Annotated in this window: 66 protein-coding genes and 4 tRNA genes (2 of these 70 running past the window's edge); 8 read left to right on the forward strand and 62 right to left on the reverse strand. The window is 63.1% G+C overall.

What is annotated here, in order from left to right:
• From truA to rplC, 30 genes are all read right to left on the reverse strand, one after another.
• A protein-coding gene (truA, locus tag ACOGXC_RS13320) for a tRNA pseudouridine(38-40) synthase TruA (RefSeq protein ID WP_419918652.1) crosses the window boundary here: on the reverse strand, window positions 1–181 show its 5' portion. 569 nt of this gene lie to the left of the window's left edge; 181 of the gene's 750 nt are visible here — the first part of the coding sequence; the start codon lies at window positions 179–181; its stop codon lies beyond the left edge, outside the window.
• Between the two features lie 31 nt (window positions 182–212).
• Complete coding sequence (gene rplQ / locus ACOGXC_RS13325) at window positions 213–566, reverse strand: 50S ribosomal protein L17 (protein ID WP_419918653.1); 354 nt, start codon at window positions 564–566, stop codon at window positions 213–215.
• A gap of 13 nt (window positions 567–579) precedes the next feature.
• Window positions 580–1,521, reverse strand: coding sequence for a DNA-directed RNA polymerase subunit alpha (locus ACOGXC_RS13330; protein ID WP_419918654.1), 942 nt, complete (start codon window positions 1,519–1,521; stop codon window positions 580–582).
• A gap of 127 nt (window positions 1,522–1,648) precedes the next feature.
• Entirely contained in the window at window positions 1,649–2,266 is a 618-nt protein-coding gene (gene rpsD / locus ACOGXC_RS13335; RefSeq protein ID WP_419918655.1) for a 30S ribosomal protein S4, read from the reverse strand.
• Window position 2,267: 1 nt separating this feature from the next.
• The gene (gene rpsK, locus ACOGXC_RS13340; protein ID WP_419918656.1) at window positions 2,268–2,666 is read right to left on the reverse strand and encodes a 30S ribosomal protein S11; all 399 of its coding nucleotides are present in this window, start codon (window positions 2,664–2,666) and stop codon (window positions 2,268–2,270) included.
• 55 nt (window positions 2,667–2,721) lie between these two features.
• The gene (gene rpsM / locus ACOGXC_RS13345) at window positions 2,722–3,102 is read right to left on the reverse strand and encodes a 30S ribosomal protein S13 (protein WP_419918657.1); all 381 of its coding nucleotides are present in this window, start codon (window positions 3,100–3,102) and stop codon (window positions 2,722–2,724) included.
• Window positions 3,103–3,105: 3 nt separating this feature from the next.
• Window positions 3,106–3,219 carry a 50S ribosomal protein L36 gene (gene rpmJ / locus ACOGXC_RS13350; RefSeq protein ID WP_419918658.1) on the reverse strand — a complete coding sequence of 38 codons (114 nt, stop codon included), beginning with the start codon at window positions 3,217–3,219 and terminating at the stop codon, window positions 3,106–3,108.
• Window positions 3,220–3,253: 34 nt separating this feature from the next.
• Window positions 3,254–3,478, reverse strand: coding sequence for a translation initiation factor IF-1 (gene infA / locus ACOGXC_RS13355; protein WP_419918659.1), 225 nt, complete (start codon window positions 3,476–3,478; stop codon window positions 3,254–3,256).
• 195 nt (window positions 3,479–3,673) lie between these two features.
• The gene (locus ACOGXC_RS13360; RefSeq protein ID WP_419918660.1) at window positions 3,674–4,252 is read right to left on the reverse strand and encodes an adenylate kinase; all 579 of its coding nucleotides are present in this window, start codon (window positions 4,250–4,252) and stop codon (window positions 3,674–3,676) included.
• 45 nt (window positions 4,253–4,297) lie between these two features.
• The gene (gene secY / locus ACOGXC_RS13365) at window positions 4,298–5,647 is read right to left on the reverse strand and encodes a preprotein translocase subunit SecY (RefSeq protein ID WP_419918661.1); all 1,350 of its coding nucleotides are present in this window, start codon (window positions 5,645–5,647) and stop codon (window positions 4,298–4,300) included.
• Between the two features lie 40 nt (window positions 5,648–5,687).
• Complete coding sequence (gene rplO / locus ACOGXC_RS13370; protein WP_419918662.1) at window positions 5,688–6,173, reverse strand: 50S ribosomal protein L15; 486 nt, start codon at window positions 6,171–6,173, stop codon at window positions 5,688–5,690.
• A 49-nt stretch (window positions 6,174–6,222) separates the two neighbouring features.
• Window positions 6,223–6,402 (reverse strand): 50S ribosomal protein L30, encoded by a 180-nt coding sequence (rpmD, locus tag ACOGXC_RS13375; protein ID WP_419918663.1) that lies wholly within the window; start codon window positions 6,400–6,402, stop codon window positions 6,223–6,225.
• A gap of 5 nt (window positions 6,403–6,407) precedes the next feature.
• Window positions 6,408–6,983: a 30S ribosomal protein S5 gene (gene rpsE / locus ACOGXC_RS13380; RefSeq protein ID WP_419918664.1), complete on the reverse strand. Its 576-nt coding sequence runs from the start codon at window positions 6,981–6,983 to the stop codon at window positions 6,408–6,410.
• A gap of 70 nt (window positions 6,984–7,053) precedes the next feature.
• Entirely contained in the window at window positions 7,054–7,416 is a 363-nt protein-coding gene (gene rplR / locus ACOGXC_RS13385) for a 50S ribosomal protein L18 (RefSeq protein ID WP_419918665.1), read from the reverse strand.
• A 17-nt stretch (window positions 7,417–7,433) separates the two neighbouring features.
• On the reverse strand, window positions 7,434–7,973 hold the full coding sequence (rplF, locus tag ACOGXC_RS13390) for a 50S ribosomal protein L6 (protein WP_419918666.1): 540 nt from the start codon (window positions 7,971–7,973) through the stop codon (window positions 7,434–7,436).
• A gap of 10 nt (window positions 7,974–7,983) precedes the next feature.
• Window positions 7,984–8,388: a 30S ribosomal protein S8 gene (gene rpsH, locus ACOGXC_RS13395; RefSeq protein WP_419918667.1), complete on the reverse strand. Its 405-nt coding sequence runs from the start codon at window positions 8,386–8,388 to the stop codon at window positions 7,984–7,986.
• Between the two features lie 12 nt (window positions 8,389–8,400).
• Window positions 8,401–8,586: a type Z 30S ribosomal protein S14 gene (locus ACOGXC_RS13400; RefSeq protein ID WP_419918668.1), complete on the reverse strand. Its 186-nt coding sequence runs from the start codon at window positions 8,584–8,586 to the stop codon at window positions 8,401–8,403.
• A gap of 4 nt (window positions 8,587–8,590) precedes the next feature.
• Window positions 8,591–9,157, reverse strand: a complete 567-nt coding sequence (gene rplE / locus ACOGXC_RS13405) for a 50S ribosomal protein L5 (protein ID WP_419918669.1) — start codon at window positions 9,155–9,157, stop codon at window positions 8,591–8,593.
• Window positions 9,157–9,465, reverse strand: coding sequence for a 50S ribosomal protein L24 (gene rplX / locus ACOGXC_RS13410; RefSeq protein ID WP_419918670.1), 309 nt, complete (start codon window positions 9,463–9,465; stop codon window positions 9,157–9,159). Before rplX ends, rplE begins: the two co-directional genes overlap by 1 nt.
• Before the next feature lie 5 nt (window positions 9,466–9,470).
• Window positions 9,471–9,839, reverse strand: a complete 369-nt coding sequence (gene rplN, locus ACOGXC_RS13415; protein WP_419918671.1) for a 50S ribosomal protein L14 — start codon at window positions 9,837–9,839, stop codon at window positions 9,471–9,473.
• Complete coding sequence (gene rpsQ, locus ACOGXC_RS13420; RefSeq protein WP_419918672.1) at window positions 9,836–10,123, reverse strand: 30S ribosomal protein S17; 288 nt, start codon at window positions 10,121–10,123, stop codon at window positions 9,836–9,838. The genes rplN and rpsQ overlap by 4 nt, the downstream gene beginning before the upstream one ends.
• Window positions 10,116–10,355 carry a 50S ribosomal protein L29 gene (rpmC, locus tag ACOGXC_RS13425; protein ID WP_419918673.1) on the reverse strand — a complete coding sequence of 80 codons (240 nt, stop codon included), beginning with the start codon at window positions 10,353–10,355 and terminating at the stop codon, window positions 10,116–10,118. Before rpmC ends, rpsQ begins: the two co-directional genes overlap by 8 nt.
• Window positions 10,356–10,357: 2 nt before the next feature.
• On the reverse strand, window positions 10,358–10,774 hold the full coding sequence (rplP, locus tag ACOGXC_RS13430) for a 50S ribosomal protein L16 (protein WP_419918674.1): 417 nt from the start codon (window positions 10,772–10,774) through the stop codon (window positions 10,358–10,360).
• 52 nt (window positions 10,775–10,826) lie between these two features.
• Window positions 10,827–11,729, reverse strand: a complete 903-nt coding sequence (gene rpsC / locus ACOGXC_RS13435) for a 30S ribosomal protein S3 (RefSeq protein ID WP_419918675.1) — start codon at window positions 11,727–11,729, stop codon at window positions 10,827–10,829.
• Window positions 11,729–12,460 (reverse strand): 50S ribosomal protein L22, encoded by a 732-nt coding sequence (rplV, locus tag ACOGXC_RS13440; RefSeq protein ID WP_419918676.1) that lies wholly within the window; start codon window positions 12,458–12,460, stop codon window positions 11,729–11,731. Before rplV ends, rpsC begins: the two co-directional genes overlap by 1 nt.
• The gene (gene rpsS, locus ACOGXC_RS13445) at window positions 12,460–12,738 is read right to left on the reverse strand and encodes a 30S ribosomal protein S19 (protein WP_419918677.1); all 279 of its coding nucleotides are present in this window, start codon (window positions 12,736–12,738) and stop codon (window positions 12,460–12,462) included. The genes rplV and rpsS overlap by 1 nt, the downstream gene beginning before the upstream one ends.
• 28 nt (window positions 12,739–12,766) lie before the next feature.
• Window positions 12,767–13,603 carry a 50S ribosomal protein L2 gene (gene rplB / locus ACOGXC_RS13450; RefSeq protein WP_419918678.1) on the reverse strand — a complete coding sequence of 279 codons (837 nt, stop codon included), beginning with the start codon at window positions 13,601–13,603 and terminating at the stop codon, window positions 12,767–12,769.
• 123 nt (window positions 13,604–13,726) lie between these two features.
• A complete protein-coding gene (gene rplW, locus ACOGXC_RS13455) occupies window positions 13,727–14,017 on the reverse strand; it encodes a 50S ribosomal protein L23 (RefSeq protein ID WP_419918679.1) in 291 nt (96 codons plus the stop codon).
• Complete coding sequence (gene rplD, locus ACOGXC_RS13460) at window positions 14,014–14,724, reverse strand: 50S ribosomal protein L4 (protein ID WP_419918680.1); 711 nt, start codon at window positions 14,722–14,724, stop codon at window positions 14,014–14,016. The genes rplW and rplD overlap by 4 nt, the downstream gene beginning before the upstream one ends.
• Window positions 14,725–14,791: 67 nt before the next feature.
• Window positions 14,792–15,436: a 50S ribosomal protein L3 gene (rplC, locus tag ACOGXC_RS13465; protein ID WP_419918681.1), complete on the reverse strand. Its 645-nt coding sequence runs from the start codon at window positions 15,434–15,436 to the stop codon at window positions 14,792–14,794.
• Between the two features lie 280 nt (window positions 15,437–15,716).
• Between rplC and ACOGXC_RS13470 the strand changes: the two genes are divergently transcribed.
• Window positions 15,717–16,862 (forward strand): AI-2E family transporter, encoded by a 1,146-nt coding sequence (locus ACOGXC_RS13470; protein WP_419918682.1) that lies wholly within the window; start codon window positions 15,717–15,719, stop codon window positions 16,860–16,862.
• A 158-nt stretch (window positions 16,863–17,020) separates the two neighbouring features.
• Here the strand turns inward: ACOGXC_RS13470 and tpx are convergent, their stop codons facing one another.
• The 18 genes from tpx to ACOGXC_RS13560 form a co-directional block, all read right to left on the reverse strand.
• Complete coding sequence (gene tpx / locus ACOGXC_RS13475; protein ID WP_419918683.1) at window positions 17,021–17,521, reverse strand: thiol peroxidase; 501 nt, start codon at window positions 17,519–17,521, stop codon at window positions 17,021–17,023.
• A 94-nt stretch (window positions 17,522–17,615) separates the two neighbouring features.
• Complete coding sequence (serB, locus tag ACOGXC_RS13480) at window positions 17,616–18,788, reverse strand: phosphoserine phosphatase SerB (protein ID WP_419918684.1); 1,173 nt, start codon at window positions 18,786–18,788, stop codon at window positions 17,616–17,618.
• Window positions 18,789–18,817: 29 nt separating this feature from the next.
• Window positions 18,818–19,138 (reverse strand): 30S ribosomal protein S10, encoded by a 321-nt coding sequence (rpsJ, locus tag ACOGXC_RS13485; protein WP_419918685.1) that lies wholly within the window; start codon window positions 19,136–19,138, stop codon window positions 18,818–18,820.
• A gap of 5 nt (window positions 19,139–19,143) precedes the next feature.
• A complete protein-coding gene (gene tuf, locus ACOGXC_RS13490; protein WP_419918686.1) occupies window positions 19,144–20,334 on the reverse strand; it encodes an elongation factor Tu in 1,191 nt (396 codons plus the stop codon).
• 38 nt (window positions 20,335–20,372) lie between these two features.
• Window positions 20,373–22,451, reverse strand: a complete 2,079-nt coding sequence (gene fusA, locus ACOGXC_RS13495; RefSeq protein WP_419918687.1) for an elongation factor G — start codon at window positions 22,449–22,451, stop codon at window positions 20,373–20,375.
• Window positions 22,452–22,473: 22 nt separating this feature from the next.
• The gene (gene rpsG / locus ACOGXC_RS13500; protein WP_419918688.1) at window positions 22,474–22,944 is read right to left on the reverse strand and encodes a 30S ribosomal protein S7; all 471 of its coding nucleotides are present in this window, start codon (window positions 22,942–22,944) and stop codon (window positions 22,474–22,476) included.
• A gap of 2 nt (window positions 22,945–22,946) precedes the next feature.
• Entirely contained in the window at window positions 22,947–23,318 is a 372-nt protein-coding gene (gene rpsL, locus ACOGXC_RS13505; RefSeq protein ID WP_419918689.1) for a 30S ribosomal protein S12, read from the reverse strand.
• A 64-nt stretch (window positions 23,319–23,382) separates the two neighbouring features.
• A complete protein-coding gene (locus ACOGXC_RS13510) occupies window positions 23,383–27,315 on the reverse strand; it encodes a DNA-directed RNA polymerase subunit beta' (protein ID WP_419918690.1) in 3,933 nt (1,310 codons plus the stop codon).
• Between the two features lie 138 nt (window positions 27,316–27,453).
• Window positions 27,454–31,098, reverse strand: coding sequence for a DNA-directed RNA polymerase subunit beta (locus ACOGXC_RS13515; RefSeq protein WP_419918691.1), 3,645 nt, complete (start codon window positions 31,096–31,098; stop codon window positions 27,454–27,456).
• A gap of 142 nt (window positions 31,099–31,240) precedes the next feature.
• Window positions 31,241–31,636, reverse strand: coding sequence for a 50S ribosomal protein L7/L12 (gene rplL / locus ACOGXC_RS13520; RefSeq protein WP_419918692.1), 396 nt, complete (start codon window positions 31,634–31,636; stop codon window positions 31,241–31,243).
• A gap of 71 nt (window positions 31,637–31,707) precedes the next feature.
• Window positions 31,708–32,289, reverse strand: a complete 582-nt coding sequence (rplJ, locus tag ACOGXC_RS13525; RefSeq protein ID WP_419918693.1) for a 50S ribosomal protein L10 — start codon at window positions 32,287–32,289, stop codon at window positions 31,708–31,710.
• A 196-nt stretch (window positions 32,290–32,485) separates the two neighbouring features.
• Window positions 32,486–33,187 (reverse strand): 50S ribosomal protein L1, encoded by a 702-nt coding sequence (gene rplA, locus ACOGXC_RS13530; protein ID WP_419918694.1) that lies wholly within the window; start codon window positions 33,185–33,187, stop codon window positions 32,486–32,488.
• A 91-nt stretch (window positions 33,188–33,278) separates the two neighbouring features.
• Window positions 33,279–33,704: a 50S ribosomal protein L11 gene (gene rplK / locus ACOGXC_RS13535; RefSeq protein WP_419918695.1), complete on the reverse strand. Its 426-nt coding sequence runs from the start codon at window positions 33,702–33,704 to the stop codon at window positions 33,279–33,281.
• Window positions 33,705–33,715: 11 nt separating this feature from the next.
• On the reverse strand, window positions 33,716–34,477 hold the full coding sequence (gene nusG / locus ACOGXC_RS13540) for a transcription termination/antitermination protein NusG (protein WP_419918696.1): 762 nt from the start codon (window positions 34,475–34,477) through the stop codon (window positions 33,716–33,718).
• Window positions 34,478–34,500: 23 nt separating this feature from the next.
• Window positions 34,501–34,806, reverse strand: coding sequence for a preprotein translocase subunit SecE (secE, locus tag ACOGXC_RS13545; protein WP_419918697.1), 306 nt, complete (start codon window positions 34,804–34,806; stop codon window positions 34,501–34,503).
• Between the two features lie 47 nt (window positions 34,807–34,853).
• Window positions 34,854–34,926: transfer RNA gene (locus tag ACOGXC_RS13550), tRNA-Trp, on the reverse strand.
• Window positions 34,927–35,057: 131 nt separating this feature from the next.
• A complete protein-coding gene (locus ACOGXC_RS13555) occupies window positions 35,058–35,270 on the reverse strand; it encodes a hypothetical protein (protein WP_419918698.1) in 213 nt (70 codons plus the stop codon).
• Complete coding sequence (locus ACOGXC_RS13560; protein ID WP_419918699.1) at window positions 35,267–35,911, reverse strand: RNA polymerase sigma factor; 645 nt, start codon at window positions 35,909–35,911, stop codon at window positions 35,267–35,269. The genes ACOGXC_RS13555 and ACOGXC_RS13560 overlap by 4 nt, the downstream gene beginning before the upstream one ends.
• 32 nt (window positions 35,912–35,943) lie before the next feature.
• Here ACOGXC_RS13560 and ACOGXC_RS13565 point away from each other — a divergent pair, with 32 nt between their 5' ends.
• Window positions 35,944–36,066, forward strand: a complete 123-nt coding sequence (locus ACOGXC_RS13565; protein ID WP_419918700.1) for a hypothetical protein — start codon at window positions 35,944–35,946, stop codon at window positions 36,064–36,066.
• On the opposite strand, the gene ACOGXC_RS13570 is transcribed toward ACOGXC_RS13565, so the two are convergent.
• Together ACOGXC_RS13570 and ACOGXC_RS13575 are read right to left on the reverse strand one after the other, a co-directional pair.
• Window positions 36,061–36,137, reverse strand: a tRNA-Met gene (locus ACOGXC_RS13570). The genes ACOGXC_RS13565 and ACOGXC_RS13570 overlap by 6 nt on opposite strands.
• Window positions 36,138–36,217: 80 nt before the next feature.
• Window positions 36,218–36,290: transfer RNA gene (locus ACOGXC_RS13575), tRNA-Thr, on the reverse strand.
• 160 nt (window positions 36,291–36,450) lie between these two features.
• Here ACOGXC_RS13575 and ACOGXC_RS13580 point away from each other — a divergent pair.
• A complete protein-coding gene (locus ACOGXC_RS13580; RefSeq protein WP_419918701.1) occupies window positions 36,451–36,972 on the forward strand; it encodes an N-acetyltransferase family protein in 522 nt (173 codons plus the stop codon).
• Here ACOGXC_RS13580 and ACOGXC_RS13585 read toward each other — a convergent pair.
• A tRNA-Tyr gene (locus ACOGXC_RS13585) sits at window positions 36,954–37,035 on the reverse strand. The genes ACOGXC_RS13580 and ACOGXC_RS13585 overlap by 19 nt on opposite strands.
• A gap of 142 nt (window positions 37,036–37,177) precedes the next feature.
• On the opposite strand from ACOGXC_RS13585, the gene ACOGXC_RS13590 reads away from it, so the two are divergent.
• The gene (locus ACOGXC_RS13590) at window positions 37,178–37,666 is read left to right on the forward strand and encodes a YajQ family cyclic di-GMP-binding protein (protein ID WP_419918702.1); all 489 of its coding nucleotides are present in this window, start codon (window positions 37,178–37,180) and stop codon (window positions 37,664–37,666) included.
• A gap of 82 nt (window positions 37,667–37,748) precedes the next feature.
• Here ACOGXC_RS13590 and ACOGXC_RS13595 read toward each other — a convergent pair whose 3' ends face one another.
• The 3 genes from ACOGXC_RS13595 to acs form a co-directional block, all read right to left on the reverse strand.
• Window positions 37,749–38,609 carry a M48 family metalloprotease gene (locus tag ACOGXC_RS13595; protein ID WP_419918703.1) on the reverse strand — a complete coding sequence of 287 codons (861 nt, stop codon included), beginning with the start codon at window positions 38,607–38,609 and terminating at the stop codon, window positions 37,749–37,751.
• A gap of 173 nt (window positions 38,610–38,782) precedes the next feature.
• Entirely contained in the window at window positions 38,783–39,352 is a 570-nt protein-coding gene (locus ACOGXC_RS13600) for a hypothetical protein (RefSeq protein ID WP_419918704.1), read from the reverse strand.
• Window positions 39,349–41,307: an acetate--CoA ligase gene (acs, locus tag ACOGXC_RS13605; protein ID WP_419918705.1), complete on the reverse strand. Its 1,959-nt coding sequence runs from the start codon at window positions 41,305–41,307 to the stop codon at window positions 39,349–39,351. The genes ACOGXC_RS13600 and acs overlap by 4 nt, the downstream gene beginning before the upstream one ends.
• A gap of 151 nt (window positions 41,308–41,458) precedes the next feature.
• Between acs and ACOGXC_RS13610 the strand changes: the two genes are divergently transcribed.
• A complete protein-coding gene (locus ACOGXC_RS13610) occupies window positions 41,459–41,866 on the forward strand; it encodes a DUF6941 family protein (protein ID WP_419918706.1) in 408 nt (135 codons plus the stop codon).
• Between the two features lie 133 nt (window positions 41,867–41,999).
• Here the strand turns inward: ACOGXC_RS13610 and ACOGXC_RS13615 are convergent, their stop codons facing one another.
• Complete coding sequence (locus ACOGXC_RS13615) at window positions 42,000–42,959, reverse strand: SAM-dependent methyltransferase (protein WP_419918707.1); 960 nt, start codon at window positions 42,957–42,959, stop codon at window positions 42,000–42,002.
• Window positions 42,960–43,093: 134 nt separating this feature from the next.
• Here ACOGXC_RS13615 and ACOGXC_RS13620 point away from each other — a divergent pair, with 134 nt between their 5' ends.
• Window positions 43,094–43,858: an acetoacetate decarboxylase family protein gene (locus tag ACOGXC_RS13620; RefSeq protein WP_419918708.1), complete on the forward strand. Its 765-nt coding sequence runs from the start codon at window positions 43,094–43,096 to the stop codon at window positions 43,856–43,858.
• A gap of 71 nt (window positions 43,859–43,929) precedes the next feature.
• On the opposite strand, the gene ACOGXC_RS13625 is transcribed toward ACOGXC_RS13620, so the two are convergent.
• Window positions 43,930–44,874, reverse strand: coding sequence for an SDR family NAD(P)-dependent oxidoreductase (locus tag ACOGXC_RS13625; protein ID WP_419918709.1), 945 nt, complete (start codon window positions 44,872–44,874; stop codon window positions 43,930–43,932).
• A gap of 225 nt (window positions 44,875–45,099) precedes the next feature.
• On the opposite strand from ACOGXC_RS13625, the gene ACOGXC_RS13630 reads away from it, so the two are divergent.
• Both ACOGXC_RS13630 and ACOGXC_RS13635 read left to right on the forward strand, forming a co-directional pair.
• Window positions 45,100–46,206 (forward strand): hypothetical protein, encoded by a 1,107-nt coding sequence (locus tag ACOGXC_RS13630; RefSeq protein WP_419918710.1) that lies wholly within the window; start codon window positions 45,100–45,102, stop codon window positions 46,204–46,206.
• Window positions 46,206–46,790, forward strand: coding sequence for a DNA N-6-adenine-methyltransferase (locus ACOGXC_RS13635; protein WP_419918711.1), 585 nt, complete (start codon window positions 46,206–46,208; stop codon window positions 46,788–46,790). Before ACOGXC_RS13630 ends, ACOGXC_RS13635 begins: the two co-directional genes overlap by 1 nt.
• 53 nt (window positions 46,791–46,843) lie before the next feature.
• On the opposite strand, the gene ACOGXC_RS13640 is transcribed toward ACOGXC_RS13635, so the two are convergent.
• The 6 genes from ACOGXC_RS13640 to ACOGXC_RS13665 form a co-directional block, all read right to left on the reverse strand.
• Window positions 46,844–48,343 carry an NADH-quinone oxidoreductase subunit N gene (locus ACOGXC_RS13640; protein ID WP_419918712.1) on the reverse strand — a complete coding sequence of 500 codons (1,500 nt, stop codon included), beginning with the start codon at window positions 48,341–48,343 and terminating at the stop codon, window positions 46,844–46,846.
• 9 nt (window positions 48,344–48,352) lie between these two features.
• Complete coding sequence (locus ACOGXC_RS13645; protein ID WP_419918713.1) at window positions 48,353–49,924, reverse strand: complex I subunit 4 family protein; 1,572 nt, start codon at window positions 49,922–49,924, stop codon at window positions 48,353–48,355.
• Between the two features lie 15 nt (window positions 49,925–49,939).
• On the reverse strand, window positions 49,940–52,150 hold the full coding sequence (locus ACOGXC_RS13650) for an NADH-quinone oxidoreductase subunit L (RefSeq protein ID WP_419918714.1): 2,211 nt from the start codon (window positions 52,148–52,150) through the stop codon (window positions 49,940–49,942).
• Between the two features lie 59 nt (window positions 52,151–52,209).
• Window positions 52,210–52,509 carry an NADH-quinone oxidoreductase subunit NuoK gene (gene nuoK / locus ACOGXC_RS13655; protein WP_419918715.1) on the reverse strand — a complete coding sequence of 100 codons (300 nt, stop codon included), beginning with the start codon at window positions 52,507–52,509 and terminating at the stop codon, window positions 52,210–52,212.
• 61 nt (window positions 52,510–52,570) lie between these two features.
• Window positions 52,571–53,086 carry an NADH-quinone oxidoreductase subunit J gene (locus ACOGXC_RS13660; protein WP_419918716.1) on the reverse strand — a complete coding sequence of 172 codons (516 nt, stop codon included), beginning with the start codon at window positions 53,084–53,086 and terminating at the stop codon, window positions 52,571–52,573.
• Window positions 53,083–53,238 carry the end of a 4Fe-4S binding protein gene (locus ACOGXC_RS13665; RefSeq protein WP_419918717.1) on the reverse strand. Its footprint extends 378 nt past the window's final position, so 156 of the gene's 534 nt are visible here — the last part of the coding sequence; its start codon lies beyond the right edge, outside the window; its stop codon occupies window positions 53,083–53,085. Before ACOGXC_RS13665 ends, ACOGXC_RS13660 begins: the two co-directional genes overlap by 4 nt.

The following is a 53,238-nucleotide window of genomic DNA, read 5'->3' on the forward strand; positions in this document are numbered from 1 at the left end:
CCACCTGGCCCCAGGCGTGGACCCCGGTGTCGGTGCGGCCGGCACAAGTCAGCGCTACCGGTTGTCGCAGGCACCGGGTGAGGGCCTCGATCAGGTCGCCGCCCACTGTGCGGACCCCCTGGTTGGGAGCGAATCCGTGGAATGTCCCGCCGTGGTAGGCAACTGTCGCCCGAACCCGCACGGTCCGGCTGATCCTGGTGCCCGGCGTAGAGTCAGACCAGCTCGATGCGAGCCATGGGGGCGTTGTCGCCGTAGCGGGGTCCCAGTTTCAGAATGCGGGTGTAACCGCCGGAACGGTTGGCGTAGCGAGGGCCGATATCCACCATGAGCTTGTCGGCTATCTCCGGGTCGGCCAATTGGGCCAGGATCTGACGGTGGTTGTGCTGCCCACCCTTCTTGGCTTTGGTGATGAGCTTCTCAGCCACCGGTCGCATGGCCTTGGCCTTGGCCTCGGTGGTGGTTATGGCCTCAGCCGCGATCAGCGAGGCAACCAGGTTGGCCATCATCAGCTTCTGATGCTGTGAGCTGCCGCCGAATCGGCGTCCCTTGCGTGGTCGTCCGGGCATTTTGCTCCCCGTTCTACGAGCGAGGAGCGGCCAGGGTCAAGCCCCGCTCGTCCAGCTTCTCGTTCACCTCGTCCAGAGATTTCTGACCGAAGTTGGTGATGGTCAGCAGCTCGTCCTCGGAGCGGGCCAGCAGCTCACCAATCATGTTGATCTGGGCCCGCTTGAGGCAGTTGCGGGGTCGTTCGGAGAGTTCCAGATCCTCAATGGGAAGATCCAGGTCGGGAGCTCCGGCCGGGGCGCTGGGTGCCTCCACCATGCTCAGCCCCTTGGGGGCCTCGCTCATCTCCTCCACCAGTTGAACGAGAGTCCGCAGTGTGGCCCCGGCCGAGGCCAGAGCGTCCCTGGGGGTGATGGAGCCGTCGGTCTCGATGTCCAGCACGAGACGGTCGAACTCGGTGGACTGCTCCACCCGGGTGGGTTCGACGGTGTAAGCCACCCGGCGCACGGGGGAGAAGATTGCGTCCATGGGGATGACGCCGATGGTGGTGTCCAACTTGTTGATCTCGGCCGACACATACCCCCGGCCCTGGGCAACGGTGATGTCCATGGCCAGGTGGGCCTTGCTGTTCAGGCGGGCGATGACCAGGTCGGGGTTGAGCACCTCGACATCAGGGTTCACGGCCAGGGTCGCTCCGGTGATCTCGCCGGGATCCCGCTGGTCGATGCGCAGTTCCACCGGATCCTCGGAGTGGCACCTCAGGATGAGATCCTTCAGGTTCAAGATGATGTCGGTCACGTCCTCGGCCACGCCGCTGATCGTGTCGAACTCGTGGAGGGCATCATCGAACCGGACCCGGATCACCGCCGCTCCCGGGATCGAGGACATCAGGGCTCGGCGCAGGGAATTGCCGAGGGTGTGTCCGAATCCGGGCTCCAGAGGGCCTATGGCGAATTTCTGGCGGTTGTTCTCCGGCTCGGTAACGGGTTCCACGGTGGGGCGCTGCATTACCAGCATATTCCGACTCCCTCAGTTCTTGGAATGGTGGTTGTAAACTTGGTTCTACGGCTGTTCCGCCCGATAAGGCGGTTGGGCCACTGCTTTTTGTGCCGCTGCTTGTGTTGAGCCACTGCTTTTTGTGCCACTACTTGCTGTAGAGCTCGACAATGAGCTGTTCCCTCACCGGCACGTCGATCTGCTCGCGCAGTGGGGCATCCCGAACAGTGGCCTCGTAGCCGTCCTCGCTGCGGTTCAGCCACGCCGGCGGGACACGATCCAGTACGTCCAGGTTCCACCCCACCACGATCATCTCCCTGGCCTTGTCCCGCAGCGCCAGCACATCGTCCTTGCGGAGGCGATAGCTGGGGATGTTGACCCGGCGACCGTTCACATTGATGTGACCGTGGGAGACGAACTGGCGGGCCTGGGGGCGGGTGGCGGCCCAACCGAGGCGATACACCACGTTGTCGAGACGCAGCTCCAAAAAGCGCAGCATGTTCTCCCCGGTGACCCCCTTTTGACGGGCTGCCTCCTTGAAGATATTGCGGAACTGGCGCTCGTTGAGACCGTAGGTGTAGCGGGCCTTCTGCTTCTCCTGAAGCTGGAGCAAGTACTCGGACACGTTGCCCCGCCGTCGGGTTCTTCCGTGCTCGCCCGGGGGGTAGGGACGCCGCTCCAAGGCGACGGTCTCTCCCTTGGTGCCCCAGACATTCACACCAAGGCGGCGGGACACCCGGGATCGCGGACCGGTGTAACGAGACATGTCAGACCCTTCGCCGCTTGGCCGGGCGGCAACCATTGTGAGGAATGGGAGTGACATCTTTAATGCCGGTTACCTCTATACCCACTCCCTGGAGCGAGCGGATGGCGGTCTCGCGGCCCGAGCCCGGGCCCCGAACCTGAACATCCACTTTTCGTATGCCGTGCTCCATGGCCTTGCGGCCGGCTTGTTCGGCGGCCATTTGAGCCGCGAACGGGGTGGACTTGCGGGATCCTTTGAAACCGACGTTGCCGGCCGAGGCCCAGGAAATGACATTTCCTTGCTGGTCGGCAATGGTCACGATGGTGTTGTTGAATGAGCTTTTTATGTGAGCCACTCCATAGGAGATGTTCTTGCGCTCCCGGCGGCGGGGCCGGCGCCCTCCGGCTGATGGCTTGGCCATTAGTGGCAGATCCTTTCTCTTCTCACTTCTTCATCACCTTCTTCTTCCCAGCCACTCACTTCTTCATCACCTTCTTCTTCCCAGCCACCGCCTTTTTCGGTCCCTTACGGGTGCGAGCGTTGGTGTGGGTGCGCTGGCCCCGCACGGGGAGCCCCCGGCGGTGGCGCAGACCCTGGTAGCAGCCGATCTCCATCTTGCGCTTGACATCCTGGCTGGTCTCCCGGCGCAGATCCCCCTCCACCCGCAGGTTGCCCTCTATGCAATTGCGCAGCCGGGCCACCTCCTCATCGGTAAGGTCACGCAGCCGGGTGTTCTCGTCAATGTTGGTTTCGGCGCACACCTGTCGGGCCAAAGATGGCCCGATGCCGTATATGTAGGTCAGCGAGATCACAGTGCGCTTCTCACGCGGTACATCAACGCCGGCAATTCGAGCCATGGCTCAGCCCTGCCTCTGCTTGTGTCGGGGATTGGTGCAAATGACCCGCACGCGCCCGCGCCTACGTATGACCCTGCACTTGTCGCAGATTTTTTTCACGCTGGGGCGAACTTTCACGGCACCTTTTTCGTCGGTTGGTTGTACTCGCCGGCTATTTGTACCGGTAGGTGATCCGGCCCCGCTGAAGATCGTAAGGGGTCAATTCCACTTGTACCCGGTCGCCGGGGAGGATTCTGATGTAGTGCATCCGCATCTTTCCGGAGATGTGGGTCAGCACTTTGTGCCCGTTCTCGAGCTCTACCCGGAACATGGCGTTGGGGAGGGATTCGGTGACCGTTCCCTCCATGATGATGGCATCTTGCTTGTTTTTCGCCAAGGGCGACCTCTCCTGACGGCTTGGCAGGCTTAAACGGGCGAACTGCGCGGGACATCGGCTCATTGCATGAACCGGGCAACAAACCTACCCGACCCATTCCGCCAAAGGCAAACCGGTGGGGGATCATTGCCGCGTGTCCACGACTTCGGGTTTGGTGGGGGATCATTGCCGCGTGTCCACGGGTTTGGTGGGGGATCATTGGAGCGCGTCCACGACTTCGGTCAGCCGGGCGAACACATCGTCTTCGGTTCCGAGCCCGTCGACCACGGCCAGGCATCCCCGATCCTCGAACCAGGCCAGCAAGGGGGCGGTTTCGGTCTCGTAGAGATCCAGCCGGCGGGAGATGGTCTCCTCGGTGTCGTCATCTCGACCCCGGGCCAGCATTCGCTTGGTGACCTCAGCAATGGGCACGTCAAGGTTGATGGCCAAATCGGGTGCAATTCCCCCCAGAATCTCGGCCAGGGCATCGGCTTGGGCGGTGGTGCGGGGAAATCCGTCCAGCAGGACACCCCTGGTTCGGATGTCGGCCTCGGCCAGCCGTTCAGCCACGACGCCGATCATGATGTCATCACCAACGAGGTTGCCGGCGTCCATCACTGCTTTGGCTCTCATTCCCAGCTCGGTGCCGCTTGTCACTGCGGCTCTCAGCATGTCTCCGGTGGACACATGGACCACCCCGTAACGCTCGGCCAGAAGAGCGGCCTGGGTCCCCTTGCCGGATCCCTGGCGGCCCAGAATGACCAGGATCAGCGGGCGACCATTTTTTTGGGTCACTTCAGGAAGCCTTGGTGGTTGGGTGCATCGTGAGTTGGCTTTGGGTCACTTCAGGAAGCCCTCGTAGTTGCGCATCATGAGTTGGCTGTCAATCTGCTTCATGGTCTCGAGGGCTACACCCACCGCAATCAGTACGGAGATGCCGCTGAAGCTGTAGGCCGAGGTGCTTTGGGAGGGAATGTACTGGGAGAGGGCGATGGCAGGGATGACGGCCACGGCGGCTATGAACAGTGCCCCGGGCAGGGTGATGCGGGACAGGATGCGACCCAGGTAGCGCTCCGTTTGGCGCCCCGGCCGGATGCCGGGGATGAACCCGCCCTGCTTGCGTATCTGGTCGGCCTGCTTGACCGGATCGAAGGTTATGGCGGTGTAGAAGTAGGCGAACCCCACGATCATCAAAGCAAAGGTGATCAAGTAAACCGTGTCGGCCGGGTCGCCCAGGTGGGTGTTCACCCAGTTTTGGACGCTCTCTCCCCAGGTGTTGTGATCGGGGTTGGAATCGGAGGGTAGAACCGCCGACAGCAGGATGGGCAGGTAGAGAACGGAGCTGGCGAAGATGATGGGGATGACACCGGACTGGTTCACCTTCAAGGGGATGTAGGTGCTCTGGCCGCCGGTCATGCGCCGCCCCACCACTCGCTTGGCGAACTGCACCGGGATTTGCCGCTGACCGTTCTCCACGAACACGATGGCCACCAGCAGGGCCAGGTACATGAGGGCGATCACGAAAACCGCTCCCCATCCCTCGGACGCCTTAACCAGGGAAAACTGGTTGGGGATGGTGGACACCACCGAGGCGAAGATTATCAGCGACATTCCGTTGCCGATTCCCTTCTGGGTGATGAGCTCGCCCATCCACATCAGCAGGGCGGTGCCGGCGGTGAGGGTCAGCACCACGAGGAACACTCGGGGAGCGGTGAAATTGGGCAGAAGGTCGATGCTCTGATTGGCGTTGCCCCCGGTGAGGCTGAGGCCGCCCCCGCCGTTGTGGAACAGGAACGAGAACGACGTGGCCTGAATTATGGCGATGGCGATGGTTAGGTAACGGGTCCACTGGGTGATCTTGCGCTGACCCACTGCGCCCTGGTTCTGCCACTGCTCTATGCGGGGAATGACCACGCCCAGCACCTGCATGATGATGGATGCGGTGATGTAGGGGAAGATGCCCAGCGCGAAGATGGCGAACTGCGAAAGGGCACCGCCGGAAAAGAAGTTCAACAACCCGGTTATGCCGCCGGCATCGGCCTGGTTGCGGAGCTGGTCCACCGCGTCGAGATCCACTCCGGGGGAGGGGATGGCAACGCCCACCCGGAAGAGAACCAGCATGGACAGGGTGAACAGGATCTGGTTGCGTAGATCGGTCACCCGGAACATGTTCAAAACCCTGGTGAGCACGGCTACTCCTACCTACTCCTTGACCCCTGCCGGACTTCGACTAGCGGTTGGTGAGGGCGTTGCCCCGGGCCGGTGGCCGGCCGGTGAAAGGCTTGGGCAACACCTCCACGCTACCGCCGGCGGCGACAATGGCTGCTCTTGCCGACTCGGAAAAACCATGGGCCTTGACGCTGACGGCCCGAGTCAGCTCGCCCCGACTCAGAATCTTGGCCAGGGCACCTTTGTGCAGCAATCCCCGCTCATGCAGGATTTCCGGGGTGATCTCGTCCAGCCCGGTGGCTTCGAGCACATCCAGGTTTATGGCCTGATACTCCACCCGGAACGGGTTCTTGAACCCTCGCAGCTTGGGAATCCGGCGGGCCAGGGGCATCTGACCGCCCTCGAAGCCGGCGGGTATCTTGCTCCGGGCCCGCTGGCCCTTCATGCCCCGGCCCGCGGTCTTGCCGCCCTTGCCGGCGATGCCCCGGGCCTTGCGCTGCGGCCGCTTGCGGGATCCGGGAGCTGGCTTCAGATCGTGAACTTTCATGGCTATTCGGTTTCCTCCCAGGAGAGCTTCAGATCGTGAACTTTCATGGCTATTCGGTTTCCTCCCAGGAGATGAGGTGGGCCACCTTTTTGATCATCCCCCTGATCTCGGGAGCGTCGGGCAGGGTGTTGGTTTGCCCGATGCCACGCAGGCCCAGGGCTCGCAGCGTTCCCCGCTGCTTGGGTCGGGCACCGATATGGGATCGGGTCTGGGTGACTCTGATGACCACTATGGTTACTCCCTTTTGCCCGGTCCGGCGGTGGACAGCCGCTCGGCCTCCCGGTAAGCGTTGAGCAGCCCGGCCGGAACGAACTCGTCGGCGGGGATTCCCCGGTGGCGGGCCACATCGTCGGGCCGCTTGAGGGCCTGGAGTCCGGCTATGGTGGCTCGAGCCACGTTGATGTGGTTGGGCGAGCCCAGGGACTTGCAGAGCACGTCCCCGATCCCGGCCTCCTCCAGGATGGCTCGGGCGGCTCCCCCGGCGATCACCCCGGTACCGGGTGCGGCCGGCTTGAGCAGCACCCGCCCGGCACCCATTTCACCGATGACCGGATGGGTGATCGTGGATGAGGCCAGCGGCACGCGGAACAGGTTGCGCCGGGCCTCTTCGGTGCCCTTCTGGATGGCCAGGGGCACTTCCTTGGCTTTGCCGTAACCCAGCCCGACCCGTCCTGCCCCATCGCCGATTACCACCAACGCGGTGAACGAGAACCGCCGCCCACCCTTGACCACCTTGGCCACCCGGTTGATGTTGATGACCCTGGAGTCGCGTAGCTGGGCATCGCCGGCCGGGGTTGAGATGTCACTCATCAGAACTCCAGTCCTGCTTCTCGGGCAGAGTTGGCTTGGCGATGGCCGCTTCTGGAAGACGATCCACTCATCAGAACTCCAGTCCTGCTTCTCGGGCCGAGTTGGCCAGGGCGGCTACTCGGCCGTGGTATCGGAAGCCGCCCCGGTCGAAAACGACTGCGGTGATGTTCTTTTCCCGGGCTCGTTCGGCGATCAGCTTGCCCACCACGGCAGCTCCGGCGATGTTGCCGGTGGGACCGGACCGCAACCCGGGCTCGATGGTGGAGGCCGATGTCAGGGTATGGCCCGCGGTATCGTCGATGAGCTGGGCGACAATGTGGCGATTCGATCGGTACACGGCCAAGCGGGGGCGCTCGGCCGTGCCTCGGATCTTCTTGCGAACCCGGCGATGACGCCGGACTCGGCTCTGATGCTTGTGCTGGACGCTGCTCATTCCGATTTCCCGTGGTTCTACTTGGCGGTCTTGCCGGCTTTGCGGATGATCCGCTCCCCGGCGTAGCGGATTCCCTTACCCCGGTAGGGTTCGGGCTTGCGGATGGCCCGGATATCAGCGGCCACCTGGCCGACGGCCTGCTTGTCAATGCCCAGCACATGGATGCTCGTCTGATTGGGTACCTCGAAGGTCACCCCGTCGGGAGCTTCAACATGCACCGGGTGGCTGAAACCCAATTGCAATTCGATCTTGCCGGTCCCCTGGGCGATGGCCCGATAGCCCACCCCCACGATCTCGAGTTCCTTGCGGTAGCCCTCGCTGACCCCGGTGACCATGTTGGCCAGAAGCGAGCGACTCAACCCGTGCAGTGCCTTGGTGTCGCGCTGCTCGTCGGCCCGCTCCACGATGACAAAATCGTGCTCGGTCCGGGCCGAGATGGGCTCGGGAAGGTTGTGCTCGAGCGTGCCGCGGCTGCCGGTGACCGTCACCCTGTCACCCTCGATGGTCACTTTCACCCCGGTGGGTACCGGGATCGGGTTCATTCCGACTCGGGACACGGCCGACCTCCTACCAGACCACGCAGACAACCTCGCCGCCTATGCGGCGGCGGCGTGCCTCGCGATCGCTCATCAAACCCTTGCTGGTGGACACTATCGCCACTCCCAACCCGCCCAGGACCCGGGGGATGCTGTTTGATTTCGAGTAGACCCGCAAGCCGGGCTTGGACACCCGGGTGATCCCGGAGATGACTCGCTCCCGCTGGTCGGAGTATTTCATGTCGATGGTCAGGGTCTGACCCGGCCCGCGTTCGTTCTCGGCCACCTCGAAGTTGCTGATGTAGCCCTCGCTCTTGAGGACACCGGCCAGGGCGATCTTCATCTTGGATGACGGCATCCTCACCTCGTCGCGCATGGCGGTGTTGGCGTTGCGGATGCGGGTCAGCATGTCGGCGATGGGGTCGGTCATGGTCACGGCCGTGTCACCTCACCAGCTCGCCTTGGTCAGGCCGGGGATCTCGCCGGCGTGGGCCAGCTCCCTCAGGCACACCCGGCACAGGCCGAATTTGCGGTAAACGGCCCGGGGCCGCCCGCAGCGCCGGCAACGGGTGTAGGCCCGTACCTTGAACTTTGGCGTTTTTTGTTGCTTCTGGATGAGCGCTTTTTTGGCCATAGAGTTACTGTCCCTCGGCTCGGAACGGGAACGAGAAGGCCCCGAGCAGCGCTCGGCCCTCCTCGTCGGTGATTGCGGTGGTGACGATCGTTATATCCATGCCCCTGATGGTGTCGATGGAGTCGTAGTCGATCTCGGGAAAGATGAGCTGCTCGGTGACCCCGAACGAGTAGTTGCCGTTCCCGTCGAAGGAACGGGGGGATAGACCTCGAAAATCCCGGATGCGGGGGATGGCCAGGTTGATGAGCCGGTCCAGGAACTCCCACATTCGGGATCCTCTGAGGGTGACCTTTACCCCGATGGGATTACCTTCGCGAATCTTGAAGTTGGCGATGGACTTCTTGGCCCGGGTGATTACCGGACGCTGGCCGGAGATGATGGTCAGATCGGTCGTCGCACCGTCGAGCAGCTTGGCCTGGGCCACAGCTTCTCCCACGCCCATGTTCAGGACGATCTTCTCGAAACGGGGTACTTGCATGATGTTCCCCAAACCCAACTCCTCCTGGAGCTGGTCACGGATTTCCTCCCTGTACAGGGTTTGCAGCCGGGGGGCGGCAGAAGCGGTGGACATTACAGATCCACCCCGGTGCGCCGGCAGACGCGGAACTTGCGACCATCGGTGTCGAACCGGTACCCCACCCGGGTGGGGCGACCATCTGCTGGGCTGATCACGGCCACGTTGTCGGCCTTGATCGGCATCTCCTTGTCAATGATTCCGGTCTGCATGATCCCCTGGCGGGGGCCCTGGTGCTTGGTGGCGATGTTCACGCCGTCCACGATCACCGTTCCCTCGGCGGGGAAGGCGAACGTAACCTCGCCCACCTTGCCTCGGTCCTTCCCGCTCAGCACTCGAACCCGGTCTCCCTTGCGAATCTTCATGGCCCCTACAACACCTCCGGTGCCAGCGACACGATGCGCATGAATCGTTTGTCCCGCAGCTCCCGCCCCACCGGCCCGAAGATGCGAGTGCCCCGGGGTTGTTGCTGCTCGTTGATGAGCACGGCTGCATTCTCGTCGAAGCGGATGTAGGAACCGTCCTTGCGGCGCTTCTCCTTCTTGGCGCGAACCAGCACGCAGCGCACTACGTCACCCTTGCGGACCGCGGCACCGGGCATGGCATCCTTGACGGTGGCCACGAACACGTCACCGATGGTGGCGTAGCGTTTCCGGGACGACCCCAGAACCCGGATGCACAGCACCTCCTTGGCTCCGGAATTGTCAGCCACCTTTACCCGGGTTTCCTGCTGGATCATCGGGCTCGCTCCAGAACTTCGAGCAGCCGCCAACGCTTGGTCTTGGACAGCGGACGGGTTTCCTGCACCCTTACCCTGTCACCCACCGCGAGCTGGTTGGCTTCATCGTGCACATACAGGTTGGTGGTGCGTTGCACGGTCTTGTTGTACCGGCGATGGCGAGCGTGGCTGGTGGATGCCACCACCGCGGTCTTGTCCATGGCGACGGACACCACCATGCCCTCCCGCACCTTGCGGCCGTTGGGCCGGCTCGCGGGTCGTGATCCGGTCGTCTGGTCAGCCATTAGCGGCCTCCTGCCTCTGGGTCTCCAGCTCCTCGGCGGCTTGGATCTCCCGCGCCCGCAGCTCGGTCATGGCTCGGGCCACTTCCTTTTTGGCCTGTTTCAGGCGAGCGGTGTTGTCCAAGCGTCCGGTAACGATCTGAAAGCGAAGTTTGAACACCTCGTCCTTGGCATCGCTCAACCTTTCGATGAGCTCCATGTCGGTAAGGCCGGTCCAGGTTGTTCTGCGAGCCACTACTACCACCCTTCCCGGCGCTCAACGAACCGAGCTCTGACCGGGAGTTTTTGAATCCCCCGTTCAATGGCGGCGCGAGCTGTTTCCCGGTCGTGGTACGAGAGCTCGAACAGGATACGGCCCGGTCGCACCACCGCCACCCAGCGCTCCGGGTTGCCCTTACCGGAACCCATGCGGGTTTCTGCCGGTTTCTCGGTGACCGGCTTGTCGGGGAAGATGTTGATCCAAACCTTGCCCCCCCGGCGGATGTGTCGGGTAATGGCGATACGGGCAGCTTCGATTTGTCGGGCCGTGATCCACCCCGGCTCGAGGGCCTGGATGCCGTACTCGCCGAAGGTCACCCCGGTGGCTCCCTTGGCTTGTCCCTTGGTCCGGCCCCGATGATGTTTGCGGTGCTTGACCTTCTTGGGCATCAACATGGGAGGTCCCTATCTTTGGTGCGGTCGATCGTCATGGGTATCAACATGGCCTTCAGTCCGCGTCGCCGGGGCGGAAGTGGGGGGTCTCGCGGTGCTCGCGGGTGGTGCGGAGGATGTCCTCCTCCTCCTCGAGCAGCTTTTCGAACTCGGGGTCGGCTTCTTTTATCAACGGTGCCGGGGTTTCGGCATCTTCAGCACGATCGGGATCGCCATGGCGTCGAGCGGCCGCGGATGACACCACCGCCCGGGGCCTTTGAGCACCCGAGGTCTCACCCACTGCCATGGCTGCCTCGCGGCTGATCTTGTCCTCGGCCTGGGTCTTGTAGGGCAGGATGTCGCCCTTGTAGATCCACACCTTCACCCCGATCCGGCCGTAGGTGGTGTGGGCCTCGCGAAAGCCGTAGTCGATGTCGGCCCGAAGGGTGTGCAGGGGAACCCGGCCTTCTCGGTACCACTCGGTACGGGCCATCTCCGAACCACCCAGCCGGCCCGAACATTGCACCCGAATACCGAGAGCTCCAGCCTTCTGGGCGTTCTGGACCGCACGTTTCATGGCCCGGCGGAAGGCCACCCGGTTGGCCAACTGGTCGGCCACCCCCTGGGAGATGAGTGCGGCGTCCAACTCGGGCTGCTTGATCTCCTGGATGTTGAGCTGCACCCGGTTGTTGCCGGTTATCTTGGCCAGACCGTTGCGAAGCCGGTCGGCCTCGCTGCCTCGACGCCCGATGACGATCCCCGGTCTGGCGGTGTGCACATCAACTCGCAACCGGTCGCGAGTGCGTTCGATCTCGATGCGGCTGATGGCGGCATGGGGCAACTCCGACATCAGGTAGTCGCGTACTTTCCAGTCCTCGATGATGAAGTCGCCGTATTCCCGGCGATTGGCAAACCAGCGCGACTTCCAGTCGGTGGTAACCCCGAGTCGGAATCCGTAGGGATTGATCTTCTGGCCCATCAGGCTTCCTTCTCGTCGTTATCAGCGTTGACGTCGGTGGTGGTATCAGGTTCGGTGTCGGGCAAGTTGTCGGTGTCGGTGGTGGTATCAGGTTCGGTGTCGGGCAAGTTGTCGGTGTCAGTTTCGGTGTCGGGCAAGTTGTCGGTGTCAGTTTCGGTGTCGGGCAAGTTGTCGGTGTCGGTATCGGTATCAGTTTCGGTATCGGTTTGGTTGTTTGGTTCGTGGTCGTGGTCGTGGTCTTCGGTTTGGTTGGAATCACGCTGCTTGCTGGCCGCTACCCGGCGGCGGCGAGCCTCGACGGCCGAGCTTCTCCGGCGGGTGCCTTTTGCGGCCATGCGTACATCAATGGCCGCCAGTTCGTCATCGGTGTAGCGGGCCAGGACAACGGTGATATGGCAGGTTCGTTTGCGGATAGTGGTGGCCCGGCCCCGAGCCCGAGGCCGGTGGCGCTTCAAAGTAGGCCCCTCGTCGGCATAGCAGGCCGCGATGAACAGCTCTTCGCCATCGAGGTCGTCGTTGTGCTCGGCGTTGGCCACCGCGGAGTCGAGGCACTTGGCGATGGTGTCGGAGATACGCCGCTCGGAGAGGGTCAGTATTTCCCGAGCCTCGGCATACGACTTCCCCCGTACCAGATCGAGCACCTCCCGGGCCTTGAAAGCCGAGGACCGTATGTGCCTGGCCACTGCCCGGCTGCCCTGACGGGTTTCGTTGCCCACGGTGACGGCGGTCATCAGCGGCGAGCTCCTCGCTCCTGGCCGGCATGAGCCCTGAACGTGCGAGTGGGGGCGAACTCGCCGAGTTTGTGGCCCACCATTGACTCGGTTATGTAAACCGGCACGTGCTTGCGCCCGTCGTGGACCGCGATGGTGTGACCAACCATGTCGGGGATGATGGTGGAGCGTCGGGACCAGGTTCGAATGACCTGTTTCGTCTTCTGGTCGTTCAGCGCGTCAACCTTGCGCAAAAGGTGCCCGTCGACAAACGGGCCTTTCTTCAAGCTCCTGGGCATGGGTGGTCCCTCCTTTCGGTCCTGCTGATCAGCGACGCCCGCCCCGGGTGCGGCGCCGCCGAACGATCATTTGCTGGGATTTCTTCTTCTTGTTACGAGTACGGCCTTCGGGTTTGCCCCACGGCGACACGGGATGGCGCCCGCCGGAGGACTTGCCCTCCCCACCCCCCAGGGGGTGATCCACCGGGTTCATGGCCACGCCCCGGGTCTGGGGCCGAACTCCCTTCCAGCGGGCTCTACCGGCCTTGCCCAGCTTGATGAGCTCAGCTTCGGCGTTTCCCACCGATCCTACCGTGGCTCGGCAGTCGATGGGCACGCGGCGCATCTCGGTGCTGGGCAGCCGGAGGGTGGCGAAGCCGCCCTCCTTGGCCACCAGTTGAGCGCTGGCCCCGGCAGAGCGGGCCATGCGAGCACCGCCGCCCGGCCTCAACTCCACGGCATGGACGGTGGTGCCCACCGGGATGTAGCGCAGCGGTAGGGCGTTGCCGGGTCTGATCTCGGAACCTTGACCGTTTTGCAGGATGTCGCCCACTCCCACACCCTCGGGAGCCAGGATGTAGCGCTTCTCACCGTCGTGGAAGTGAAGCAGCAGGATACGACAGTTGCGGTTGGGGTCGTATTCCACCGAAGCCACCGTGGCCGGGACACCGTCCTTGGTGCGTTTGAAGTCGATGACCCGGTAGCGCTGTTTGTGGCCCCCGCCCCGGTGACGAGCGGTCTTGCGCCCGTGGTTGTTGCGCCCGCCCGTTCCGGTCTTGATGGTTACCAGTGACCGTTCCGGTTTGGTGGCGGTGATTCCCGAAAAATCCGACACCGTTTGAAAGCGGCGGCCGGGGCTGGTCGGTTTGCGTTTATTCACTGCCATCGGACACCTCAGACACTGGGTACAAATCCATTGGGTGGTTGGTGGGGATTGCGTAGCTTGTACGGATCCATTGGGGGGTTGAGGAGATTGCGTAGCTTGCGGTTGCTTACTGCGGTCGGATTCTCAAACATCGAACACCTCGATCTGGTCGCCCTCAGCCAGTGTGACCAATGCTCGCTTGATGTCGGGTCGGCGGCCGAAAGTGGCCTTGCGCCGGTTGCGGCGACGCTTGCCCTTGCGGTTCATGGTGTTGACCTTGAGAACGGTGACATCGAACAACGACTCAACCGCATCTTTGATCTCGGGTTTGGAGGCATCGGGATGAACCTTGAAGGTGTAGACGTTGGACTCCAAAAGCTCGTAGGACTTCTCTGACACCACGGGAGCCAGCACGATGTCGCGAGGGTTCTTCATGCCTCTTCCCCCTTATCGGTGTTCAGGTTGTCGGGGGTGGTCTCGGGTTCTCCGTCGTCGGTGTTCAGGTTGTCATCGGTGGCCTCGGGCTGGGCTGATGTCGTAGCAGGCAATGTGTCGAGAGTGAAAACAACTGTGTCGGAAACCAGCACGTCGTAGGCGTTCAGCTCACCGGGGCTGATTATGCGTACCCGGGGCAGGTTGCGGAAGCTCTTCCAAACCTCCGGCTGATCGCGCTCGGTCACCATCAGCGCTCGACCTTGCACTCCCAGGGCATCAAGAGCAGCAATTGCTTTTCTGGTGCTCGGGGTCTCGAACTCCCAACTGTCCACCACCACGACCTTGCCGTCCCGGACTCGATCGGACAGCGCCGACCTAAGGGCCAGGCGGATCATCTTTTTGGGGGTGCGTTGGTGGTAAGTCCGGGGCTTGGGCCCGAGAGCCACCCCGCCTCCCCGCCACTGCGGATTCCGGATCGACCCGTGGCGGGCCCGTCCGGTGCCCTTCTGGCGCCACGGCTTGCCCCCGCCTCCCCTGACCTCTGATTTGGTGCGGGTGTTCTGGGTTCCCCGGCGGCGGGCAGCCAGTTGGGCGGTGACCACCTGATGCATGACCGCCACATTGGGCTCGATACCGAACACCTCGGGATCCAGTTCCACCGATCCGGTCTCCTGGCCGGCGGGGTTGCGAACGGTGAGGGTGGTCATCTCGCCGTTACCGCGGTGTCGTCGTGATCGGTCACGATCGGGGCGGGGTTGCGAACGGTGAGGGTGGTCATCTCGTCCCGTTCTTCACTGCGCTGCGAATCAAAACGGTGGATCCCCGGCGGCCGGGGACCGATCCCCTCAGCAGGATCAGACCGTTCTCCCCGTCCACCCTCACTACCCGGAGGTTCAGCGTGGTCACTTTCACCGCACCAGCCCGTCCGGGCATCCGCTTGCCCCGGAAGATCCTCGATGGGGTGGCACATTGCCCCACAGCACCGGGTTTGCGGTGAACCTTGTGGGCACCGTGGCTGGCTTTTTGACCACTGAAATTGTGCCGCTTCATGACTCCCGAGAAGCCCTTGCCCTTGCTGAGGCCGGTGACATCCACCAACTCGCCCCCGTCGAACACATCGACCCCGATCTCCTGCCCGGCCTCGTAGGTCCCCACGTCGTCGAGGCGCAGCTCCACCAGCTTGCGGCCGGGGGCCACGCCGGCCTTGTCCAGGTGTCCCTTGGCCGGTTGGGGCAGCCGGGCGGGGTTCTGGGTTCCGAAGGTGACTTGGAGAGCGGAATAACCGTCGGTTTCGGGTCGCTTTACCTGAACGATGCGACAGGGTTCCACTCGCAGCACGGTTACGGGCACGACGTGATCGTTCTCGTCCCATACCTGAGTCATTCCTAGTTTTTCGCCGACAATCGCCTTGGCAACCACCGCGACCCTGCTTTCACGCGAACGCTCCGCACGGGCGCAGACCCAACTGGTGGGACTTTCCGGCGGAGCGGGTTCGGTTTTGCCACTTGGTTCCCGCAGCATTGCTGCATGCGGGCCTGGGTGGACATCGTTTGACACGAACAGTGCCGACCCGGGCCGGCACGAATTGCCAACTATAGCGAACACTGGGTGAACCACCAAAGTGGGTGGCCAAAGTTTTCCATCGGCTGATCGAGATCAAATCCCCGATCATGGGGGTAACGGCGATTAGCGTGGAACCGTGGACGAAGTGTCGTCCAACAAATTACCTCCATGGCTGCTCAGAGCCATCCTGGTGAGCACGGCGGCCCTTGGAGGGCTTTATGTTCTGGGATGGTTGATCTCCGAGCTGAGAACTCTGCTGGTGATCGTGCTGGTGTCCTTCTTCCTCTCGTTCGCCCTGGAGTCCCCGGTGAATCGCATGGAGAGGATGGGCATTCGCCGGGGTCTGGGCACCGGAATCATGTTCTTCGTTCTGCTGGTTGCGGGGGCCTTGTTCCTTTGGGCCATCGGTGCGGTTCTGGCGGGGCAGATAAGTGATTTCGCCGACGACGCTCCCGGCTACATCAGGGATCTCGAGAATTGGGTGGAGAACACCTTCGACATTGAAGTCGATGCCCAGGGGTTGCTCGAGGAGTTCCAGGAGGGTGGGGCGGTCACCAACCTGGCCACCCGGCTGGCCGGCAACCTGGTCAGCTTGGGGGCCACGGTCGTTCAGGTGCTCTTTCAGGTTCTGACCATCGCGCTGTTCACCTTCTACTTGGTGGCCGAGGGGCCCAAGTTGCGGCGCAACGTCTGCTCATTGCTGCCGCCCCAACGCCAGCGCCAAGTGCTTCAGGTGTGGGACCTGGCCATTGCCAAGACCGGGGGTTACATCTACAGCCGGCTCATCCTGGCGGTGGTTTCGTTTCTGGTCCACTGGTTGGTGTTCACGCTGGTGGGTGCGCCGTTCCCGGCCCCGATGGCCATGTGGGTGGGGTTGGTTTCACAGTTCGTGCCCGTGATCGGTACCTACATAGCCGGAGCGCTACCGGTGCTGGTCGGGTTGCTGGACAATCCCTCCACCGGGTTGGCCATTCTGGTGGCCATCGTCGTGTACCAGCAGGTTGAGAACTACCTGCTCCAGCCCAAGGTTACCGCCCACACCATGGAGATCCATGTGACCGTGGCCTTCGGGTCGGTGATTGCCGGGAGCCTGCTGCTGGGGGCGGTGGGGGCGGTGCTGGCTCTGCCGGTTGCCGCCACCCTCCAAGCTTTTCTGTCCAGCTATCTTGAGCGGGGCAAGGTTGTGCAGGAACTGGAGGAGGCCGAAGCAGCTCGCCAACCGCCGCCCGGTCCGTTGGGGCAGCGGATTCGCCAGGCCTTCCGCCGTTCGGGCAACCCCTGATGGGGTGGGTTTAGGAGCAGGCGGCCAGCGCCATAAGTCGTTGCCCCAAAATTGTGCGGCTCCAGGGGGTGGGTTGTGGGTTTAGGAGCAGGCGGCCAGCGCCATAAATCGTTGCTCCAAAGCTCCAAAGTTTTGCGGCTCCAGGGGCGGGTTGTGGGTTAGGAGCAGGCGGCCAGCGCGGCGTCGTAGTCGGGCTCAGAGGTGATGGCTTCCACCAACTCCGTGTGGGTCACTGTGCCGTCGGGGGCAACCACCACCACCGCCCGAGCGGTCAGCCCGCGCAGCGGACCGTCCACCATCTCCACCCCGTAATCATCCAAGAACTCCCGATTGCGAAAGATGGAACCGATGGTCACGTTCTCGATGCCCTCGGCACCGCAAAAGCGGGAACCGGCGAACGGCAGGTCCATCGAAGCGCAGATAACGGTGGTGTTGTCCAGCCCCGCGGCCCGCTGGTTGAAAGTCCGCACGCTGGTGGCACACACTCCGGTGTCGATGCTCGGGAAGATGTTCAGAACCACGTTGCGACCCGACAGAGCTTCCAGCGTCACCGGGGAGAGGTCGCCACCGGTCAGTGTGAATCCGGGGGCAGCCGATCCCACCGCCGGAAGGTCGCCACCGGTGTTGACGGTTGTGTCGTGAAAAGTGGTTTGCGCCATAGCTGTTTTGTAGCACTCCGCTGCGATGCAGCCGGTACTGGGGGGCAAATACGCCGGCAAGGCTGGTTACGCCGGTACTGGGGAGGGGGGTAGGTCAGATTCCCTCAGCCTCGACTTCTTCGCGGCTGATGCCCAGCAGGAACAGCACTGCGTCCAGGTAGGGGACGCTCACCGAGGTTTCAACTGCCTGGCGAACCTTGGGTTTGGCGTTGAAGGCTATTCCCAAACCGGCAGCCGTGAGCATGTCGATATCGTTGGAGCCGTCACCCACCGCCACCACCTGCTCGGCGGTCACTCCTTCAGCGGCGGCCACTTCGTGGAGAATCTCAGCCTTACGGCCACGGTCCACAATCGGACCCACCAGCTTGCCGGTGAGCTTGCCATTGATTATTTCAAGGGTGTTGGCGTAGGCGTAGTCGAGATCGAAATCCTGCTTGAGGCGATCGCAGAACCGGGTGAAGCCACCGCTCACGATGGCTATGGCAAAGCCCAGCCGCTGAAGAGCGGTCACGAATGTACGGGCCCCCGGGGTGAGAGTGATCCGGTCCCAGGCCCGATCCAGGGCGGCTTCGTCCAAACCGGCCAGATGGTGGACTCGCTCTCGCAAGGAGGTCTCGAAATCGATCTCTCCCTGCATGGCCTGCTCGGTGAGCTGCTGGCAGATTTCCTCGCAGCCTGCCTCGGCAGCCAGCAGGTTGATCATCTCATCCTGGATTAGGGTCGAGTCCACGTCGAGCAGCGCTAACCGCTTTGCCCGGCGGGCCAGCCCTTCCTGCTGGATGGCCACGTCGAATTCGGGGTTGCTGCCGGCTACCGATAGCAGGTTGCGGTGAAGGGTATCGCCATCGCCTCCCTCCACCAGCAGCTCGTAGCTGTAGATCGGATAGCGGGAGAGGCGCACTATGCGGTTGATGTTGCCCCCGGCGGTGGCGATGGCAGTGGCGGTGGCGGCCAGCATCGCCGGAGTCAGCTCCCGGCCCAGCACGGTTACCGCATGGGCCCCGAGGTGGGAGGAGGGGGTGGGGTCAACCACATCGAACTCCACGGTGACCCTCTGCTCCCATCCGAACAGCAGCAGGTCTTTCAGCAGATCCTGGCCGGGAGGCAGCTCCATCACGATCCCCAGGGTGAGTTGGCGGCGGATGACCACCTGCTCCACATCCTGGATCCGCCCCCCACCGGCGGTCAGCACGTTGAGCAGGGCGGCAAACAGGCCGGGCCGGTCGGGGCCGGATACCCGCAGCAGGATGACTTGGGTGGAAGCCATGGCTCGCTCGAACCCGGTCCGCCCGGCGCTCAGCCGTGCTGGAGCTTGATCTCGATATCTACACCCGCGGGCAGATCAAGGCGCTGGAGGGAGTCCACGGTTTTGGGGCCGGGATCCACGATGTCGAGAAGGCGCTTGTGAACGCGGATCTCGAAGTGCTCACGGCTGTCCTTGTCCTTGTGCGGCGACCGGATCACGGTGAACCGGTGCTTCTCGGTGGGCAGTGGAACCGGTCCCCGCAGGTCGGCCTGAGTGCGCTTGACCGTCTCCACGATCTTCTTCGTGGATTGATCAACTATCTCGTGATCGTAGGCTTTCAGCCGGATACGAATTTTCTGTCCTGCGGCCACAAGAACTACTTGATTATCTTGGTGACGGTGCCTGCACCCACGGTGCGACCGCCCTCGCGAATGGCGAAACGCAGACCCTCGTCCATGGCTATCGGAGCGATCAGGTTCACCACCATCTCCGTGTTGTCCCCGGGCATGCACATCTCGATGCCCTCGGGCAGGGCGATGGTGCCGGTCACATCGGTGGTGCGGAAGTAGAACTGGGGCCGGTAGTTGCTGAAGAAGGGCTTGTGGCGTCCTCCCTCCTCCTTGGTCAGCACGTAGACCTGGGCCTCGAAGTTGGTGTGGGGGGTGATGGATCCGGGCTTGGACAGCACCTGGCCCCGCTGGACCTCGTCCTTGCCGGTGCCCCGTAGAAGAGCACCGATGTTGTCGCCGGCCCGGCCCTCGTCCAGCAGCTTGCGGAACATTTCGACACCGGTGCAGACCGTCTCGGCCGTATCCCGGATCCCGACGATCTCCACCTTGTCCCCGGTGTTCACGATGCCCTGCTCCACCCGGCCGGTGACCACCGTACCCCGCCCGGTGATCGAGAACACGTCCTCGATGGGCATCAGGAACGGTTTGTCCACATCCCTCTCGGGTTCGGCGATGTAGGAGTCCACCTGCTCCATCAGCTCCATGACCTGCTGAGCGGCTTCCTGGTCGCCTTCGAGGGCCTTGAGGGCCGAGACCGGGACCACCGGGATGTCGTCGCCGGGGAAGTCGTACTCGCTGAGCAGCTCCCTGACCTCGAGTTCCACCAGCTCCAGCAGCTCCTCGTCGTCCACCATATCGACCTTGTTGAGGGCCACCACGATGGCGGGAACGCCAACCTGGCGGGCCAGCAGAACGTGCTCCCGGGTCTGGGGCATGGGGCCGTCGGCCGCCGACACCACCAGGATGGCACCATCCACCTGGGCGGCACCGGTGATCATGTTCTTGATGTAGTCGGCATGGCCGGGCATATCGACATGGGCGTAGTGCCGGTTCGCGGTCTCGTACTCGACGTGGGCCACGTTGATGGTGATGCCCCGCTCCCGCTCCTCGGGAGCCTTGTCGATGTTGTCGAACTCGGTGAATTGGGTGGAGGAAGGATCGGCTTCCGACAGCACCCGGGTGATTGCCGCGGTGAGGGTTGTCTTGCCGTGGTCGATGTGACCCATCGTGCCCACGTTCAAGTGCGGCTTGTTGCGCTCAAATGTTTCCTTGGCCATTTTTCTTTCAACCTCCGAAGGTGGGGTGGTTGCTTTGGTTACGTGCCCCGAATGCGGGCAACGATCTCTTCTTGTACCTTGGCAGGTGCCTGCCGGTAGGTGTCGAACTGCATGGTGTGGGTGGCGCGACCCTGGGTCCGCGACCGGAGATCGGTAGCGTACCCGAACATTTCCGATAGTGGCACATGGGCTTTAACAATTTGTTCGCGGCCCCGCTGCTCCATGCTGTCGATCTTGCCCCGCCGGCCGTTCAGATCGCCGATGATGTCGCCCATGTACTCCTCGGGAGTCATCACATCCACGGCCATGATGGGCTCCAAGAGTATGGGCTTGGCCCGGCGGGCGGCATCCCGGAAGGCGGCGGTGGCGGCGATCTTGAATGCCATTTCCGACGAGTCCACATCGTGGTGCCTGCCGTCGGTGAGAGTCACCTTGATGTCGACCACCGGGAAGCCGGCCAGGGTTCCGGTGGTCATGGCATCCTGCATGCCGTTGCTCACCGCGGGGATGTACTCCCGGGGGATACGCCCGCCGGTGACCTCGCTGGCGAACTCGTAACCCTTTCCGGGGGTGTTGGGCTCCAGGTCGAACGTGATCTCGGCGTACTGGCCGGAACCGCCGGTCTGTTTCTTGTGGGTGTAGGTGAACCGGGTCACCGGTGCGGAGATGGTCTCCCGGTAGGCCACCTGGGGCTTGCCGACCGAGGCATCCACGGTGAACTCGCGCAGCATCCGCTCCACCAGCACTTCCAGATGCAACTCGCCCATACCGGCGATCAGGGTTTGCCCGGTCTCGTCATCGGTGCGGACCTGGAACGTCGGATCCTCCTCGGCCAGGGCGGACATGGCCTTGCCCAGCTTGTCCTGGTCGGCCTTGGTCCGGGGCTCCACCGCCACCTGGATGACCGGGTCGGGGAAATCCATCTGCTCCAACTCGATCGGGTGATTGGGGTGGGTCAGGGTGTCCCCGGTGCGCACGGCCTTGAGACCGATGCCGGCCACGATGTCGCCGGCTCGGACGATGTCCAGGTCGGCCCGGTCGTTAGCGTGCATCTCCAGGATGCGGCCCACCCGCTCCTTGCGGCCGGTACGAGGATTCAACACCGGGCTGCCCTTTTCCAGTTGGCCGCTGTACACCCGGAAGTAGGTGAGCTTGCCGACATGGGGATCACTCATGATCTTGAAGGCCAGCGCGCTGAAAGGGGCGTCGTCGTCGGTGGGTCGTTCCTGCACCTCTTCCTTATGGGTACCCCTCACCGCCGGTATGTCCAGGGGCGAGGGCAGGTATTCGATGACGGCATCCAGAAGAGGCTGCACGCCTTTGTTCTTGAAGGCCGATCCGCACAGCACCGGCACGATGTCCAGTGCCAGGGTGCCGGCCCGCAGTGCGGCCCGCAGATCGGCGGGAGTTATTGAGTTCTCGTCCTCGACGTACTTCTCCAGCAGGTTCTCATCGAACTGGGTGAGCAGGTCTATGAGCTCCAGGCGGGCCTGCTCGGCTCGGTCCTTGAGATCGTCGGGGATCTCGGTGATGTCCCAGGTGGCTCCCAGGTCGTCGCCCCGCCAAACCAGGCCCTGCATCTCGACCAGGTCCACCACCCCCAGAAGGTCGGCCTCGATGCCTATGGGCAACTGCACCACTGCGGTGTTGGCTCGCAGCCGCTCCTGAATGGTGAGCACCGCTTGCTCGAAGTTTGCCCCGGTGCGGTCGAGCTTGTTGATGAAGCAAATCCGCGGTACCCGGTATTTGTTGGCTTGACGCCATACCGTCTCGGACTGGGGTTCAACCCCGGCAACGCCGTCGAAAAGGGCGACCGCTCCGTCCAGTACCCGAAGGGAGCGTTCCACCTCCATGGTGAAGTCCACGTGGCCGGGGGTGTCGATGATGTTGATGCGGTGCCCGGCCCACTCCGCGGTGGTAGCGGCGGAGGTGATGGTGATGCCCCGCTCCTGCTCCTGCTCCATCCAGTCCATGGTGGCGGCACCGTCGTGGACCTCGCCGAGCTTGTAGGCCTTGCCGGTGTAGTAGAGAATGCGCTCGGTGCAGGTGGTTTTGCCCGCGTCGATGTGGGCCATGATGCCGATGTTGCGGATTTTTTCCAGCGGGTGACGAGACATGGGGGCTAACCGGTAGGTCCGCTTACCAGCGGTAGTGAGCAAAAGCCCGGTTCGACTCAGCCATCTTGTGCAAGTCGTCGCGTCGTTTTACCGACACACCCAGGCCGTTGGAGGCATCCAGGATTTCGTTGGCGAGTCGATCGGTCATGGTGCGCTCGCGGCGCTCCCGGGCGTGGTTGACTATCCAGCGGATTGCCAGCGTGTTGGCCCGCCGGGGGCGTACATCCACGGGCACCTGGTAGGTGGCTCCGCCGACGCGCCGGCTGCGCACCTCGAGTTGGGGACGCACGTTGTCCAGGGCTCGTTTCAGGGTGCCGATGGGCTCGGCGTTGGTCTTCTGCTCCACGATGTCGAGCGCGCCGTACACGATGCGCTCCGCGGTGGAGCGCTTGCCCCGTTGCAGCACCTTGTTGACGAACTGGGTAACCAGCAGCTCGCCGTAAACCGGGTCCTTGGGAAGATTGCGCCGCCCCGCGGGGCCCTTGCGAGGCATCCTCAGCCGTCCTTTTTGGTGCCGTAACGGCTTCGAGCCTGGCGGCGCTCGGCTACTCCAGATGTATCGAGCGTGCCGCGGATGATCTTGTAGCGCACCCCGGGTAGATCCCGGACCCGACCGCCGCGTACCAGGACGATGGAGTGTTCCTGGAGGTTGTGCCCCTCACCGGGTATGTAGGCGGTGACCTCCATGCCGCTGGTCAGGCGAACGCGAGCCACTCGCCGCAGGGCCGAGTTCGGTTTTTTCGGGGTGGTGGTATAGACCCTGGTGCAAACTCCCCGCCGTTGGGGCGCGCCCTTGAGGGCCGGTGTCTTCTCTTTGCGGAATTTTGACTGGCGACCCTTGCGTACCAGTTGCTGAATCGTGGGCACAGCACTTCCTGGGGCTGAATGAAACGAGATTGATAGCGCGAGAACCCGCGCTCGGGGTAGAAGTCTACGCTCCCATTGTTCCCATCGGCAACACGTCGGCAGTCTCGATGCCGGCCGACGGATCCCACTGGGCGAATTGATCGGCTAGATCGATGTCCTCGTCGGTTGAGGTGTAGAACTCCATCGGAGTGAAGTCGGGGGCATGGGTGGCGATCTCCCGGTACGACTCCATACCGGTACCGGCCGGGATCAACTTGCCGATGATGATGTTCTCCTTCAACCCTATGAGCCCGTCGTGGCGGGACTCGATGGCGGCCTCGGTGAGCACCCGGGTGGTCTCCTGGAAGGATGCCGCCGACAGCCAGGAGTCGGTGGCCAGGGAGGCCTTGGTTATACCCATGAGTTCGGGGCGTCCCTCGGCCGGCCGCCGGCCCGCTTGAGCAAGCGAGCGGTTCACGTTGGTGAATACCTGGGAGTCCACCCGCTCCCCGGGCAAGAAGTCGGAGTCCCCCGGTTCCTGGATGGCTACCCGGCGGGTCATCTGGCGCACGATCAGCTCAATGTGCTTGTCGTGGATGGACACGCCCTGGTCCCGGTAAACCCGCTGGACCTCGTCCACCAGGTATTGCTGGGTTTCCCGCACGCCCCTGATCTCGAGAAGCTCCTTGGGGTCGCGAGGCCCGTCGGCTTGCGCGACCGAATCCCCGGCAGCCACTTCCTGGCCGTCCTTCACGGCCAGCTTCCAGGCGGGGTCGATGATGAGCGACCACTCCGAACCGTCGTCGCCCACCACCGTCAGCCTGTTGATCCGGCCGTCGGCCTCATCGATGCGGACCACACCGGAGATTCGGGTCAGCTCGGCCTTGCCCTTGGGAGTGCGGGCTTCGAACAGCTCCACCACCCGGGGTAGACCGCCGGCGATGTCCTTGCCGGCCACACCCCCGGTGTGGAATGTCCGCATGGTGAGCTGCGTGCCCGGCTCGCCGATGGACTGGGCGGCGATGACCCCCACTGCCTCCCCCTGCTCGATGAGTTCACCGGTGGCCAGGGAAAGCCCGTAGGAGGCCCGGCTGATGCCCACCTCGGAGTCGTCGGTGAGGGGCGATAGCACGCGGACCCTGACCACGGTCGGGTCGTCGCGCAAAAGTTCCAGGGCCTTGGCATCCACGATGGAGCCTCTTTCCAGCACGGTGCCGTCGCCCAGCTTCACATCGTCGGCCAGGGTGCGGCTGAACAGGCGGGTTTCCAGGTAGGTGCGCCGCCCTGGTTGGTCGGGGGTCACATCCTCGATCCAGATGCCCCGCACCGGCCCATTGGATGCGAACGGATCCCGGTCGTTGATGATCACCTCCTGGGCCACGTCCACCAGGCGGCGCGTGAGGTAGCCGGAATCGGCGGTGCGCAGGGCGGTGTCCACCAGACCCTTGCGAGCGCCGGGGGTGGCAATGAAGTACTCCAGCATCGCCAGGCCCTCGCGGAAGTTGCTCTTGATGGGGCGGGGGATCATGTCACCCCGGGGATTGGCCACCAGGCCCCGCATACCCGCGATCTGGCGAACCTGCATCATGTTTCCTCGAGCACCGGAGCCCACCATCATGTCGATGGGGTTGAACTTCTCGTTCCTGAGCACCGCTTCCATGCGCTGGCGTACCGTCTCGGTGGCCTCGGTCCAGATCTCCACTTCTTTCTGCCGACGCTCACCGTCGGTGATTATCCCTCGATGGAACTGGTTCTCCACCCGGTCGGCTTCCTTCTCATAACGATCCAGGATGCTCTTCTTGTCGGGGGGTACCTTGATGTCGTCCACCGACACGGTGAGCCCCGACTTGCTGGCGAACTCGAAGCTCAGGTTCTTCAGGTCGTCCAGACTGCGAGCCACCTTCTCCTTGGTGTACTGCTGGGCCAGCCGGTCCACGATCGTGGTTATGTCCCGCTTGGCCACCACATGGTTCACATAGGGGAAATCCTCGGGCAGGGTGCTGTTGAAGAAGACCCGGCCCGCGGTGGTGGGGGTGTAGGTGGCCGCTTCCCCGTTGGCCGGGGTGTCCAGCAGCTCGGGAATGCGGTACTCGATGCGGGCGTGCAGTTGGATCTCCCCGGCTTCGTGGGCCCGCTCGATCTGATGCTGATGGCGAAATACGCGCCCCTCGCCGTGCGCCCCGTCCACCTCCTCGGTCAGGTAGTAGGCCCCGATTATCATGTCCTGGCTGGGAGTGACCAGGGGACGGCCGTGAGCCGGGCTCAGCACATTGTTGGCCGACAGCATCAGAACCCGGGCCTCGGCCTGGGCCTGGGCCGACAATGGTAGATGGACCGCCATCTGATCACCGTCGAAGTCGGCGTTGAAGGCGGTGCACACCAGCGGGTGGATCTGGATGGCCTTGCCCTCCACCAGCACCGGCTCGAACGCCTGGATGCCCAACCGGTGCAGGGTGGGGGCTCGGTTCAGCAGCACGGGGTGCTCCTGGATGACCTCGTCGAGCACGTTCCACACCTGGGGGCGGCGCCGCTCAACCATACGCTTGGCCGACTTGATGTTCTGAGCCAGGTCCTCCTCCACCAGCTTCTTCATCACGAAGGGCTTGAACAGCTCCAATGCCATGAGCTTGGGCAAACCGCACTGGTGCAGCTTGAGGGTGGGGCCGACCACGATGACCGATCGTCCGGAGTAGTCCACCCGCTTGCCCAGGAGGTTCTGGCGGAATCTTCCCTGCTTGCCCTTGAGCATGTCGGACAGTGACTTGAGGGGGCGATTACCCGGACCGGTTACCGGTCGTCCCCGGCGACCATTGTCGAACAGGGCGTCCACCGCTTCCTGGAGCATGCGTTTCTCGTTGTTGACGATGATCTCGGGTGCTCCCAGGTCGAGCAACCGCTTGAGGCGGTTGTTTCGATTGATGACCCGGCGGTAGAGGTCGTTCAGGTCGGAGGTGGCGAATCGTCCACCATCCAGTTGCACCATGGGACGCAGCTCCGGGGGGATGACCGGAATGGTGTCCAGGATCATGGCCCGGGGATCGTTGATACGCCGACCGTGCTGGTCCCTCCGGTTGAAGGCCGACACTATCTTCAACCGCTTTATGGCTTTCTGCTCGCGCTGCTGGGAGAGCTTCTTCTGGCCCTCGGGGGGGTCGAGCTGGTCCCGAAGCTTGAGCTCCTCCTCGTCGAGATCGACGCTGTCGATGAGCGTGGCAATGACCGCGGCTCCCATGCCTCCGGAGAACATGTCCCCGTAGCGGTCCTCCATCTCCCGCCACAGCTCCTCGTCCTCGACGATCTTGCGGGGGAACAGATCGGAGAACTCCTCGAATACCCGCTCGACCAGATCGATTTCCTCCTCGTACTCCTCGTCAAGAGCCAGGAGGTCCTTCTCGGCTGCCCTCTGGCGGGAGTTCTTCTCCGAATCCTTGGCCTTGGCGGCCTCGAGTTCGGCCAGCTCGGCCTCGAGTTCGGCCAGGCGCTCGTCGCGCCGCTCCTGGTGTTCGTCACGGATGGCCTGAACCTCATCGTGCATCTCCCGCTCCAGTTGGGGGAGTTGCTTGTGGCGTTCCTCCTCGTCCACCTCGGTGACCAGGTTGGCCGCGAAGTAAATGACTTTTTCGAGCTGCTTGGCCTTCAGCTCCTCCTTGGGCTCGGTACCCATGAGCAGGTAGGCCAGCCAGGACCGTGTGCCCCGCAAGTACCAGATGTGGACCGCGGGGGCGGCGAGCTCGATGTGGCCCATTCGATCCCGGCGCACTTTCGATCGGGTGACCTCCACGCCGCAGCGCTCGCAGATGATGCCCTTGAAGCGGATGCGCTTGTACTTGCCGCAGTAGCACTCCCAGTCCTTGGTGGGGCCGAAGATCTTCTCGCAGAACAAGCCGTCCTTTTCGGGCCGCAAAGTGCGGTAGTTGATCGTCTCGGGCTTTTTCACCTCGCCGTTGGACCAGGTTCGTATGGAATCAGCAGTGGCCAGCCCGATTGAGAGCTGGTCGAATGCGTTGACATCCAGCATTTAGAATGACCTCCTCGCCACACGGCGCTCGTCAGCGGAGAGCTGGTCGAATGCGTTGACATCCAGCATTTAGAATGACCTCCTCGCCACACGGCGCTCGTCAGCGGAGAGCTGGTCGAATGCGTTGACATCCAGCATTTAGAATGACCTCCTCGCCACACGGCGCTCGTCCTCTTCGTCTGATCCTCGTTCGGGGCGGGATATGTCGATGCCCAGTTCCTCGGAGGTGCGGAAGGCATCGTCGTCCAGCTCGGTGATCTCCACCTGCTGGCCGGCGATGTCCCGGACCTCCACGTTGAGACACAGGGCCTGCATTTCCTTTATGAGCACCTTGAAGCTTTCCGGAATACCCGGCTCGGGGATGTTGTCGCCCTTGACTATTGCTTCGTACACCCTCACCCGGCCGAGCACATCGTCGGACTTCACGGTGAGCAGCTCCTGGAGGCAGTAGGCCGCGCCGTAGGCCTCCAGGGCCCATACCTCCATCTCGCCGAAACGCTGACCGCCGAACTGAGCCTTGCCCCCCAGGGGCTGCTGGGTGATCATCGAGTACGGGCCGGTGGAGCGGGCGTGAATCTTGTCGTCCACCAGGTGGGCCAGCTTCAGTATGTACATGTAGCCGACCATGATCCGGTTGTCGTAGGGCTGGCCGGTGCGGCCGTTGTACAGAACAACCTTGCCGTCACTGCCGATCAGGCGCTCCCCATCAACGGTCTCGGGCTTGATGTTCCCCAGTATCTGCTGGATGGTGGGGTGCTTGCCGGAGTGGCTCGCCTCGTCCCAGTTGGCCCCGTCGAACACCGGGGTGGATACCAGGGTGGCGGGCCGGGTGGCGGGCCGGGTCTTGCGGCCCCGGCCCCGGTCGGCCTCCTCCCCCACCGGGTTGTTCACTTCCCAGCCCCAGCGGGCGGCGTAGCCCAGGTGGGCCTCCAGCACCTGGCCCACGTTCATGCGGGAGGGAACCCCCAGCGGGTTGAGGATGATGTCCACGGGGGTGCCATCGGCCAGGTAGGGCATGTCCTCCATGGGAAGGATCTTGGAGATCACACCCTTGTTGCCGTGGCGGCCGGCCAGCTTGTCGCCGACGGAGATCTTCCGCTTCTGGGCAACGTACACCCTCACCAACTGGTTGACACCGGGGGGCAGCTCATCGCCGGCGAAGCGGTTGAACTTCTTGACATCGATGACCTTGCCGGTCTCGCCGTGGGGGACTTTGAGGCTGGTGTCCCGCACCTCCCGGGCCTTCTCCCCGAAGATGGCCCGCAGCAGGCGCTCCTCGGGGGTCAGCTCGGTTTCCCCCTTCGGGGTGACCTTGCCGACCAGAACGTCGCCCGGACCAACTTCGGCCCCGGGGCGAATGATCCCCTCTTCGTCCAGATCGGCCAGGATCTCCTCGGACAGGTTGGGAATGTCCCTGGTTATCTCCTCGGGCCCGAGCTTGGTGTCGCGGGCATCGATCTCGTGCTCGTGGATATGGATGGAGGTGAGCACATCGTCACGAACCAGACGGTCGCTGAGAATGATGGCATCCTCGTAGTTGTAACCCTCCCAGGCCATGAAGGCCACCAGAAGGTTCTTGCCCAGAGCCATCTCGCCGTTGTCGGTGGACGGTCCGTCGGCCAGGATGTCGCCCCGGTGGAACCGGTCTCCCACTCCCACGAGCGATTTCTGGTTGATGCAGGTGTCCTGGTTGGATCGCTCGAACTTCATCAGCCGGTAGCTGGTCGGGCCGGATTCCGTGTAGTCGACCGTGATCCTGTCGCCGGTGATGTCTGTGACCGTTCCGTCCTCCTCGGCAATGATCAGGTCGGCGGCATCCCGAGCTGCCTTGCTCTCGATGCCGGTACCCACATAGGGGGCCTCGGTCCGCACCAGAGGCACCGCCTGGCGTTGCATGTTGGCCCCCATGAGGGCTCGGTTGGCATCGTCGTGCTCGAGGAATGGGATGAGCGCGGTGGCCACCGAGACGATCTGCTTGGGGGAGACGTCCATTAGCTGGACCTCCGAGGGAGGCACCGAGGATATTTCGGTGGTGGCTCCGAAGAACACCTCCTGCTCGAGCTGAGCCTGCAACCCCTTCATGGTGGCCGCCTGGGGGGAGCGTCGGACCAGCACCCGGTTGTTGACGAACTGGTTCTGGCTGTCGAGGGGGGCGTTGGCCTGGGCGACGACGTACTCCTCCTCGTCGTCGGCGGCCAGCCAGACGATTTCATCGGTGACCGTGCCGTCAACCACCTTGCGGTAGGGGGACTCGATGAAACCGAATTCGTTGACCCGGCCGTAAGAGGCCAGAGCGCCGATGAGTCCGATGTTGGGGCCTTCGGGGGTTTCGATGGGGCACATGCGGCCGTAATGGGAGAAGTGGACGTCGCGCACCTCGAAACCGGCCCGCTCCCTCGACAGCCCTCCCGGACCCAGTGCCGATAGGCGCCGGCGGTGGGTGAGCCCCGACAGCGGGTTCACCTGGTCCATGAACTGGGAGAGCTGGCTGGTGCCGAAGAACTCCTTGATGGCGGCTGCCACCGGGCGGTTGTTGATGAGCGATGTGGGAGTGATGGCCTCCACGTCCTGGGTGGTCATGCGCTCGCGCACCACTCGCTCCATGCGGGAGAGACCGATACGCACCTGGTTCTGGATCAGCTCGCCCACCGAGCGGATGCGGCGGTTGGCGAAATGGTCCTGGTCGTCGAGGCGGTAGCCCGGCTCGAACTTCATCAGGTGGAGCAGGTAGGTGCAGGTGGCCAGGATCTCCGAGGGCGACAGCACCGGCTGGTCGGGTTCGGGGCGTTCCAGCGGAACCCCCAGCAACTGCTCAATGCGATCGATTTCGGGGCCCAGCTTGCGGTCCAGTTTGTAGCGTCCCACCCGGGAAAGGTCGTAGCGCCGGTTCTCGAAGAAAGCGTTGCGGAAGTAGTTGCGGGCGGCCTCGACCGATTGTGGCTCACCGGGACGGGCCCGCTTGTATATCTCCAGCAGAGCCTCGTCCTGGGTGGTGTGCAGGTGCTTGTCGCTTTCCCACTGGTCGGACAAAAAGTCGAAATGGGATACCAATCGGTCCAGGAACCCGGGGGATTGCTCCTCGTCGTAGCCCAGGGCTCGTAGCAGGGTGAACAGGCTCATGCGACGCTTTCGGGCCACCCGGGCTCCCGCGGTGGGGTTGCGCCCCGGCTTGTGTTCCACGTCGAACTCGATCCATTCCCCCCGGTAGGGGTGGATGGTGCCGGTGACCAACTGGTGCTTGCTCAGGTTGCGGAGCCTGAATCGTTCACCCGGCTGGAAGATCACACCGGGGGAGCGAACGAGCTGGGACACCACTACCCGTTCGGTGCCGTTCACAATGAACGTGCCCTTGCCGGTCATCACCGGGAAGTCACCCAAGAACACGATCTGCTCGATGATCTCACCGGTGTTGCGGTTCGAGAACCGGGCTTGCACCAGGATGGGTGCCGAGTAGGTCATGTCCTTCTCTTTGCACTCCTCCACCGAGGTGCCCCAACGGGGGCCGGGGTTCAGATCCTCATCGTCGGGATCGAACTCCAGTTCGAGCTGGAGGGTCTCCGAGAAGTCCTTGATCGGGCTTATGTCACGGAAGGCATCGGCCAAGCCCTGGCGGATGAACCACTGGAAAGAGTCCTTTTGCACCGCAATGAGGTCGGGTAGGGCAAGCACCTCCTCCAAGTTTCCGAAGGAGTAGCGGTCGCGGGTCGCCAAAGGGGAGGCCAAGGTGAGCTCCTGGGTTGGGGGGGATGGATGGGCAACGCCGGTAGTTTGTTCGTAATCCATGGCATCATCAGGAAACCCGAAAACGCGGCCGCGACAAAAAAGTTGACGAAGCCCGGGGAACGAACGTGCACGGTATCCACCATGCTATACCGGTCCGGCCCCGGTTTGCAAACCTGGGGGGCCGGTATCCGAAGGGTTACGGTTATTTGAGTTCGACGGCTCCGCCGGCGGCTTCGATGAGCTCCTTGGCCTTCTCGGCGTCCTCCTTGGAAGCCTTCTCCAGGACCGGCTTGGGAGCGCTGTCCACCAGCTCTTTGGCATCCTTGAGGCCCAGGTTGGTGAGGGAGCGTACCTCCTTGATGACCTGGATCTTCTTGTCGCCGGCACTGGTCAGCACCACATCGAACTCCGTCTGCTCCTCAGCGGCATCACCGCCACCGGTGTCGGCCCCGGGGGCTGCCGCCATCATCATGGGCATGGACGCTGCGGGGGCTGCTGCTTCCACGCTGAAGCGCTCCTTGAACGCCTCTTTCAGCTCGGACAGCTCGAGCACGGTCATGGACCCTATGGAGTCCAGAATTTCATCAACCTTGGACATGGCAGTTCCTCTTTTCCTTTTGTCCGGGGGTTATTTGTCTTGATCTTGTTCTGGCCGGGCCTGCTGGTGGGTCAGGCCGCGGCCGAGCGTTCCTCGTTCAGGGCTTCCAGGAGTCCGGCCGTTTCGACCAGTGGGGCTTCCAGGAGTCCGGCCATCTCGACCAGTGGGGCTTCCAGGAGTCCGGCCATCTCGACCAGCGGGGCCTCCAGCAGCCCGACCAATTCAGCCAGCAGCTCGGAGCGGGTGCCCAGTTTGGACAGGGCGCTCACGTCCTCGGCCGAGAGCACCCGGCCGTCGAGCACGCCCCCCTTGATGGTCATGAAGCTGGAGTCCTTGGCGTACTGGCACAGCGTTTTGGCCAGCGACACCGCGTCGCCGGGGGTGCCGTCGTCCCGGGTACCCACGAAGGCCAGAGCGGTCGGGCCGGTCAGAAACCCGTCCAGGTCCAGCTCCAGCTCGCGGGCCGCGAAGCGGGTCAACGTGTTCTTGTAGACCTTGTAGTCACCCCCGGCCTCCCGGAGCCGGCGGCGGAGGTCGGCCATTGCCGGTACATCGAGACCTCGGTAGTCGGTTATCACCACTGCCTCGGACGCAGAAATGCGCTCGCGAACCTCGTTCACGACGGCCACTTTCTCGGGGCGGGGATTTTCCATCGGATTGCCGGACTCTCTATGGGACTGGGTAATGGAATGCCGCCGACTGCGAGGAGTCCCGAGAGGGTTCACCTGGTCAGGCCGGCTTCGGACCGGTCCCCGGGGGGGACTGGGCTTCGGCCAATTGAGCAGTGCTCGGCACCGCGCCTGATGTCTGCGGCAAATGGATGGGTTGTGAGCGGTTGACAATATCAGATCAGTGGGTGGCCCCCAAGTCGGCGGGATCCAGCCGCACGCCCGGCCCCATGGTGGAGGATATGGTGACCTTGCGTATGTAGCGGCCCTTGACGGTGGCGGGCCGGGCCCGGTTCAGCTCCTCCATGACCGCTCTAATGTTGGCCACCAGAGCGTCGGCTTCAAAGCTGACCTTCCCCACTGGCACATGGATATTTCCCTGGCGATCGGTGCGGTACTCCACCTTGCCACTCTTGAACTCGGCCACTGCTTTGGCCACGTCATCGGTCACGGTACCGGTCTTGGGGTTGGGCATCAGCCCTCGGGGGCCCAGGATCTTTCCGAGCTTGCCCACCACCGGCATCATGTCGGGGGTGGCGATGGCCACATCGAAATCCATCTTGCCCCCCTGCACCTGTTCGGCAAGATCATCGGAGCCCACCACATCGGCACCGGCTGCGGTGGCTTGCTGGGCGGCCTCACCCTGGGCGAATACCGCCACCCGAACGTCGGTTCCGGTGCCCGATGGCAGGGTGACCGTGCCTCGCACCATCTGATCGGCTTTTCGGGGGTCCACCCCGAGCCGGGCTGCCAGTTCCATGGTCTCGTCGAATTTCGCCGTGGCCAGGCTCTTGACCAGTTCGACCCCCTCATTGGCGGTCTGCGGGTTCAACTTTTCGTAACGCTGGGTGGCATCACGGTACTTCTTGCTTTTTTTCGCCATATCGGCTTCCTTTTCTGGGGTTTCTTTACTCGACCCGGATGCCCTTTTCGGGGTTTCTCTATTCGACCCGGATGCCCTTTTCGGGGTTTCTCTATTCGACCCGGATGCCCATGCTGCGAGCGGTTCCCGCCACCTGCAACTTGGCCTGATCCAGATCATCGGTATTGAGATCGGGCATCTTGACCTTGGCGATGTCCGCACACTGGCTGTCGGTGATGGTGCCGACCTCGTCACGGCCCGGTTCGCTGGAACCCTTCTCCAAACCGACTGCCTCCCTTATGAGGAAGGATGTGGGAGGTGTCTTGGTGATGAACGAGAACGTCCGGTCCTCGTAGATGGTTATCTCCACCGGAATGATCTGACCTCGTTTGTCCTCGGTCTTGGCGTTGTAATCCCGGCAGAAGTCCATGATGGCTATGCCGTGGGGGCCCAGCGCGGTACCCACGGGTGGCGCTGGAGTGGCCTGACCTGCGGGGATCTGGATTTTGATGACGGTGGCTACCTTTTTTTTGGCCATGACCCTTCCTGCTACAGCTTGGCAACTTGGGAGAACTCGAGTTCGACCGGAGTTTCCCGGCCGAAGATGTTGACCAGAACCTTCACCTTGAGCTGATCCTCGTTGATCTCGGTGACTTCGCCGGAGAAATCGGCGAATGGTCCCTCCTTGACCCGGATGGTCTCACCCACCTCGTACAGGAGGCGGGGTTTCGTGCGCCGAATGGTCTTCTCACCATCCTTTTTGACCTGGAGGAAGTTCTCCACATCGTGGCGTTTGAGGGGTGACGGCTTGCTGCCCCGCCGACCGTGGCCCACGAAACCGGTCACGCCGGGAGTGTTGCGGATCACTTCCCAGGAGGTGTCGTTCATCTCGGCCCGAATCAGCAGGTAACCGGGGAACATTTTCTTCTTGGAGGTGACCTTTTTTCCGCCCTTGAACTCCACCACGTCCTCCATCGGGATGACGGTCTCGTGGATGTGGCCTTCAACGCCCATGGTTCGCCGGCGCGCCTCGATGTTCTGCTGAACCTTGTTCTCGTAGCCGGACTGGGTGTGAACCACGTACCACTTGCCGGGCATGTCGTAGGGGCTGATGGTTTCGGGCTCTTCTTCGGGTTTCTCGTAAACCAGTTCTTCGGCGTCGATGACCTCGTCGGTATTGCTGGGGGGATCGGTGGGCTGAACCCCCGGTCCGGTGGGCAGCAAAGTCGCCACAGCGGCCTTGTTCAGCCCGCCGGTGTTCTCGGAATCGGACGCGCCGGTGTCCTCGGTCGCGGGGAAGAGGTCTGTCATTCCACTACCGTCTACTTCAGGGTTCATCGGTCGAACAACTTCAGGATGGCTTCGCTGAAACCCCAGTCGAGCAGCCCGATGGCTGCGGTTAGCAGCACCAGAACAACCAGCACCACGATGGAGTAGTTGACAACCTCTTCGCGCCGGGGCCAGGAAACCTTACGAAGCTCGCTGCGGACCTCGCGCAGGAACTGGGCCGGGCCGACCCTCTCCTCACCCGGTCGGGGTTGTGAGCGGGGTTGACGACGTTCGCGGACCTGCTCACCGTCCTCGTCAACGAAGCCCTGCTTCTGGGCCATTCGCTTTTGCTGTCGATTCAAGTCGGTCATGGGGCTCTCCTGGATGCCCGGCACCACGGGATAGGGGCTGCTTTACGCAGGGCAGGAGGGACTCGAACCCCCAACCGCCGGTTTTGGAGACCGGTGCTCTACCAATTGAGCCACTGCCCTTTGTCAAGTGTCAAGGGATCATGACAAGGCTACCGCGCCGGGCGCGCCAACCCGCAATGCATAATCCCCATCCCCGCCATACATCCCGTCATACATAATCCCCGCAATGCGTAATCCCGGGTGGGCAGACCTTATCGCCGCATGCGGCGGCTGATGACGACGGATGCCGCGGCCAGGGTGGTGGCGGCCAGGCAGCGCTTGGTGAGCTGGCGATGCCGGTCGCACTGGTCGAGGCGAGCCATGACATGCCACAAAAGGGTGGAGGGTGCTTCGGCCGGGGGCCAGAGGGAGGGGGGAGCCGATGTGGTGCGGTGGCCGAAAGCTCGGGTGGCATCAATAATCATGAAGCCGCCTTTCCACAGCCGTCCCGGCTCGCGAGCACCACTCGGTTGTTCCCCGATTCGTTGGTTCGGTGCTCGGTGGTGCGGTGTTCGTTTGTGCGGTGCTCGGTGGTGCGGTGTTCGTTTGTGCGGTGGAGGATGGCGCGGAGTCGCTGGCGGGCTCGGTGGAGTCGAACCTTGGCTGCGGTGGTGGTGATGCCCAGCTCTTCGGCGATCTCGTTGTGGGACAGGTCGTGCAAATCTCGCAACACCACCACTTGGCGGAGGCACTCGGGCAGGGCTCGGATGGCTCGATCCAGGTGGTGGCGCAGAACGGCTGCCTCGGCCCGCAGGGTTGGGTCCTGCTCGGGGCGCAGATCGACTATGGGGGCATCGTTGGTCAGCTCCTCGGTGCGGTGCCGGGATCTGCGGCTCAGACACGTCGAGGCACAATTGCTGGTGATGCGGTACATCCAGGTGGAAAAGCTGGAATCACCCCGGAAGCGGCGTATGGCCCGGTAGGCCCGGACGTAGGCCTCCTGTACCACATCCCCCGCGTCCTCCCGGTTTCCGGTGAGTCGGTAGGCCAGGGCGTACAGATCCCTGTAGGTGGACCGGACCAGTTCGTTGAATGCGTCACGGTCGCCGCGGCGGGCGGCTTCCACCAGATCGGTATCCTCGAGGACCGGTTCGTAAGATGCTCCAGCTTCGATGGGGCAAGCCTATCGCCCGCCCCCGGGGCGAGCAGATCGATCAAGCTCGGCCCCACATGATGGGCCTGGTTACCCGCCCCCGGGGCGAGCAGATCGATGGGTGGTAGCGGCGGCCAGACTTGAACTGGCGACCTCTCGATTATGAGTCGAGCGCTCTTACCAACTGAGCTACGCCGCCTCCGAGCCTCCTAAGTAGCTTTACGCCCCCGAGAAGACTTTGAGCCTCCTAAGTAGCTTTACGCCCCCGAGAAGACTTTGAGCCTCCTGAGAGAATCGAACTCTCGACCTTTTCCTTACCATGGAAACGCTCTGCCGACTGAGCTAAGGAGGCGGGCTTGGGGATCTGCCCCAGTTTCTCGTCCATAATGCCACCCCCGCCGGGGACGGGAAAACCGGTTTCGGACCGTTCAAGACCATACGATGCCACTGATGGCGATTCGAGCGGCCCGGTTGAGCGATGCCGGTCCAAGAGTTGGTTGATTGGTTGCGGTATGGCGATTCGAGCGGCCCGGTTGAGCGACACCGAGGGTATTCGAGCGATCACCAACCACGAGATTCTGAACGGGACCAGCACTTTCGAGCTGGAGCCCCGCACGTTGGCTGCTCAGCGGGCCTGGTTGCAGGATCGCAGCGGGGTGCATGCCGTGATCGTGGCCACGCCGGAGGGGGACGACGCCACGGTGATCGGATTTGCCTCGTTGTCGCCCTACCGTTCGCGACCGGCCTACAACACAACGGTGGAGAACTCGGTCTATGTGCATCAGGACCATCGGGGGGAGGGCATAGGCCGAGCTCTGCTGGAGGAGCTGATCGAGGTGGCCCAGAACCACGGGTTCCACACCGTCATGGCCCGTATATCCGGGGGCAACGTGGCTTCGAAAGCGGTTCATTTATCCGTGGGGTTCGAGGTGGTGGGCATCGAACGGCAGGTGGGTCGCAAATTCGGTCGCTGGTTGGACGTGACGATTATGCAGCTCATGCTTCAGGACTGGAGTGGGCCGGGGAGGATTTGAACCTCCGAAGGCTACGCCGACGGGTTTACAGCCCGTTCCCTTTGGCCACTCGGGCACCGACCCAACAGCGGGTCATTCTACTGATCCAAACCGCAACCCCCCACTCGAATTACTGCTGAGGTGGTTTTGGGTGATCGATTCCCCTCGGCTCAACGGGCTCTCGCCGGATCCCCCACTCGAGTTACTGCTGAGGTAGTTTTGGGTGATGCCGACATTCGATGTTTCCTCCGAGCTTGACATCCAGGAGGTCCGCAACGCGGTGGACCAGGCGGCCAGGGAGATCACCAGCCGCTACGACTTCAAGAACACCGGCACCGAGGTGGAGCTGGGTGACGGGAGCATCACGCTGCGGTCGTCCACCGAGGACCGGCTGGCGGCTGCCCGTCAGGTGCTGGAGGAGAAGCTGGTGCGGCGCAAGGTTTCGCTGAGGGGGGTCAGCTACGGGTCGGTGGTCGAAGCATCGGGAGCGACGGTTCGCCAGGAGGCGGCGCTGGCTGCGGGTATATCTGCCGACAAGGCCCGGGAGTTGAACAAGTTCATCAAGGGCTTGGGCTTCAAGGGGGTGTCATCGCAAACCCAGAGTGGCCAGATCCGGGTGAGTGGAAAGAAGCGGGACGTTCTCCAGGAGGTGATCACCGCTCTCAAGGAGGCCGATTTCGGTATCCCCCTCGAGTTCGGCAACTTCCGGGACTGATTGTTCGGTAGGTTTGACTTGGCGGCGGTGATTGCTCGGTTGTTCGGGTGGCCTGGTTTGGTGGTTCTGATTGTTCGGGTGCTCAGTAGGCCTGGGGGGCCCATTCACCGGAGCGGAGCCGACGGATGCGCTCATCGGCTGGGGGATGGGTGCTGAACAGGTTGCGGAACTGGGTGCGGCCGGTGAGCGGGTTGACGATGTAGTGGGAGGCCTGCTCGGCCGGCACGTTGACCGGTATGCGTTGGGAGGCGTCATGGAGTTTCTCCAGCGCCCGGGCCAGGGGTTCGCCATCGCCGATCAACTGGGCGGCTGAGGCATCGGCCTGGTATTCCCGGGTTCTGCTGATTGCCATCTGGAGCAGGGAGGCGGCAATGGGGGCCAGGATGGCGGCGAGGAGCACCCCGATGATGTCTCCTGCGCCCCGGTCGCGGCCTCGCCCGCCGAAGAAGAGCATGCCCCACACCGCGATGCGGGAAGCGAAGGTGATGGCCATGGCCACCGCGGCTGCCACCGAGCCGATGAGGATGTCCCGGTTGCGGATGTGGGCCAGCTCATGGGCCAGCACCCCTCGGATCTCCTTCCAGTTGAGGTGGTTCACCAGCCCCTCGGTGATGGCCACCGCGGCGTGCTTGGGGTTGCGGCCGGTGGCGAAGGCGTTGGGTTGGGGGTTGGGGCTCACGTACAGCTTGGGCATGGGTATCTGGGCTTTGGTGGTGAGTTCCTCCATGATCTGGTAGTACTCCGGAAGCTGTTCCCGGGTGACCGGCACGGCTCGGGCCGAGGCAATGGCCAGCTTGTCGCTGAACCAGTAGGAACCCCCCACCAGGACCACCGCGAGGATGATCCCGATGGTCAGCCCGCCGCTGCCGCCGAGCAGCCCGCCGACAGCCACGAACAGCGCGGCCATGAGCCCCAGTAGGAAGAATGTCTTGAAGGTGTTCATACCCCGGTCCGTTTCCTTTCCGACCCTGCTTGCAGGTTACCCGGAAGCGACGCTATCCGGGCAATGGATGCTGGCCTATATTGGGATCGGGCTGGTTGGTTGAGGTGGATGCTTGCCTGTATTCGGATCGGGCTGGTTGGTTGAGGTGGATGCTTGCCTGTATTCGGATCGGGCTAGTTGGTTGAGTCGTAGTAGCCGGAGTGTATGTACAGGCAGGGCACAGCGGCCTCGGTGTACATCTTCACGTTTCGGGGGTCGTCCTCGAGGGCGTACAGCAGGTTGAAACCGTGGTGGCGAAGGTTCTCGACCTCGGTGGCCTTGTAGTCCCGTGACGAACCGGCGTGGTTGGGGGGTCGCAGCACCAGCAGATCCCAACGGACCCGATGGGTGTCCAGCCAGGCTACCGTGCCGGGCAGTAACCGCCAGGGGCGGGCGGTGAGCAGCACCACGGCAATGTCGGGGGCCAGAGATCGAACCAGGGCTATGGACACCTCGAGCGGGGGATCCTGGGGGCAGCCGTCGAAGAACTCGTTCCAGCGGCGATCCCGCGCCAGGTGCTGACGGTGGCCGGCGTCGGAGATGACCCCGTCCACGTCCACGATCACTGCCGGACCACCCTTGATGGGGCCGCTTCGCCATGTCCAGTGCGAGGGACCGGCCCGGGAGCTCAATCTTTCCGGCTCCAAGTCCAGCTCCACTGCGGCCGCGAAGCCATCGTGCGAGGGATCGGCCCGGGAGCTCAATCTTCCTGGGGGGATTCGGCGGCTCTGAGCCGGATCTCGTCCACCACCGACTGGTCGGCCAGAGTGGTGGTGTCGCCCAGGCTTCGACCCTCGGCCACGTCTCGCAGCAGGCGGCGCATGATCTTGCCCGAGCGGGTCTTGGGCAGATCGGGAACCAGCACCACCGTCCGGGGCCGGGCGATGGCCCCGAGCTTGGTGGCCACGTGGCGACGGATCTCCTCGCCCAGCTCGCCGGTGGCATCGTGACCGCTGCGCAGGATGACGTAGCCGATGATGGCCTGCCCGGTGGTGTTGTCGGCCGCTCCCACCACTGCGGCCTCGGCCACCGCGGCATGGTCCACCAGGGCCGACTCCACCTCGGTGGTGGAGATGCGGTGGCCGGACACGTTCATCACGTCGTCCACCCGGCCGAGCAGCCACAAGTAGCCGTCGTCGTCGATCTTGGCTCCGTCGCCGGCGAAGTAGCGGTCCTCGAACCGGTTCCAGTAGGTGTCCCGGTAGCGCTCGGGGTCGCCCCAGATGCCCCGGAGCATGGCCGGCCAGGGGCGAGTGATGGTGAGGTAGCCGCCCCCTCGGGTCACCGGGCGGCCGGCATCGTCCACCAACTCGGCGAAAACACCGGGGATGGGATGGGTGGCCGATCCCGGCTTGGTGGTGGTGACCCCGGGAAGCGGGGAGATCATGTGGCCGCCGGTCTCGGTCTGCCACCAGGTGTCCACGATGGGGCAGCTCCCGGTGCCGATGTGGGTGTGGTACCACATCCACGCCTCGGGGTTGATGGGTTCGCCCACCGTGCCCAGTACCCGCAGGCTGGAGAGGTCGTGCTTGGCCGGTTCCTGCGCTCCCCACTTCATGAAGGTGCGAATAGCGGTGGGGGCGGTATAGAGCTGGGTGACGCCATAGCGCTCGACGATGTCCCACAGCCGGTTCCGGCCGGGGGTGTCGGGGGTGCCCTCGTAGATCACCGAGGTGGCGCCGTTGGCCAGCGGGCCGTACACGATGTAGCTGTGGCCGGTGACCCAGCCGATGTCGGCAGCACACCAGTACACGTCGGTGTCGGGCCTCAGGTCGAACACGTAGCGGTGGGTGAACGCCACCTGGGTCAGGTAACCGCCGGTGGTGTGCATGATTCCCTTGGGTTTGGCCGTGGTGCCCGAGGTGTACAGCAGGTAAAGAAGCGCCTCGGCATCCATGGGCACGGGGGGGCAGCCGGCCGGGGCATCGGCCATGAGGTCGTGCCACCACAGATCCCGGCCCTTGACCATGTTTATGCCGGTGTTGCAGCGGTTGACCACGACAACGTGTTCCACCGAGGCCGCTCCCTGGGCCAGGGCGGTGTCCACGTTGGGTTTCAGCATGGACGGGGTCCCCCGGCGGTAGCCGGCGTCGGCGGTGATGATCAGCCGGGCCGCGGCATCCTCGCAGCGATCCACGATGGCATCGGGGGAGAACCCGCCGAAGATCACCGAGTGGACCACCCCGATACGGGTGCAGGCCAGCATGGCCACCGCCAGTTCGGGGATCATCGGCATGTAGATGGCCACCCGGTCACCGGCGGCCAGCCCGAGGCTTTTGAGCACGTTGGCGAACTTCGACACCTCATCCAGCAGATCGGCGTAAGTGATGGTGCGGGTGTCGCCGGGCTCGCCCTCCCAGTGGAAGGCCACCTTGTCGCCCCGACCCGCTTCGACATGGCGGTCGAGGCAGTTGTAGGACACGTTGAGGGTGCCGCCGATGAACCACCGGGCGAAGGGCAGGTTCCACTCCAGGACGGTGTGGAAGTCGGTGTCCCAGTCCAGCAACTCCCGGGCCTGGCGGGCCCAGAACGACTCGAAGTCGGCTTCGGCCTCGTCGTACAGCGACCGGTCGCGGGTCAGGGCGGCGGCGGTGAATTGGGGTGACGGGGCGAAGGTGCGATTCTCGACGTAGTAGTCCTCGATGGTGGCCTCGGCCATGTCGTTCCTTTCCGGTGTTTTCACAGAACGGCGCAAGGGAGCCTACTTTGTTGTTGCCAATTGAAATTAAGATTGGTGCCAGTGGGCTGATGGCCTGAGGGGCAACGGTTAATGCATAAACTGGCCATTGAGCCAACGGGGAGAGGCCCACATGGACATTCGGGTAGCGACTTTGTGCGACTTTGCCCAGGTGCGGGAGGGGTTGCTGTTCGTGAGTTCGGCGGGCATCACCCGGGTGTACCGGGAGTCGTTTCCGGCCCCGGTCGGGATGATGCTGGCGCTGGTGCTGGAGATGTCACCGGTGGAGGCGACCGACTCCCACAAGGTCAGGGTGAGGGTTGAGGATGCCGATGGGCAGAAGCTGGCCGAGATAGTGGGCGAGGTTCAGGTGAAGTTGGGATCGGGACACGACCCTGGAGAGTTGGTCAACGTGCCGTTTGTGGCCGACTTCCGGACGATGAATCTGCCGGCCCCGGGCCGCTACCAGGTGGCCATCCAGCCGGAGACCCCCAGGGTGAACCCGGTGGCGCTGTCGTTCCGGGCTGCGGTGCGGGGTTGAGTCCGGTTGGTGTTGCCAGTTTGGTTGCTGGTTGCAAAGCATTGTTCGGGGCTGCGGTGCGGGGTTGAGTCCGGTTGGTGTTGCCAGCCTGGTTGCTGGTTCCAAAGCGTTGTTCGGGCCTGCGGTTGGGGGTTCACGCCGGTGCTGGTGTGTCCCATTCGGCCACGGTGAAGCTCCCCAGCCCGGCGGGATCCAGCAGGGCTTCGGCTTCGATTGCTCGGCTCCGTCCGGTCATGGCGGCCAGATCACCGCGGGCGGCCCCGGCTCGCCAGGCGGCGGCCCCCTCGGCCACCAGGTCCTCGATGCCGTGGTCCCGTAGCCATGCGGCCTGGCTGTGTACGCGGGTAGGAGACCGCACCGCAACGAGTTGATCCAGGGCCACCTCGCAGGTGATGTCCTGGGTGCCGGGAGCGGTCCAGGGGTCGTCGCCCCGATGGTGCCCCCGGTAGGTCCGCAGCCACTCGGGCCAGGGGCGGGCAGCCATTTCCCCGGTGGTGCTCATGTAGTCGATGACCACCACCGTCCCCCGGTCGAGGATGGAAAGGGCATGGGCCAGCCAGGCACACGCCTGATCCTGCTGGGGGGTCAGCAGCGTCCTGGGATCGGGGCGGCGGTCGCCAACCTCGCCACCATCGTCGTCGAGCAGGCGCAGCGGCATGTTGTCGAGCAACTCGTTGGCCAGTATCACCCCGGTCAGCGGGCCTTCCGGCAGGTGTGCGGCCGACTCGCCGGTTGTGTGCATAGCCCGCCCCGCCGAACTTCGCTCCACGTTGATCCAACGCAGGGCCGGGCTGCATCGGGGTTGGGCTTTGGCGACGGTGCGGGCCAGGGTGCCCGGCCCGGCACCGGCGTCGATCACCGTGAACGGGGCGGGCCGGCCGAGTTCGTCCCAGCGCCGGTCGAGCATCCGGCCCACCACCGCACCGAACAGCGGCCCCACCTCGGGGCTGGTGATGAAATGCCCGCCCCGCCGCCCGGCATGGCCTGACTGGTAAAACCCCTGCTCGGGGCCATACAGCGCCCGTTCCATGAACTTCGCGAACCCCTCGGCAGGAACCGGGCAAAGCCTGCCCCCATCCTCGCCAAACCCCATCCCCCAAGTATGGCGGCACAACCGACCCGGTTTCTCAACCGGGTCGTGGGGCGCGGCTCCAGGGTTTTCAATACACTGTCGGAAAGCCAACGAGCGGCACCGACCTGGTCCGCATATTCAGTATTGGAGGCACCATGACCGAGACACCCATGACCCGGCCCGGAGAGGTTGCCGGTTGGCCCAAGCTGGTCGTCGAGTACCGGACCGACCCTTCCGGTGTCGAGCAAATTCTCCCGCCGGGGCTGGTTGCCGGAGAGCCCATCGTCACGGTGGGGGTCTACTGCGTGCCCGTTCTGGGCGAGCCCGAGTACGGCGTGAGCGTGAAGGTGCCGGCGAGCTGGAAGGGTGTGAGCGGGCAGTACAGCCTGGGTTTGGGCATCGATCAGGAGGCTGCGATATTCATCAGCGGAGAGACCAACGGCCAGCCCAAGTACCCGTGCGATATCCGGTTCTTCCGCCTCGGCGACAAGGTGGAAGCCCGAACCATCCATCAGGGTTACACGTTCATTGAGTTCGAGGGGCACGTGGTTGGCACGGTGGCACCCGAGCAGGGCGAGATCACCGAGCACGAGTGGTGGACCAAGTACTCGCGGGCCATCGGTGGCGCGGAGAAGGAGTACGACTTTGCCCCTCACGTGGTGGATGTGGCCACCACCTTCGAGCAAGTTCATGTTGAACAGCTCGACGGCGAGCTGCGCCTGCTGGACAGCCCTTGGGATCCGGTGGCCCGCTACTTCCCCATCGTCGAGCAGCTCTCGGCCCGGTTGGTGACCAACAGGATGAAGGCTCGCCACATCACCAACGCGGGGCCGCTGGACCCTGATGCGTTCTGGCCGATGGCCGACACCATTGGCGGCTCCCGCTGGCCCGGCACCCGGGGCGGTCCCCGCCAGGCTTGATTCAATCGGTGGGCCGCGGCCAGGAGAACTGGCCCGGGGCGGTCCCCGCCGGGCTTGACCGGTTCAGCCGGCTAGAACGGCAAACCGGTAAGGCGCTCGCTCAGCTCCCAGAGCGCGGCCTCGGTGGCCTGATTATAGATGTGCGGGGCGTATCCGGTTTCTCCCGTGCCGGGCTCAGCCACATCGCAGTCGGCCAGGTACTTGCCGTTCTGCTCGGTCAGTTCCGATGCGGTGGCAGCCCACACTTGGGTGGCGGCACCCGACTCCAGGCTTTTCATCTGAAGTCCCTGCCCCGAGGGTGAGCTGGCCCTGGCTCTGGCCCTCATACCATCCAGCATCTCTCTGGTCATGTGCCGGCCCAGCTTTGTCGGGATGGCACCGGGGTGCACCGACAGCGAGGTGATTTCGTCGCCAAAGCGCCGGGCCAGCTCGGCGGCGAAGTGCACGTTGGCGCTCTTGGACCGCCCGTAGGCCACCCAGGGGTCGTAGGGGGTGTGCTCGAAGTTGGGGTCGTCGAGATCCACATCGGAGATGCGATGGCCGCCCGATGACAGGGTGACCACCCGGGGCTGCTCCGCTCGGCGCAGCAGTGGCATCAAGCCGGCGGTGAGGGCGAAGTGGCCCAGATGGTTGGTGCCGAACTGCATCTCGAAGCCGTCGGCCGTCCGGCCCAAGGGGCAGCACATAACCCCGGCGTTGTTCATCAGCACATCGATGCGCTCGAACTCATTGGCGGCCGCCGCGGTGAACCTGGTCAGGTCGGCCAGGTCGGCCAGATCCACCTGGTGCAACGACAGATCGGCATCGGGCACCGAGGATCGTATGCGTTCGGCCGCTTCGAGATTGGCCTGGTGGTTCCGGGCCAGCATGCCCACCCGAGCCCCCCGGGCGGCAAGCACTCGAGCCGACTCCTCCCCCAGCCCGCTGGAGGTGCCGGTGATCACAAAGACCCGCCCCGACAGGTCCAACCCACCAACCACCTCCTCAGCCGTGGACTCCCGACCGAAAGAACTCATGTGCTACCTCCTCAGTGATAAAGGGACGGTAGCCTACGAGTGCCTGGACACACGACTCACGCAACCCTCCTTCCCCACCAGGACACAATCCCCAGAATCATATGATCGTCGAACCGGAGCAACTTCACCTTGGACTCTTTATACTCAGAGCAGGAGTACCGTCAACAACAGGCACTCGCAGTTGGCTGACGTAAACTTGGATAAGCCTATCTGGGAGATGTTATTGTGACCTATGCTTCAATAGATGCCCTTCAACTGGTATTAGCAGAGACCGTGTTTTCCTACGCTAGTGATCAGAAGAAGGCGGCTGGTCGTGCACTAGGCACACTGGTTGAAGTTGTCACCTTTTATGCATTACAGACCTGGGGTCTCACTGATAACTTAGTTATTGAGCGTCGCATCTCTGAGTTCGCTAATCCTGTGATTCGGCACAATGTCGAGTTTTCATTGCACCCGGTTATTAGCAGATATGAACTCGATATTTCAGATATAACATTGCCTATTACTGGGACCAAAATTAGGAATAAGTTGTCCTTTTTGGGTGAGGTGAAGCAGGTTCAAGTTCTTAGTAATGATGGAATCAGGCGTAACTCTGCACTTTTGCTTGAGAGAGACACCGAACTAGTAGTGGCAAACATCAATACTGAGCTAAAGTGTATAGTTGTCTGTAAACTGGCGACTCAACCATTTGCAATTATTGAATGTAAGCGTGTAGGGGTAGAAGAAGGGATGTCAACAGGCCCCCAAACAATTGAGAAAGCAAAGCAAAGAGCATATGTAGCTCGATCTGTATCATCACTTCAGAAAATACGTCTCCGAAGCGGACAATTTTATGGTGTCATCGAGAATGAAGATGGAAGTCTCTATACAGGCCCTTACAAAGAAGTTCTTCGTCAACTTATAGAGGAGGACCAACTGAGTGATATTAATGACTTTATTCTAACTGTAGGTGTTGTCAGTAACCATGGTAACTGGTTTACATCCGATAACCCTAACAAGGAGCTTTTGGTTCTATCTCAATCCTATGACTACTTATTATTCCTAACTGATGAAGGTTTGGCCAATTTTATAGAAAATCTCCTTCTGAATCCACTTCCAGCGCTGGCTCCTATTGGAGAGGCATTTCGAGCAAGCTATACTGGTCAGAGGGGCAAGAATCGTTTCACTAAAGTACGTGTTGACGTTGTAGCAGATGAATTGTTGAGACGGTGGTTTCAAGATAATCAAGAAAAAGTTGAGGGTTGGTTTAATTTAATTTCCCCTTCTGGAATGTCACTAGACCTGCTTCGAGCAGATCTAGTAAAACTTGCACGAAAGGAAGTACAAGCATAATGACTGCAGGACGTAGCAACGCTGACTCTTTGAGCCAGGGATGGTGCACACCACCTAAGTATGTAAGAGCTATTCATGACTTTTTTGGTGGAGTCGTTGCTCTTGACCCATGTTCCAACCGCTATTCGATAATCGGTGCAGAAGTAGAATATTCACTACCGACATCGGACGGACTTATTGAGTCATGGAAGTATCCTTCAATTTTTGTGAATCCTCCCTACGGCAGAGATCGTGAGAGGGGTACAACGATCCGTGATTGGCTTCGCCGATGTGCAGAGAGCCATGAACAATATGGGTCTGAGGTCCTCGCTTTAGTACCGGTCGCAACAAATACACGGCATTGGAAAGAGTTTATCTTTGGAGCCGCGACAGCAGTTTCCTTTCTATATGATACGCGGTTACGGTTCTTAGAGAATGGGAAAGATGTAGGTAAGGGAGCGCCAATGTCCTGCGCAATGGTATATTGGGGGGAGAATTATGAGCGTTTTGAGTCAACTTTTATATGTTTTGGTGCAGTTATTGATCTTCGGCACTTGCGAGGTAAGATCATCGGCACCGATATAAATCAAATGACTTTTCTGTAGTTGGTCGGAGGTTTGCCCGAACCAGATGTCAGCAACCTTCACCAGCTTTACAATCATGGGAGGGCTAGGAGGGTGCCGTCGGTGAAGTGGGTGATGGCTGCGGGGTAGATGCCGAACAAAAGGGTGGCCGCTGCGGTGATGGCGAGGGCCGATACCAGTGAGAGGGGCACCCGCAGGGCGGAGGTGTTGGCACCGGCGGGGGTGTCCTCGAACCACATCATGCGGGCCACCTTGGCGTAGTAGAACAGGGCTATTACCGAGTTGATGGCGGCGATGGCGGCCAGGGAGTAGCCCCAGCCGGTGTCGGCCTCGACCACGGCCCTGAACACGGCGAACTTGGCGAACCAGCCCCCCAGCGGGGGGATGCCGGCCAGGGAGAACATGAAGATCGACATGAGCACGGTCATGCCGGGGGCATAGCGGAACAGCCCGGCGTAGGAGCTGATCTCACCTGAGGCGGTGCGCCGGGCCACCGCGATTATCACCGCGAACGCCCCCAGATTCATGGCTGCATAGATCAGCAGGTAGGTGATCACCGCCGGTAGGGCATCGGTGCCGACATCGCCGGCCACCGCCAGGGGGGCCAGCATGAAGCCGGCCTGGGACACCCCGGAGTAGGCCATGAGGCGCACGATGTTGTCCTGGCGCAGGGCGATGAGGTTGCCCGCGGTCATGGAACCCACCGCCAGGATCCACAGCACAGGTTGGTAGACGTCGTCGCGCCCGGGGAAACCGGCATACACCAACTGCATGAGGGCCACGAACCCCGCTGCCTTGGAGGCCACGGCCAGAAAGGCGGTCACCGGGGTGGGTGCGCCCTCGTAGGTGTCGGGAGCCCAGGTATGGAACGGGAAGCCCGACACCTTGAAGGCGAACCCCACGATTATGAAAACGATGCCCAGGGTTATCACCGGCTCGGAGCTTGTCCCGGATACGGCATCGGAGATGACCGATAGCCGGGTATCGCCGGCTATACCGAACAGCAGTGACATCCCGTACAGCATGATGGCCGAGGCGAACACCCCCATCAGGTAGTACTTGAGCCCGGCCTCGTTGCTCCTCGGGTCGGCCTTGCGCCAGGTGGCCAGCAGGTAGGCGGGGATGGAAAGCAGTTCCAGGGCCACGAAGATGGTGATCAGATCGCGAGCCGAGGCCATGAGCACCATGCCCATGACCGACGACAGCAACAGCCCGTAGTACTCGTTCTCCCAGTAGTCGCCCTCGGCCATGTAGTTGGTGGACAGCAGCACCACCACATAGGCGGCCACGATGAACATGGCCTTGAGAATCAGGGCGAAGTCGTCCACCACGAAGGCCCCGCCGAACATTTCCCGGGTGTCGCCCGCGGCGGCCAGGGTAACGATGGGGATCAGGGCCACCAGCAGCCCGATACCGGCCATCGCCGAGGTGAATCTCCGGCCCCGCTCCAGCAGCACGATGTCGAGCAGGGTTACGACCGCGCCCACTGCCAGCAGCGTGAGTTCGGGGGCGACCGCATGCCAGTCGATGTCGGGCCGGATGAAACCGGCCACCGCCGGCACCGATGAGAGCATTGACACGGCCTACCCGCCCGCCGCGGCGTCGAAACACGCCCCGCTGCGGGCCGAGTCCAAGCACTCGCTGAGCGAGTTGGTCACCGCCGGATCGGTGGCCCCGAAGAGCAGGTTGGGATACACCCCCAGCACCACGATGAGCACGAGCAGCGGCACCCAGGCCAGGTACTCCGCGATGGTGGCATCGCGCACTCGGGCATCGTTGGCGAACTCCTCCCGGGGGGTGCCGAAGGCTGTCTTCTGGAGCATCCACAGCAGGTAGCCGGCAGCCAGCACCGTGCCCAGAGCGGCGATCACCATGTACGACCGGTAGGTTTCCTCGGCCAGCACCGCCGCCGGGTTGTAGGAGGCCAAGATGGCGGGGAACTCCCCCCAGAAACCGGCCAGGCCGGGTAGGCCCAGCGAGGCCATGGCGCAGAACCCGAGGATCCAGCCCAAGCGGGGGGCCTGCACCAGCAGCCCGCCCAGCCGGGTCATGTCCAGGGTGTGATAGCGCTCCTTCACCGATCCGGCCAGGAAGAACAGCATCCCGGTTATGAGCCCGTGGGCCACCATGCCGAACACCGCGGCGTTGATGCCGAGGTCGGTGAGGGTGGAGATGCCCAGCATCACGAAGCCCATGTGAGCCACCGATGAGAACGCCACCAGCCGTTTCAGGTCGCGCTGGGCCAGGCAACCCAACGCTCCGTAGATGATCCCGATCACCGCCAGCAGGCCGATGAAGGGGGCCCACTCAGCGGCCGCCTCGGGCAGGATGGGGATGGCGATGCGCACGAACCCGTAGGTGCCCAGCTTCAGCAGCACCGCAGCCAGGATCACCGAGCCCACGGTGGGGGCCTCGGTGTGGGCATCGGGAAGCCAGGTGTGGAACGGGAACATGGGCACCTTGACCCCGAACCCCAGGAACATGCCGCCGAACACCCAGAGCTGCGACGACTTGGCGATACCGGCGGCGGCATCGGGCAGCAGTCGCATGTCGAAGGTGCCGGCATCGGCCAAGAAGTACAGGGCCAGGAAGCTGACCAGCATCAGGGCCGAACCGAACAGGGTGTACAGGAAGAACTTTATGGAGGCGTAGCGTCGGTTCTCGCCCCCCCACACCCCGATCATGAAGTACATCGGCAGCAGCACCACCTCGAAGAACACGAAGAACAGGATCAGGTCCTGGGCTGCGAAGGTGCCGATCATCCCGGTTTCGAGGATGAGCAGCAGTATCAAAAAGGCCTTGGGATTGCGTGGCTCCGGGAAGTGGTTCCAGGAATAGATCACGCACAGGGGAACCACCAGCATGGTGAGCAGCATGAGCGGTAGCGAGATGCCGTCGATGCCCATGATGTACCGGGAGTCGATGACGTCGATCCACCCCTTGTCCACCACGAAGTTGAGGGCACCGTAGTTGTCGTTGTCGACGAACTGGATCAGCAGCAGCACGCCGAACACGGCCACCGCCACGGTGGTACCCAGAGCGATCAGCTTGTGGATCTGCTCCTTGCTCTTGGGAATGAGCATCATGACGGCCGCGCCGATGACAGGCAGGAACGTCGATATGCTCAGCCCCCAGTTGTTGAGAAAGTCCTCCATAGAAACACGCGCTCCCTAGATGAAGATGATGAAGATCCCGGCCAGGATGGTGGCGGCGACGAACATGAGGGCGGCGTACTGTTGCACCTTGCCGGTTTGAATGCGGCGCAACTCCTCCCCCGAGCCGTCGGATATTTTCCCGGTGGCGTTAACGATGCCGTCCACCACTAGTTGGTCCACCTTGTGGTAGACGACGTTGCCGGCTTGCACCGAGCGCTTGCCGGCCTCGTTGACGATCCGGTCGATGACGTTCTGGTTGGTCCAGTAGGTTGCCGCGGCCAGCGGACGCTTGACGAAGCCGACGATCACCGTGGTGTAGAGCCAGTCCAGGTAGTACTTGTTGACCAGGATCCGATGGCCGAGGCGGGCCGGCAATGATCTGGTGGTTAGCCCGTTGGGCAGTTCGGTGGCGGTCGGGCCCACTGCTTTGACCCGGACGAAGTAGTAACGGTAGGCCATACCGATTCCGGCCAGGGCCACCAACACCGACACGATGGCCAGTGTCCACGACGGGGTGGCGTGCTCGATCACCGGGAAGTAGCTCACCCCGCTGGGTTCCACCCACTGGAGGAACTTCTCCTCCCAACCCGACGGCACGAGTTGGAAACCGTGGGGAAGGTTGATGAAACCGGCGACCACGGCCAGGCCCCCCAGGATCCAGAGCGGCACGGTGATGCGGGGGCCGGATTCATGGGGGGTGCCGTGGCCCCGGAACGCCCCGAAGAAGGTGAGGTACACCACCCGGGTCATGTAGGCCCCGGTGAGGGCGGCGGTGATCATGCCCATGGCCAGCATGACGGTGTAGGCCCCGTTGCCCCCGGTGCCGCCGAACAGCCCCCACCCGCCGGTGCCCGCCAGGATCTCGTCCTTGGACCAGAAACCCGACAGGATGGGCAGCCCGGCCAGCGCCACCGTGCCGATCATGAAAGTCCGGTAGGTGTGGGGCATGGCCCGGCGAAGACCGCCCATGTCCTTCTTCATGTCGAAGGAGTGAACGGCGTGGCTGACCGATCCCGAGCCCAGGAACAAGCAGGCCTTGAAGAAGGCGTGGGTGAAGAGGTGGAACAGGGCTGCGGTCCACGCTCCCACCCCCAGGGCCAGCACCATGTAGCCCAGTTGGGACACGGTGGAGTAGGCCAGCACCCGCTTGATGTCGTTCTGGACGAAGGCCAGGGAGGCTCCCACCAGGGTGGTCAGCCCACCCACCAGGGCCAGCAGGTTGATGCTCGAGCCCCCGATCGTGAAGCCCTCGAAGAACACCCCGTAGAGCCGGGCCACCATGAAGACCCCGGCCACCACCATGGTGGCGGCATGGATGAGGGCCGACACCGGGGTGGGTCCGGCCATGGCATCGGGCAGCCAGGTGTGCAGGAAGAACTGGCCCGACTTGGACATGACCGCGGCGGTGAGGCTGACCGCCGCCACCAGCGTCACCGTGTGGCTCATGCTGCCGTTGATGGCGGCCTCGTTCACCCCGATGATGTCGAAGGTGCCGGCCCCGAAGAACAGCACCGACACCCCGATGATGAGGCCCATGTCGCCCACCCGGTTGGTGAGGAAGGCCTTGAGGGCGGCATCGGAGTTGTTCTTGTCCTCCCACCAGTGGCCGATGAGCACGAATGAGCACACCCCGACCAGCTCCCAGCCCACCAGCATCTGGATGGTGGTGGACGCGGTGACGAAGAAAAGCATCGACGCGGTGAACAGGCTCAGGAAGGCGAAGAAGTGGGTGTAGCGCCGGTCACCGCTCACGTAGTCGGTGGAGTAGATGTGCACCAGCAGCGACACCACGGTGACCACGAAGATCATCATCACGGCCAAACCGTCGATCATGATGCCCGCACCGATGGCCTCGGCTCCGCTGGTGAGCCAGGTGATGGAGCGGGTGAGCGCGCCGACCCCGCCTGAGGTCTCGCCCTCCGCGGCGGCGATCAGGCTGCCTGCGCCCAGGGCGTGCTCCCCCTCGGGACCGGTGCTTCCACTGCCGCCGCTCTCCACCTCGCTGATCCACTGGATGGCGGTGATCAGGCCGAATACGAGGGAGGCCCCCACAGCGGTTATGCCTACCTCGGAGCCACCCCGGGGGAACCGCTTGCCGAACAGCAGGATCAGCACGAACGACACCGCGGGGAACAGCCAGATCAGCCAGGCGTTCTCGAGGAACCAGCCCGAGGCGGCCACGGCCTTGCCGGTGGTTTCCGCGGCGGCGGTGATGGTGTTCAGCATTGCCGCCTCATCCTTGCGGTTTCAGCGGCAGAGCGACTAGCGGGTACGACACCGGCACCTCATCCCTTCATCAGATCGACCTGGTCCAAGTCGATGGATCGGCGGTTCCGGTACAGCAGCAGGATGATGGCCAGGCCGATGCCAACCTCGGCGGCGGCCACGGTGATCACGAACAGGGCGAAGATTTGGCCGGCCACCGTGTCGTTGAAGGCCCCGAAGGCCACCAGGTTGATGTTCACCGCGTTGAGGATCAACTCGATGGACATGAGCACCAGCACGCCGTTGCGGCGAGCGAGCACGCCGTACACCCCGATGCAGAACAGCACTGCGGCCAGAATCAACATCTCGTTGAGCAGCATCAGCCATCAACTCCCGAGAGAAGTGGGTGCCGTGGTGAGCCATCAGCTCCCGACGGTTCCATCAGCCGCCCTCCTCGCGGCGGGCGATCACGATAGCCCCGATGAGGGCGGCCAGCAGCAGCACCGAAACCGCCTCGAAGGGCACGATGTACTGCGAGAACAGTTCGTCCGACACCTGCGCGGTGGTCTGGGGGGTCTGGCCGCCGGGAAGGTTGGTGTCCAGCTTCACATCCCCGAAGCGATCCACCAGCGCGGTGAGCATTACCGCCACCAGCAGCAGGGCGGTCAGCACCGCGGGGTATTTGCGCCGGTGGTCGGTCTCCTCGTCCTGGTCGAAGTCCGCTCGGGTGAGCATGATTCCGAACAGGAACAGCACGATCACCGCCCCGATGTAGATCAGTATCTGGGTGATGCCGGTGAACTCGGCCCCCACCAGCAGGAACAGGGCGGCCACCCCGGCCAGCACGATCACCAGGTACAGGGCCGCGTGCATGATGTCACGGGTGGTCACCACCCGGAGGGCGGAGGCCACCATCACCGCGGCGATGATCCCGAAGGCGACGTGCTCGGCGATCACCGGGGAACCTTCAGCACCTTCTGCTGCGATCCGGCTTCGTAGGGCTCGAAGTCGGGAACCGTCTCCATCCACTCGCCGAGGCGTTCCTTGTCGTGCAGCAGGTCGGCGATGCGGGGTTCGGAGTACTCGTACTCGGGGCTCCAGAACAGGGC

This window comes from Candidatus Poriferisocius sp. (assembly GCF_965202595.1).
Taxonomy (GTDB): Bacteria; Actinomycetota; Acidimicrobiia; order Acidimicrobiales; family Bin134; genus Poriferisocius.

Bases quoted from the DNA above. Each gene is read 5' to 3' on its own strand.
- ACOGXC_RS13640 (WP_419918712.1), bottom strand. From the start codon at position 48,343: ATGCTCTCATCGGTGCCGGCGGTGGCCGGTTTCATCCGGCCCGACATC.
- rplQ (WP_419918653.1), bottom strand. From the start codon at position 566: ATGCCCGGACGACCACGCAAGGGACGCCGATTCGGCGGCAGCTCACAG.
- nuoK (WP_419918715.1), bottom strand. From the start codon at position 52,509: ATGCTGCTCAACGAGATGTTGATTCTGGCCGCAGTGCTGTTCTGCATC.
- rpsM (WP_419918657.1), bottom strand. From the start codon at position 3,102: ATGGCTCGAATTGCCGGCGTTGATGTACCGCGTGAGAAGCGCACTGTG.
- tpx (WP_419918683.1), bottom strand. From the start codon at position 17,521: ATGGCGCAAACCACTTTTCACGACACAACCGTCAACACCGGTGGCGAC.
- rplA (WP_419918694.1), bottom strand. From the start codon at position 33,187: ATGGCGAAAAAAAGCAAGAAGTACCGTGATGCCACCCAGCGTTACGAA.
- nusG (WP_419918696.1), bottom strand. From the start codon at position 34,477: ATGACAGACCTCTTCCCCGCGACCGAGGACACCGGCGCGTCCGATTCC.
- rplO (WP_419918662.1), bottom strand. From the start codon at position 6,173: ATGAAAGTTCACGATCTGAAGCCAGCTCCCGGATCCCGCAAGCGGCCG.
- acs (WP_419918705.1), bottom strand. From the start codon at position 41,307: ATGGCCGAGGCCACCATCGAGGACTACTACGTCGAGAATCGCACCTTC.
- ACOGXC_RS13510 (WP_419918690.1), bottom strand. From the start codon at position 27,315: ATGCTGGATGTCAACGCATTCGACCAGCTCTCAATCGGGCTGGCCACT.
- secE (WP_419918697.1), bottom strand. From the start codon at position 34,806: ATGACCGACTTGAATCGACAGCAAAAGCGAATGGCCCAGAAGCAGGGC.
- ACOGXC_RS13615 (WP_419918707.1), bottom strand. From the start codon at position 42,959: ATGGGGTTTGGCGAGGATGGGGGCAGGCTTTGCCCGGTTCCTGCCGAG.
- ACOGXC_RS13515 (WP_419918691.1), bottom strand. From the start codon at position 31,098: ATGGATTACGAACAAACTACCGGCGTTGCCCATCCATCCCCCCCAACC.
- rpsS (WP_419918677.1), bottom strand. From the start codon at position 12,738: ATGCCCAGGAGCTTGAAGAAAGGCCCGTTTGTCGACGGGCACCTTTTG.
- rplJ (WP_419918693.1), bottom strand. From the start codon at position 32,289: ATGGAAAATCCCCGCCCCGAGAAAGTGGCCGTCGTGAACGAGGTTCGC.
- ACOGXC_RS13645 (WP_419918713.1), bottom strand. From the start codon at position 49,924: ATGGAGGACTTTCTCAACAACTGGGGGCTGAGCATATCGACGTTCCTG.
- ACOGXC_RS13580 (WP_419918701.1), top strand. From the start codon at position 36,451: ATGGCGATTCGAGCGGCCCGGTTGAGCGACACCGAGGGTATTCGAGCG.
- rplB (WP_419918678.1), bottom strand. From the start codon at position 13,603: ATGGCAGTGAATAAACGCAAACCGACCAGCCCCGGCCGCCGCTTTCAA.
- rpsD (WP_419918655.1), bottom strand. From the start codon at position 2,266: ATGTCTCGTTACACCGGTCCGCGATCCCGGGTGTCCCGCCGCCTTGGT.
- rplW (WP_419918679.1), bottom strand. From the start codon at position 14,017: ATGAAGAACCCTCGCGACATCGTGCTGGCTCCCGTGGTGTCAGAGAAG.
- ACOGXC_RS13625 (WP_419918709.1), bottom strand. From the start codon at position 44,874: ATGAGTTCTTTCGGTCGGGAGTCCACGGCTGAGGAGGTGGTTGGTGGG.
- rplN (WP_419918671.1), bottom strand. From the start codon at position 9,839: ATGATCCAGCAGGAAACCCGGGTAAAGGTGGCTGACAATTCCGGAGCC.
- rplE (WP_419918669.1), bottom strand. From the start codon at position 9,157: ATGTCCACCGCTTCTGCCGCCCCCCGGCTGCAAACCCTGTACAGGGAG.
- ACOGXC_RS13590 (WP_419918702.1), top strand. From the start codon at position 37,178: ATGCCGACATTCGATGTTTCCTCCGAGCTTGACATCCAGGAGGTCCGC.
- rplL (WP_419918692.1), bottom strand. From the start codon at position 31,636: ATGTCCAAGGTTGATGAAATTCTGGACTCCATAGGGTCCATGACCGTG.
- rpsQ (WP_419918672.1), bottom strand. From the start codon at position 10,123: ATGGCTGACCAGACGACCGGATCACGACCCGCGAGCCGGCCCAACGGC.
- rpsG (WP_419918688.1), bottom strand. From the start codon at position 22,944: ATGCCTCGCAAGGGCCCCGCGGGGCGGCGCAATCTTCCCAAGGACCCG.
- rpsE (WP_419918664.1), bottom strand. From the start codon at position 6,983: ATGAGTGACATCTCAACCCCGGCCGGCGATGCCCAGCTACGCGACTCC.
- ACOGXC_RS13330 (WP_419918654.1), bottom strand. From the start codon at position 1,521: ATGCTGGTAATGCAGCGCCCCACCGTGGAACCCGTTACCGAGCCGGAG.
- rplK (WP_419918695.1), bottom strand. From the start codon at position 33,704: ATGGCCAAAAAAAAGGTAGCCACCGTCATCAAAATCCAGATCCCCGCA.
- ACOGXC_RS13610 (WP_419918706.1), top strand. From the start codon at position 41,459: ATGGACATTCGGGTAGCGACTTTGTGCGACTTTGCCCAGGTGCGGGAG.
- fusA (WP_419918687.1), bottom strand. From the start codon at position 22,451: ATGTCTCGTCACCCGCTGGAAAAAATCCGCAACATCGGCATCATGGCC.
- ACOGXC_RS13555 (WP_419918698.1), bottom strand. From the start codon at position 35,270: ATGATTATTGATGCCACCCGAGCTTTCGGCCACCGCACCACATCGGCT.
- serB (WP_419918684.1), bottom strand. From the start codon at position 18,788: ATGGCTTCCACCCAAGTCATCCTGCTGCGGGTATCCGGCCCCGACCGG.
- rpsC (WP_419918675.1), bottom strand. From the start codon at position 11,729: ATGGGCCAGAAGATCAATCCCTACGGATTCCGACTCGGGGTTACCACC.
- ACOGXC_RS13650 (WP_419918714.1), bottom strand. From the start codon at position 52,150: ATGCTGAACACCATCACCGCCGCCGCGGAAACCACCGGCAAGGCCGTG.
- ACOGXC_RS13400 (WP_419918668.1), bottom strand. From the start codon at position 8,586: ATGGCCAAAAAAGCGCTCATCCAGAAGCAACAAAAAACGCCAAAGTTC.
- rplX (WP_419918670.1), bottom strand. From the start codon at position 9,465: ATGAAGATTCGCAAGGGAGACCGGGTTCGAGTGCTGAGCGGGAAGGAC.
- ACOGXC_RS13595 (WP_419918703.1), bottom strand. From the start codon at position 38,609: ATGAACACCTTCAAGACATTCTTCCTACTGGGGCTCATGGCCGCGCTG.
- tuf (WP_419918686.1), bottom strand. From the start codon at position 20,334: ATGGCCAAGGAAACATTTGAGCGCAACAAGCCGCACTTGAACGTGGGC.
- rplV (WP_419918676.1), bottom strand. From the start codon at position 12,460: ATGACCGCCGTCACCGTGGGCAACGAAACCCGTCAGGGCAGCCGGGCA.
- ACOGXC_RS13565 (WP_419918700.1), top strand. From the start codon at position 35,944: ATGCTCCAGCTTCGATGGGGCAAGCCTATCGCCCGCCCCCGGGGCGAG.
- rpsK (WP_419918656.1), bottom strand. From the start codon at position 2,666: ATGGCCAAGCCATCAGCCGGAGGGCGCCGGCCCCGCCGCCGGGAGCGC.
- ACOGXC_RS13635 (WP_419918711.1), top strand. From the start codon at position 46,206: ATGACTGCAGGACGTAGCAACGCTGACTCTTTGAGCCAGGGATGGTGC.
- rplR (WP_419918665.1), bottom strand. From the start codon at position 7,416: ATGAGCAGCGTCCAGCACAAGCATCAGAGCCGAGTCCGGCGTCATCGC.
- rplD (WP_419918680.1), bottom strand. From the start codon at position 14,724: ATGACCACCCTCACCGTTCGCAACCCCGCCGGCCAGGAGACCGGATCG.
- rplP (WP_419918674.1), bottom strand. From the start codon at position 10,774: ATGTTGATGCCCAAGAAGGTCAAGCACCGCAAACATCATCGGGGCCGG.
- ACOGXC_RS13620 (WP_419918708.1), top strand. From the start codon at position 43,094: ATGACCGAGACACCCATGACCCGGCCCGGAGAGGTTGCCGGTTGGCCC.